General features: G+C 42.3%; 39 protein-coding genes (1 of these 39 only partly in view). 13 read left to right on the top strand and 26 right to left on the bottom strand.

The features are described 5' to 3' along the window. Positions 1–285: 285 nt before the first annotated feature. Together ACK4HU_RS09830 and ACK4HU_RS09825 are read right to left on the bottom strand one after the other, a co-directional pair. The gene (locus ACK4HU_RS09830) at positions 286–465 is read right to left on the bottom strand and encodes a hypothetical protein (protein WP_409806197.1); all 180 of its coding nucleotides are present in this window, start codon (positions 463–465) and stop codon (positions 286–288) included. A 10-nt stretch (positions 466–475) separates the two neighbouring features. Beyond that, positions 476–1,174, bottom strand: a complete 699-nt coding sequence (locus tag ACK4HU_RS09825; protein WP_409806194.1) for an SDR family oxidoreductase — start codon at positions 1,172–1,174, stop codon at positions 476–478. A gap of 149 nt (positions 1,175–1,323) precedes the next feature. Here ACK4HU_RS09825 and ACK4HU_RS09820 point away from each other — a divergent pair, with 149 nt between their 5' ends. Further along, on the top strand, positions 1,324–2,616 hold the full coding sequence (locus ACK4HU_RS09820) for an amidohydrolase (protein ID WP_409806191.1): 1,293 nt from the start codon (positions 1,324–1,326) through the stop codon (positions 2,614–2,616). Positions 2,617–2,736: 120 nt separating this feature from the next. Continuing rightward, on the top strand, positions 2,737–4,029 hold the full coding sequence (locus tag ACK4HU_RS09815) for an amidohydrolase (protein ID WP_409806189.1): 1,293 nt from the start codon (positions 2,737–2,739) through the stop codon (positions 4,027–4,029). A 75-nt stretch (positions 4,030–4,104) separates the two neighbouring features. Here the strand turns inward: ACK4HU_RS09815 and ACK4HU_RS09810 are convergent, their stop codons facing one another. From ACK4HU_RS09810 to ACK4HU_RS09800, 3 genes are all read right to left on the bottom strand, one after another. Next, on the bottom strand, positions 4,105–5,208 hold the full coding sequence (locus ACK4HU_RS09810; protein WP_409806186.1) for a DUF4249 domain-containing protein: 1,104 nt from the start codon (positions 5,206–5,208) through the stop codon (positions 4,105–4,107). Then, the gene (locus tag ACK4HU_RS09805) at positions 5,205–7,613 is read right to left on the bottom strand and encodes a carboxypeptidase-like regulatory domain-containing protein (RefSeq protein ID WP_409806184.1); all 2,409 of its coding nucleotides are present in this window, start codon (positions 7,611–7,613) and stop codon (positions 5,205–5,207) included. The genes ACK4HU_RS09810 and ACK4HU_RS09805 overlap by 4 nt, the downstream gene beginning before the upstream one ends. Before the next feature lie 916 nt (positions 7,614–8,529). Continuing rightward, positions 8,530–9,348: a purine-nucleoside phosphorylase gene (locus ACK4HU_RS09800; protein WP_409806181.1), complete on the bottom strand. Its 819-nt coding sequence runs from the start codon at positions 9,346–9,348 to the stop codon at positions 8,530–8,532. Between the two features lie 94 nt (positions 9,349–9,442). Here ACK4HU_RS09800 and ACK4HU_RS09795 point away from each other — a divergent pair, with 94 nt between their 5' ends. Further along, positions 9,443–9,967, top strand: a complete 525-nt coding sequence (locus ACK4HU_RS09795) for an NADPH-dependent FMN reductase (RefSeq protein ID WP_409806178.1) — start codon at positions 9,443–9,445, stop codon at positions 9,965–9,967. Between the two features lie 3 nt (positions 9,968–9,970). On the opposite strand, the gene ftsZ is transcribed toward ACK4HU_RS09795, so the two are convergent. The 16 genes from ftsZ to ACK4HU_RS09715 all read right to left on the bottom strand — a co-directional run bounded on the left by ftsZ (position 9,971) and on the right by ACK4HU_RS09715 (position 28,981). Beyond that, positions 9,971–11,593 carry a cell division protein FtsZ gene (gene ftsZ / locus ACK4HU_RS09790; protein WP_409806208.1) on the bottom strand — a complete coding sequence of 541 codons (1,623 nt, stop codon included), beginning with the start codon at positions 11,591–11,593 and terminating at the stop codon, positions 9,971–9,973. A 123-nt stretch (positions 11,594–11,716) separates the two neighbouring features. After that, the gene (gene ftsA / locus ACK4HU_RS09785; RefSeq protein WP_409806175.1) at positions 11,717–13,024 is read right to left on the bottom strand and encodes a cell division protein FtsA; all 1,308 of its coding nucleotides are present in this window, start codon (positions 13,022–13,024) and stop codon (positions 11,717–11,719) included. A 9-nt stretch (positions 13,025–13,033) separates the two neighbouring features. Next, positions 13,034–13,789: a cell division protein FtsQ/DivIB gene (locus ACK4HU_RS09780; protein ID WP_409806172.1), complete on the bottom strand. Its 756-nt coding sequence runs from the start codon at positions 13,787–13,789 to the stop codon at positions 13,034–13,036. Beyond that, positions 13,786–15,192, bottom strand: coding sequence for a UDP-N-acetylmuramate--L-alanine ligase (gene murC / locus ACK4HU_RS09775; protein WP_409806170.1), 1,407 nt, complete (start codon positions 15,190–15,192; stop codon positions 13,786–13,788). Before murC ends, ACK4HU_RS09780 begins: the two co-directional genes overlap by 4 nt. Beyond that, on the bottom strand, positions 15,189–16,298 hold the full coding sequence (gene murG / locus ACK4HU_RS09770) for an undecaprenyldiphospho-muramoylpentapeptide beta-N-acetylglucosaminyltransferase (RefSeq protein WP_409806206.1): 1,110 nt from the start codon (positions 16,296–16,298) through the stop codon (positions 15,189–15,191). The genes murC and murG overlap by 4 nt, the downstream gene beginning before the upstream one ends. Positions 16,299–16,309: 11 nt before the next feature. Next, complete coding sequence (locus tag ACK4HU_RS09765; protein WP_409806167.1) at positions 16,310–17,482, bottom strand: FtsW/RodA/SpoVE family cell cycle protein; 1,173 nt, start codon at positions 17,480–17,482, stop codon at positions 16,310–16,312. Further along, a complete protein-coding gene (gene murD / locus ACK4HU_RS09760) occupies positions 17,479–18,834 on the bottom strand; it encodes a UDP-N-acetylmuramoyl-L-alanine--D-glutamate ligase (RefSeq protein WP_409806164.1) in 1,356 nt (451 codons plus the stop codon). Before murD ends, ACK4HU_RS09765 begins: the two co-directional genes overlap by 4 nt. Before the next feature lie 4 nt (positions 18,835–18,838). Beyond that, positions 18,839–20,050, bottom strand: coding sequence for a phospho-N-acetylmuramoyl-pentapeptide-transferase (gene mraY / locus ACK4HU_RS09755; RefSeq protein WP_409806162.1), 1,212 nt, complete (start codon positions 20,048–20,050; stop codon positions 18,839–18,841). Between the two features lies 1 nt (position 20,051). Further along, complete coding sequence (locus ACK4HU_RS09750; protein ID WP_409806160.1) at positions 20,052–21,515, bottom strand: UDP-N-acetylmuramoyl-L-alanyl-D-glutamate--2,6-diaminopimelate ligase; 1,464 nt, start codon at positions 21,513–21,515, stop codon at positions 20,052–20,054. Next, on the bottom strand, positions 21,512–23,620 hold the full coding sequence (locus tag ACK4HU_RS09745; RefSeq protein ID WP_409806157.1) for a penicillin-binding protein: 2,109 nt from the start codon (positions 23,618–23,620) through the stop codon (positions 21,512–21,514). The genes ACK4HU_RS09750 and ACK4HU_RS09745 overlap by 4 nt, the downstream gene beginning before the upstream one ends. Further along, on the bottom strand, positions 23,617–24,000 hold the full coding sequence (locus ACK4HU_RS09740; protein WP_409806154.1) for an FtsL-like putative cell division protein: 384 nt from the start codon (positions 23,998–24,000) through the stop codon (positions 23,617–23,619). Before ACK4HU_RS09740 ends, ACK4HU_RS09745 begins: the two co-directional genes overlap by 4 nt. Next, positions 23,997–24,908: a 16S rRNA (cytosine(1402)-N(4))-methyltransferase RsmH gene (rsmH, locus tag ACK4HU_RS09735; RefSeq protein WP_409806152.1), complete on the bottom strand. Its 912-nt coding sequence runs from the start codon at positions 24,906–24,908 to the stop codon at positions 23,997–23,999. The genes ACK4HU_RS09740 and rsmH overlap by 4 nt, the downstream gene beginning before the upstream one ends. A gap of 4 nt (positions 24,909–24,912) precedes the next feature. Next, on the bottom strand, positions 24,913–25,347 hold the full coding sequence (gene mraZ, locus ACK4HU_RS09730; protein WP_409806150.1) for a division/cell wall cluster transcriptional repressor MraZ: 435 nt from the start codon (positions 25,345–25,347) through the stop codon (positions 24,913–24,915). A gap of 425 nt (positions 25,348–25,772) precedes the next feature. After that, positions 25,773–27,698 (bottom strand): M56 family metallopeptidase, encoded by a 1,926-nt coding sequence (locus ACK4HU_RS09725; RefSeq protein WP_409806146.1) that lies wholly within the window; start codon positions 27,696–27,698, stop codon positions 25,773–25,775. A 2-nt stretch (positions 27,699–27,700) separates the two neighbouring features. Continuing rightward, positions 27,701–28,069 (bottom strand): BlaI/MecI/CopY family transcriptional regulator, encoded by a 369-nt coding sequence (locus ACK4HU_RS09720; RefSeq protein ID WP_409806203.1) that lies wholly within the window; start codon positions 28,067–28,069, stop codon positions 27,701–27,703. Positions 28,070–28,180: 111 nt separating this feature from the next. Beyond that, positions 28,181–28,981, bottom strand: a complete 801-nt coding sequence (locus tag ACK4HU_RS09715; RefSeq protein WP_409806143.1) for an SDR family NAD(P)-dependent oxidoreductase — start codon at positions 28,979–28,981, stop codon at positions 28,181–28,183. A gap of 113 nt (positions 28,982–29,094) precedes the next feature. On the opposite strand from ACK4HU_RS09715, the gene ACK4HU_RS09710 reads away from it, so the two are divergent. From ACK4HU_RS09710 to ACK4HU_RS09690, 5 genes are all read left to right on the top strand, one after another. Further along, on the top strand, positions 29,095–30,204 hold the full coding sequence (locus ACK4HU_RS09710; protein ID WP_409806140.1) for an alkene reductase: 1,110 nt from the start codon (positions 29,095–29,097) through the stop codon (positions 30,202–30,204). A gap of 52 nt (positions 30,205–30,256) precedes the next feature. Then, complete coding sequence (locus ACK4HU_RS09705) at positions 30,257–31,006, top strand: NRDE family protein (RefSeq protein WP_409806137.1); 750 nt, start codon at positions 30,257–30,259, stop codon at positions 31,004–31,006. Between the two features lie 13 nt (positions 31,007–31,019). After that, a complete protein-coding gene (locus ACK4HU_RS09700) occupies positions 31,020–31,991 on the top strand; it encodes a YpdA family putative bacillithiol disulfide reductase (RefSeq protein ID WP_409806134.1) in 972 nt (323 codons plus the stop codon). A gap of 74 nt (positions 31,992–32,065) precedes the next feature. Continuing rightward, positions 32,066–32,533, top strand: coding sequence for an antitoxin Xre/MbcA/ParS toxin-binding domain-containing protein (locus ACK4HU_RS09695; protein WP_409806131.1), 468 nt, complete (start codon positions 32,066–32,068; stop codon positions 32,531–32,533). Positions 32,534–32,552: 19 nt separating this feature from the next. After that, positions 32,553–32,993 (top strand): RES family NAD+ phosphorylase, encoded by a 441-nt coding sequence (locus ACK4HU_RS09690; RefSeq protein ID WP_409806128.1) that lies wholly within the window; start codon positions 32,553–32,555, stop codon positions 32,991–32,993. 187 nt (positions 32,994–33,180) lie between these two features. On the opposite strand, the gene guaB is transcribed toward ACK4HU_RS09690, so the two are convergent. From guaB to ACK4HU_RS09665, 5 genes are all read right to left on the bottom strand, one after another. After that, entirely contained in the window at positions 33,181–34,659 is a 1,479-nt protein-coding gene (gene guaB / locus ACK4HU_RS09685) for an IMP dehydrogenase (RefSeq protein WP_409806125.1), read from the bottom strand. A gap of 143 nt (positions 34,660–34,802) precedes the next feature. Beyond that, entirely contained in the window at positions 34,803–35,570 is a 768-nt protein-coding gene (locus ACK4HU_RS09680; protein ID WP_409806122.1) for a hypothetical protein, read from the bottom strand. After that, a complete protein-coding gene (locus ACK4HU_RS09675) occupies positions 35,548–36,000 on the bottom strand; it encodes an ABA4-like family protein (RefSeq protein WP_409806120.1) in 453 nt (150 codons plus the stop codon). Before ACK4HU_RS09675 ends, ACK4HU_RS09680 begins: the two co-directional genes overlap by 23 nt. Before the next feature lie 63 nt (positions 36,001–36,063). Next, complete coding sequence (locus ACK4HU_RS09670; protein ID WP_409806117.1) at positions 36,064–37,263, bottom strand: RsmB/NOP family class I SAM-dependent RNA methyltransferase; 1,200 nt, start codon at positions 37,261–37,263, stop codon at positions 36,064–36,066. 78 nt (positions 37,264–37,341) lie between these two features. Beyond that, on the bottom strand, positions 37,342–37,638 hold the full coding sequence (locus ACK4HU_RS09665) for a hypothetical protein (protein WP_409806115.1): 297 nt from the start codon (positions 37,636–37,638) through the stop codon (positions 37,342–37,344). An 80-nt stretch (positions 37,639–37,718) separates the two neighbouring features. On the opposite strand from ACK4HU_RS09665, the gene prmC reads away from it, so the two are divergent. The 5 genes from prmC to ACK4HU_RS09640 all read left to right on the top strand — a co-directional run. Next, the gene (gene prmC / locus ACK4HU_RS09660; RefSeq protein WP_409806112.1) at positions 37,719–38,558 is read left to right on the top strand and encodes a peptide chain release factor N(5)-glutamine methyltransferase; all 840 of its coding nucleotides are present in this window, start codon (positions 37,719–37,721) and stop codon (positions 38,556–38,558) included. 330 nt (positions 38,559–38,888) lie between these two features. Then, positions 38,889–39,146: a hypothetical protein gene (locus ACK4HU_RS09655; RefSeq protein ID WP_409806109.1), complete on the top strand. Its 258-nt coding sequence runs from the start codon at positions 38,889–38,891 to the stop codon at positions 39,144–39,146. A 205-nt stretch (positions 39,147–39,351) separates the two neighbouring features. Then, positions 39,352–40,143 (top strand): Fic family protein, encoded by a 792-nt coding sequence (locus ACK4HU_RS09650; protein WP_409806106.1) that lies wholly within the window; start codon positions 39,352–39,354, stop codon positions 40,141–40,143. A gap of 827 nt (positions 40,144–40,970) precedes the next feature. Then, complete coding sequence (locus tag ACK4HU_RS09645; protein ID WP_409806104.1) at positions 40,971–41,639, top strand: DUF6577 family protein; 669 nt, start codon at positions 40,971–40,973, stop codon at positions 41,637–41,639. Positions 41,640–41,643: 4 nt separating this feature from the next. Next, positions 41,644–42,448, top strand: the 5' portion of a protein-coding gene (locus tag ACK4HU_RS09640) for a nucleotidyl transferase AbiEii/AbiGii toxin family protein (protein WP_409806101.1). It continues 305 nt past the right edge of the window; the window shows 805 of its 1,110 coding nt (coding positions 1–805); the start codon lies at positions 41,644–41,646; its stop codon lies off the right edge, out of view.

Raw genomic sequence — 42,448 nt, 5'->3', positions numbered from 1 at the left:
AACTAACGGACACCGAGCGAAGTCGAGGTGAAACTAAATAGAATTTGGCTACTGGCAGAATTGCGTATATCCATATTGAATTAACCCGAGTTTACCGAGTAGCTTAAAAAAGCTTTAGCTTTTTTACTTTGTGCCCTTGAAAGGGATTGATTCGGCCAAGGCCGCTGAAGTTCGGATAAACATTGTTACTGCCTTTTCACTCTTTCTTTGCGCAGCCTTTGCGGTTAAACCCGAAAAATGCATTAGCAATTCTATTGCGGCCCGTAATTGCTTCAAAATCAGTTATTACATTGCTGTTTTCGACTTCACCATCCCGTACGTACGGGATGACTCAGTCTCCAAACAGCCTGATTTTATTGCAATTACAAGCCTCATAACGAAACCTAATGCATAATCCGGGTTAAAAAAAGTCCCAAAAAGTGGGGTGTTATTGGTAGTCAAAGTTCCCAATAACACCTCCTTCATGAATTTGACTTCACTTTTTCCCCTTCGGCCTTAGCGGTCTACATTCCACATCCGCCACAAAATAATTGGGATGCGTCTCCAAGGTCTGCACGATCGTTTGAGCTACATCTTCAGGGCGCATCATATTTTCGTTTGTAGTAGTGCCTTCAATTTTATCGAAAAAGTTGGTTTGGATCGAACCGGGAAAAATGGAGGAAACCTTAATTCCAAAATCCCGCAATTCCATGTACATCGAGTGAGAAATTCCTCTTACCGCATGTTTGGTGCCCACATATCCTGCAAAATTGGCCACTCCATTAAGTCCCGCAATAGAGGAAACATTGATTATATGACCTTCATCGGCGGTTTTCATGGCAGGAACCAATCTCTTACTCACGTAAAAAATCCCATGGACATTGGTGTCAAACATGGATTTCCAGTCTTCTGTGGACATTTCTTCAAACTTACCAGCCACACCAAAACCTGCATTGTTGATCAAAATTCGAATATCGGTTCCCAGCTTTTTCACGGTCGAGGTGTAAGCTTTTTCTACCTCATCCTCCACAGAAACATCACAGGCGAAAAAATGGAAATTGTCATGCTTTAGATCGGGTGCTGTTCTTCCCCAACCTGCCACGACTGTTCCTTTTTCCAATAATTGCTTGACGACTTCAAGTCCAACACCCTTACTCACTCCAGTAACGACAGCGATTTTATTTTTCAGTTCCATAGCTAGTTCTTTGTTAGAATAAAGGATTAATTGAATTAAAAGTTCTCCATCTTATGATTTAATCACGGGTGATAAAGAATTGTAAAACTACTATCCTTATTTTCACTCAGGCAAATCACTGCGAGCTTAACAATCAACCTTATTTTCTTATGCGAAAATTAATTTTACCTCTACTTCTAATCAGCGGAACAGCATTTGGCCAAACCAAACTGCGTCCTGAAATAGATAAAAAAGCGGCTGCCATCGAAACCAAAGTAATCGAGTGGAGGCGCGACATTCACAAAAATCCTGAACTTGGAAATAATGAAGTCCGAACTGCCAAAATGGTGGCGGATCACCTTCGCACTTTGGGTATTGAAGTGCAGGAAGGGGTTGCCGTGACTGGAGTTGTTGGGATTCTAAAAGGCGGTAAACCGGGACCCACTGTTGCCCTCCGTGCTGATATGGATGCTCTTCCTGTGACGGAGCGAGTGGATTTACCTTTCAAATCCACCGTCAAAGCCACTTACAACGGTCAGGAAACCGGCGTGATGCATGCTTGCGGACATGATACACACGTGGCTATTTTGATGGGTGCAGCTGAAGTCTTGGCAGGGATGAAAAACGAACTTCAAGGCACGGTCAAATTCCTCTTCCAACCCGCAGAAGAAGGAATTTATCAGGAAGGCGTGACATCTTGGGGAGCCAAGCAGATGGTGGAAGAAGGGGTGATGAAAGACGTGGATGCGGTTTTTGGGCTACATATCGGTTCCCAGATGGAGGTGGGAAAAGTCGGCTATCGATCGGGTCCAGCCTTAGCGGGAGTAGATAATCTTGAAATCATTGTTCATGGCACTCAGGCCCATGGTGCTTCCCCATGGTCGGGCGTAGATCCTATCGTTACCTCAGCCCAGATCATTAATGGCCTTCAAACCATTATTTCCAGAAATGTAAACATTACCACTGCTCCTGCTATTGTCACTATTGGTGCAATTCATGGTGGGATTCGTCATAATATTATTCCTGAAAAAGTCGAAATGATTGGAACGATTCGGACTTTTGGGGATGAGCAGCAAAATCTAGTACATAAAAGAATTACCGAAATCGCCACCAAAATTGCTGAAAGTGCGGGAGCAAAAGCAGATGTAAACATTACTAAACTTTATCCTTCCACGGTCAATGACCCTGCCCTCACTGCACAAATGGAGTCTACGATTTTAGCAGCAGCAGGAGAAGGTAACGTACTCACCAACCCATTAATCACCGGCGCGGAAGATTTCAGCTTTTTCCAACGTGAGAAGCCGGGATTGTTTATTTCCCTTGGAGGAATGAAAAAAGGCGGTGACCCCACAAAAACTCCCTCTCACCATACTCCTGATTTCTACATCGACGAAGGTGGATTCGTCCTTGGCATGCGTGTCATGAGCTATTTTGTTGTGGATTTTTTGGGGGCAAAAAAGTAAATTGGCACCATCATATATTCCACAAGCACTTCCTTGCTTCCATGTTCTGTCAGAAAGGATTTTAAAGCTTTGCAGAACGAATTTCTAAAAACCATTCAAATCCTTGTTTTCTTTTCTGAAATGAAAAAAATACTCCTTCTCCTGATTTTTCTTCCATTGATATCATTTGGCCAAACCAAATTGCATAGTCAAATTGATCAAAATGCTTCTGCTCTAGAACCTAAAGTAATCGAATGGAGACGGGACTTTCATCAGCATCCTGAATTAGGCAACAAGGAATTCAGGACTGCCAAAATTGTAGCCGATCACCTGCGCTCCTTGGGCATGGAGGTGACTGAAAATGTTGCTGTCACCGGAGTGGTAGGAGTTCTCCGAGGCGGGAAACCTGGTCCGATGGTCGCATTACGTGCGGATATGGATGCCCTTCCTGTGGCCGAGCGGAATGATCTCCCCTTCCGATCCGTCAATACCGGAACGTATAATGGGCAGGAAACGGGGATAATGCATGCTTGTGGGCACGATTCTCACGTGGCCATTTTAATGGGTGTGGCCGAGGTTTTGGCCAGGATGAAAAATCAATTGGAAGGCTCGGTCAAGTTTATCTTCCAGCCTGCTGAAGAAGGCATCTATGAACCGGGGGTGACTACATTCGGTGCAAAGCAAATGGTGGAAGAAGGAGTGATGACCGATGTGGATGCCATCTTTGGATTACACATATGGGCATCTATAGAGGCTGGTAAAATCGGTTATCGCTCCGGGCCTTTCTTGGCGGCAGTGGATAACCTCGAAGTATCCATTACAGGAACTCAGGCTCACGGAGCTTCTCCATGGTCCGGCATCGACCCTATTGTAACCTCCGCTCAAGCTATTCTTGGCCTGCAAACGATTCTCTCAAGGAATGTAAACATTGCTGAAAATCCTGCTGTGGTGACAATTGGAGCAATTCATGGAGGAATCAGACATAACATTATTCCTGAAAAAGTAGAAATGATTGGGACAATTCGAACCTTCGGAGATGAGCAACAAGCACTTGTACACCGTAGGATAAATGAAATCATTACGAACATCGCAGAAAGCGCAGGTGCAAAGGCTGATGTTAAAATCGGTAAGCTTTATCCCTCCACTATAAATCCCCCAGAATTAACAACCAAAATGACTCCCTCCATGGCTGCTGCTGCTGGAGCAAGTAATGTCATTGCGATGGATCCAGTAACTGGAGCAGAAGATTTTAGCTTCTTTCAGAGAGAAAAACCAGGATTCTTTATATTCCTGGGTGGTATGAAAAAGGGTGGCGATCCGCTGACGACACCATCACACCATACTCCGGACTTTGTTATTGATGAAAGTGGCTTCGTCTTGGGCGTTCGGGTGATGAGCTACTTTGTAGTGGATTATATGGGTGAAAAGAAATAGGCATCCTCTTCAATTTAAAAGCTCCCGATTTCTTCTTAAGTCGGGAGCTTTTACTTTTTGCCTTTACTCGTTTTGTTATTCGTCAAACCACCACTCTGGGTATTCCTGCTGACTGTTTGGAAACAAATTACAGCTAAGACAAGTCGGTGGATACTGGTCTCTCCTCCGATTGGGATCATATTCACAGGTCTTTTCCACAAAAAATGGGACATCTGCAAAAGTAGTGTAAATCCGGGAAACTCTAGCTTTGGCTACTTCAAAATACCCCAGCACCACTTCCTCAGAATCATCTACATTGAAAATATTACCGCGAATCTGTGCAGGTGGGGAATCAAACACAGACCCGGTATTATTCACCAATTCTCGTACCCTTCTCCAATATTCAAAGGCATCTTTCGAAATGCTCAATTGCCTGACATTAAAATAATGTCGACTTAAAAAGGATTGATCAACCAATCGCTTTGTTACGATTTGTGTACTTTTTCCACCAGGCCTATTTAAAAGATCTCCATTGATTAAAGGGATTCGCTCAGGATCCGGAAAATCAAATACAATGCAAGGGGGAGGGGGCATGTTAAATGCATTTGGGAAAAAAGTCAGATCCCAGAAATAGGCTTCATCCACAGTCCATCTCAGGTAATAATCACCAATTTGCTCCGGCAAAGTCACTTCTGTTTTGATAATGACCTGTGCAGCATCAGGATTATCTTTCAACCTTGTCCGCTCAAAGGAAAAACTCAGATCATCTGACCCTATTGCTTCTGGAATCCGCTGTGCCTTTGATCGATATACTCTATTTCCCGCAGATATCTGAAGATAAAGATCAGAATTCACTACTCTTCCGTTGAAACCATTCAATTCATACCGCCCCGGTTTTGTTTCTCGATAGAACCAAATCCCGCCTCCCACAGCGACAAGTGTTACCTGAGCACCTGCTAATGGCCTGGGCAAATCATTCAAAGTAAAGATGCGCCTCTCTTCATCAGCAAGCAGCGGCTGTCTAGCTTTTGAGGTTGTTTCTGAGAGAAAAACGACTTGGGTTTCATTCAGATCGGTCAAAGTGCCAGACACGATCAATCGCTCTCTTTCAGCCTTTTCCAACTCAAATTCAATCTGCTCCACACAGGAGTTGAATCCGAAAAAAACAATTAATAAACTAAATACGCTTAACTTTCTCATTGCCCACCCCATTTGATGCTGTACGTAATTGAAGGAAAAATTGAGCCCAAAATCGACAATTGATACGGTCTCAATTGCTGTGAATCCCCATCTTTTTGCCAGAATACCGAATACGCATTCCTTCTTCCAAAAAGATTGTAAATACTAAAATTCAGACTGTCTCCTTTTTTGATAAACACTTTTTCTACCGTGTATGATACATCTACCCTGAAATAATCAGGAATTCGATATTGATTTCTACCCGAATAATCCGGCACCAATAATCCACCATTTAAAATATAAGAGGCACTGACTGCGCTGACTGGTCTACCTGTAGCATAATTTACCGAGAAATTGAAGAGTCCTCTCGGATACATCTTTCTGCTAAGAATAAAATTCACCTCATGTGGTTTATCGTAGTTTGAAGGAAATCGCTTGTTTTGATTGATTTGCTCTTCACTAAATATGCTCTGAGAAGTGAAAAATGACCTTGAATAGGTGTATGCTAGCCAACCCGTCACTACTCCTATATTTTTCTTGATCAAAAATTCAGCACCATAGGCTTCACCTCTTCCGAAAACCAATTCTGTTTCCATGTGAGGATTTAAGAAAATCTGTGCAAAATCACGGTACTCGACCTGATTTACACTAGTTCGGTAAAAGGCATCAATGGAATATTCCCAGCTGTTGTCTTTTTTATTTTTGAAGACGCCAAGCGAGAAATTATCTGATCGCTGAGGGGGAATATAGGTTGTACTTAGCTGCCAAAGATCAATAGGAGTCGGCCCAAATGTATTGGAAACGGACTGGATGTATTGGAAAAGCCTAGCATAACTCAGTTTGATCGAAAGCGTTGGATTAAGATTTTGTCGGAGGGAAAATCTAGGCTCAAATCCAGAATACGATTTGATTTTCCCGGATACTGGATTTTCGCCGATAATTTCACTTCCAGTGATTGGTGAATTAGGATTGTATTGATAGACCGTATCAGGACCAAGCTGAGTGTACCCGGAATATCGTACCCCTCCGACAAATCCTATACTTTCTCCTAACTCATATTCTAGCGAAAGAAATCCCGAGTACTCCAATCCTCGCTCCTTCCCGACTTGCTCCCTTTGAATTGCCGATTCTTCATTGTAAGGTGAGATTCTTTCAGGTTTTCCTTTGTAGTAAATGCCCTCGAAACCACCCGTGAGAGCCAGTTTATCATTTGCCCAAGTCGCCGAGACTTTGCCCTGCTGATAGCGCATCCCATTTTCTACCTTGGCTGCATCGACTCCCTCGGGGTCAAAGAATGCATTATCAAAATTACCGTCAGCGAGTAAACCTGAGATAGATATATTTTCACCCAAAATTCCTTTGTATTTCACCGAACTGATTCGATTGGCCCACTCGTATCCAAACTGATCCGAAAACTGAAAATCATCTCCCGTTACTAAGGTGTTAGCTTCCAGCTGATGCCCCTTGCCAAGATCCCAATTCAAACCTAGGTAGCCGTCATAGAAATTCAATCGACTAGCTTTAATATCCAAATCACGAGCTTGACCGAGTAGCCAATTAACGTTCGAGATTCGACCACCAAAAATCACCGAGACTTTATCTTTCAAGACTGGGCCTTCCAACAGGATTTTACCATTGGATGTCCCAACTCCCAGTGAGCCTTGCCAACTCTCCTTACTTCCGGGCCTCATAAGAATATTCAGTGCAGAACCTGCTCTACCTCCAAAGTTGGCCGGTAAATTTCCTTTATATAATGTGAAATTCTCCGTCACATCGGTATTGAATCCTGACAGAAAGCCCAAGGCGTGGTTGGAACTCAAGACCAAAACTTCATTCATCATCAGGAGATTTTGATCGGCTTTTGCTCCACGTACATTGATCCCTGAGGTCCCTTCCCCTACCGAACTGACGCCTGGCAATAATTGAAGTCCCTTGAAAATATCTGCTTCGCCGAGAAATGCGGGAATAGCTCTTAGTTCAGTAGCGGTCAATTTGGTGACTCCTGTGATTGGATTTCTGACATTTCGATCAGGTTCATCAGAGAGCACTACCACACCTTCAAGTTCAAAATTTTTCTCTACCATTTGAACGCTTACCACTGCGTTTTCATAGAGGGATATGTTGGTGAATATCGGGATATTGGAGATATGTCGAAAGACAACCCTGTGAAATCCTGGAGCTATTGTAAGATAATAAGTACCGAATCGATCAGTGCTTACTCCTGTGAATAAACCGTCTACGTGCACTCCCACTCCTTCGATTGGCTTGCCGCTGTCTTTTGATGTAATTTTTCCTGTTAAAATGTATGGTTTGGGATGTTCACCTCCACTTTTCCCAAAAGAAAAAGTCAAGGAATCAGTTTGCCCGAAAGAAGGAAAGCAGAAAAACAAAAATATCAAAAGTGAACCAACTGCAATTTTCATCATGACTCTATTAAAATCCTTAAATCTAACTCAAAATATAGGGAATTTTGTTTGAAAATGGTCAGAAAAACGAAGTTCTGGCAGATCCAATCCACTTATGGCAGAAAAAGGCAGTCTCATAAATACCAATTCTCACATTGAGTCTTAAATATTTTCCAAAACATACAAAAAGGAAATGATAGGGTTTTGAAATTCAGAAGACGATATAATGCGAATGGAGGTTTGATTTTATTAGGGTAGACAAAGCATTACTCGGAAGGGCGCGGTGGGAGGATTTGCCAGCGAGCCAGCGTTCGGCCTCGTGCGCCTGCCTGCCGGCAGGCAGGGTGGGAGCTTTGGCAAATCTTGACCTTTTGCCTCCCCTACACCTGGCTACTAGCTAAAACAGTCCACTGGACTGTTTTTTTACGCTAGTCCCTAAGTCAAGCCAAAAGAACGAAGAAAAAGAATAGCCTAACTAAATTCAGAACCATAAATAAATGATTAATATGGATATACGCAATTCTGCCAGTAGCCAAATTCTATTTAGTTTCACCTCGACTTCGCTCGGTGTCCGGTAGTTTTTTTTAAAGGGAGGGAAGGAATATGCGGCTGCGCCGCATATTCCTTCCCTCCCCTTAACAACCAGAATCCGGAGGCCGTGCAGCTTGCCCGCCGTGGTGGGAAGTCGAGGCCATTTTGATTTACTGGCAAAGAAGCGGATATACAGAATGATTTATGATTTGAAATCAGAATAAAATTCTATCATTTTATTTTTTTTTGAATTAAAAACAAGCTGCCATTGGTAGCGTAGTAGAAATGTTTCTTTTTTACAAGAAATGGCCTTTGTACTGCCCAACTCTCGTTGGTCAGGTGCTCAGGCTGACACCAATAGGCCTTTTGAGACAACCTCTTCGATTTAAGCTGAAAATCAAATCTCTCAAATCTGAGCCACCAACTCCCGCATGATTAAGCTCATGACCGGTTCAGCTTTTGCCGCTGCTGCAAGAACGTAAGCAATGTCGACTTTGTGAATACGACCTTCCACACCCAAGTCTGTGATGGCAGAGATTCCGAATACTTGCATTCCTGAATGCCGGGCAACCAACACTTCCGGAACCGTACTCATTCCCACCGCATCGCCTCCTATGATCCGGAGATACTTGTATTCAGCGGGGGTTTCAAGATTTGGTCCTTCTACACCTACATACACCCCTTGGTGGAGTTTGATTCCATGCTTGGCACCGATATTCATCGCTTTTTCAATTAAGTCATGAGAATAAGCGTCACTCATATCCGGGAATCTCGGGCCGAGTTCATCGTAATTTTTTCCGCGAAGCGGGTTCTCAGTGAAGAGATTAATATGATCCGTAATGATCATGACATCTCCCACTTCCTGCTCGGGATTAAGACCTCCACAGGCATTGGAAACCAATAATGTGTTGACACCAAGTTTTTTCATTACCCGTACCGGTAAAGTCACTTCTTTCATCGAATACCCTTCGTAGTAGTGAAATCGCCCTTTCATCGCCACGACTTTTTTCCCTGAAAGGGTTCCAAAAATCAATTTTCCAGAATGACTCTCCACTGTGGAAATAGGGAAATGGGGAATGTCTTTGTAATCAATTTCCAGTTCGACTTCAATCTGATTGCCTAAATTCCCCAAGCCTGTACCCAAAATAATTCCGATAGGAACATCTGCAGGATGTAGTTTTTGAATGAATGATACAGCGTCTTGAATTTGATCGAGGTAGTCCATGTATTTGTGAGATTTATGCGCAAATATAGGTTTTTGGTTGAGGCTTAGAACTTTTCACCCTACTTGCTTGTATAGAAAACAGAAAAACACCCTTATGGTTAAAATCATCGTCGGTACCAACCGCAAAAATTCTGTTTCGAAAGTTATCGCGCAGCTATATCAAGCTATCCTAACAGAAAAAGGTACAGATTCAGAAATTTTGGAATTGGAGCATTTGCCTGCGGACTTTATTGCCACAGCGCTTTATGAAAATAATGGTAGAAATGCTGGATACAATGCCTTCCATGACAGGGTAAGGGCAGGGACAAAATTTGTATTTATCGTACCGGAGTATAATGGATCTTTCCCTGGAATACTAAAATCATTCATCGACGGGATGACCTATCCGAATACCTTCCGGAATAAAAAATGTGCTTTGGTGGGAATATCATCAGGAATAGGCGGGGGTGGCATCGCTTTGAGCCACCTCACCGACATCTTCCATTATCTGGGTATGCATGTTCTTGCTCTCAAGCCGAAGCTTGCTAAAATCGAGCAAAATATGTCAGATAACCTGCTCACCAACAGGCTGTATGTAGAACTGCTACAGACCCAGGCAGACATGCTGCTTGAATTTTAGGACTTAGTCCACATTATCATGCAAGAATCTGTTGTTGCCGAGGATTTCATTCTCGTCACTTAGATTGTACTTGCTTGTCTCAGATTCTGAACTGTGCTGCGGTTCATTTAAGACTACATTCTTTCGCTGATAGGCGGGGACATTCATTTTCTCCTTCAATTCCTCAGGACTTGGGTTGAAGGCTCTGTTTCCTTTCAGTTTTTCGAAACGCTCGTGTGCTCTCTGAATTGCTTTTTGCTTCATTTGCTCATAGTAATCATTTGCAAAAAGCTGAGGTACCGGAGCAGATTCCTGAGGCATTACTTCAGATTTCTTCTCAGACTCATCTTCAAGTTTAAATACGATTTTCTCGACTTTTTCAGTTTCCTGAATAGTTTCTGCAACCTCTTCCTGAATGGGATTCACCCTGAAAACAAACTCTTCATGGTCATCTTCTATCGGCTTCATCGGCGCAGCAGCTGGAGCTTTTGGAAGGTTGAATGTAAAAGTAGAACCACCTGAAATCGGCTCCTCTTTCACTTTTTGGCTTTTGCCAGAATCAAGATTGATTACAGTCTTCAGTACCTCTGGATTTGCGACTGGAGTGTTGGCAATTGGATTTGCAAATGCTGAAACAGGAGTGGAAAGTTCTCTATTTCTTGGTTTGTCAGAAAGCTTATCCATTTCAAAACCAGTGGCAATAACTGTCACGCGGATTGCTTTGCCAAGTTCCGGATCGATACCCTGACCAAAAATAACTTCGGCATTATCTCCGGCTTTCTCCTGAATGTATTCCGTGATTTCGCTGAGTTCGTCCATAGATAGCTCTTCGTCTTCTCCAGACATAATGGAAAGGAGAATTTTCTGAGCGCCTTTGATGTCCACATTGTTGAGCAATGGAGAAGAAATCGCAGCACCAGCAGCACGGATAGCACGTCCTTCACCTTCTTCAGTAGAAGATCCCATTACCGCAGCCCCAGCCTCTTTCATTACTGTCTTCACATCTTCAAAATCGACGTTCACATCCTGATGGATAGTGATAATTTCGGCGATAGATTTCGCAGCTGTTGTAAGGATATCATCCGCTTTGCTGAAAGCAGTACGAATCGCAAGATTGCCATAGATCTCTCTTAATTTGTCATTGAGAATGACAAGAACTGTATCACAGTTTTCTCTCAAGGATTCAATCCCGGCTTGTGCTACAGCCATTTTCTTTTTTCCCTCAAACATGAACGGAGCAGTCACTATACCCACAGTCAGGATATTGAGTTCTTTTGCGATTTTAGCTACCACCGGCGCGGCACCTGTACCAGTACCTCCACCCATTCCAGCTGTAATAAATACCATCTTGGTATTATCGGCCAAAAGCTCACGAATTTCCTCCTGAGACTCAAGGGCCGCATTTCTTCCTTGTTCAGGATTAGCGCCGGCACCTAGACCTTCGGTTAGGTTTGCTCCAAGCTGAAGTCTCAGTGGAACTGGAGATGATTTTAAAGCTTGCGCGTCGGTATTGACCACGACAAACTCCACGTCCTTGATCCCTTGGGCGTACATGTGGTTTACGGCGTTGCTACCGCCACCTCCTACACCAATGACCTTGATGATCGATTTTTGGTTTCTTGGGAGGTCAAATCTGTAATCTTTCATGTTATCTGACATATTTAATTATTTGGTGAATAGTTTCGGATGTTGTGATTTTTCATTTCAAAAAGGGATAAAGAAGGAAGCAATCTGCAAGGCGGATTACCTCCCCAATCATAAGCCCTAGTTTTAATATTCTTCTCCGATATCATCGGAGATTAAAGTTTTTAAGCGATCTGTTATTCCTTTGAAGAAATTGTTGGCAATGGCTTCTCTTTTCACAGCTAGAATTGGCTTCACACCTGTATTAGCTTTTCTTTTCAAATAGCCCTCTTCACGATTATCAAGTGCTTTGAATCCTGCCAAAACCAATCCTACGGAAGTGGCATACATCGGACTTTTCACCTCTTCGATCACTGACTTTCCCAGGTGTTCATTAGGGAAACCAATTCTGGAATCCAGTCCTGTCATGTATTCGAAAAGCTGTGAAATGCACTGCAACTGAGAGCCGCCTCCTGTGATGACGATCCCGCCGGCCAACTTTTTGTAGTAGCCACTTTGCATGATTTCATTCTGAACGATTTCGATGATTTCTTCCATCCTTGCCTGAATAATCGAAGCCAGATTTCGGATGGAAATTTCTTTCGGAGGCCTATTTCTCAAGCCCGGAATCGACACGATTTCATTGGGATTCGCTTCCTCGGCAATAGCCTTTCCAAATCGGGTTTTTAACAATTCTGCCTGATTCTGCATCAGCATGCATCCCTCTTTGATATCCGAGGTAATGATATTCCCTCCAAGGGGGATTACAGCAGTATGTCGAATTATATTTTCGTAGAAAATTGCAATATCTGTAGTTCCACCTCCGATATCCACCAAGCAAACGCCGGCTTCTTTTTCATCGTCACTCAGGACCGAAAGTGAACTTGCCAAAGGCTCCAAGATCAACTGCTTGGATTCAAGAGAAGCCTTCTTCACGCATTTGTTGATGTTGTGAATAGCTGTAGTCTGAGCAGTGATGATATGGAAATCTGCCTCCAAACGTGTACCTGCCATTCCCACAGGATCTTTGATTCCACCTTCGTAATCGACGGTGTAGTCCTGAGGCATGACGTGAATGATACTGTTACCAGGAGGCACAACGATGTTGTGCATATCTGCTGAAAGGCGCTGCACATCCTCCACCGTGATCTCATCCTCAGTAGGCTGTCGCATGATGCTGCCATGCATGATTTTGCTTTGGATATGTTGTCCGGCGATCCCAACGATGACCTCAGCGATATTCACATCAGCCATATTGGAGCAATCCTCCACAGCTTTCTGAATAGCGTGGACAGTCTTCTCGATGTTGGTCACGATACCGCGATCCACACCGTCAGACACTGCCTTCCCCATGCCGAGAACCTCGAGTTTTCCAAACTCATTTTTGCGTCCGATGATCGCACAGATTTTGGTTGTCCCAATATCCAGACCTACGATTAATTTGTCGTTTTCCATATCCAAGCTTTATTCACAAACAATTTGATTCTTAAACTTCACGCTGATATGCTCATAAGCATTCCAGCCTTTCCTTGGTAAAATCTCTTTATACAGCACTTCAATCCTTCTGAATTTGCTCTCAAAATCAAGCGCATCTCCAAACTCGATTACCTGCTTACCAACCTGCTGATGTAGACGGATGTCGTCCTTTTTATTAATCTCGAGCTCACTTACCTGCGCGCTCCAAAACTCGTTTTTAGTTACAAATTCAATCAAGGGCATCAACTCAGGCATTGCATCCACACTCCCTTGATCCATAAGCTGCTCTGCATAGGCACCTTCCAAGATCAAAACTCGACTGGTATAGCTAGGAGAGGTAGGGATGATCAATCCATCAGTAGTGATGTATCCATCTGCTGCCATCGGTCGGGCAATTCGGGCGATTGGCTCGTGCTGATTGATGGTTACCTTGAGGATGCCTTTTTGCCCGATTGATGATTGCACCGATTTGATAAATGGATGACCTGCTAGCCTGGACTCAATGGATCCCAGAGGTACTTCCGAAACAGAAAGTCCGGCCTTGAGCTCTGGAAAAGCCGAGGTAATGATTTCTCCGACTTCTTTATCTTCTACAAAATATACCCCACTGACGGCCTTAAGATCAATTTCAAATCCTTGGTAGGTTTTGAGTTGAGACTGCTTTTCAACAAAGCCAATAAACCCAACCAAAACGAGGCATAGCGTCACTAATCCAAGTGCTTTTTTCAGGTTTGCCTTATTCATGCTTCAGAAAGTTTAGCTCGTGAATCTGTCCAATTGGCGATAACCGGTACCAGCCGGTCAATATCTCCCGCACCCATCGTCACAAGGACTTCCGGCTGGGATTCCTTCAGGTAATCCAATACCTGATCTTTACTGATTAATGTTTTCTTACCTGTATTAATCCCGTTTAAAAGCATAGCAGAAGTAACGCCTTCAATAGGAAGTTCTCTTGCAGGATAAATATCCAAAAGCACCACCTCGTCAGCGAGGGAGAGACTTTCAGAAAATCCCTGAGCAAAATCTCTGGTTCGGGTAAACAAATGCGGCTGAAAAACAACCGTCAGTCGCTGTGTTGGATACATCGCACGTACTGAGCTAAGGCATGCCTTTATCTCCTCCGGATGATGCGCGTAGTCATCGATGTAGATATAACCTGACACATTGGAATGGATCTCAAATCTTCGCTTCACCCCTTTGAATGACTTAATTCCATTGCGAATTTGATCTTCGGTCACACCATGATCTATTGCTATTGCAATGGCTACAAGGGCATTTTCCACATTATGGAAACCTGGAATATGGAGTTCCAAACCTTTGATTTGGGCTTTGGTTCCTACATAGTCGAACAAGAAAATTCCTGGTTTGGCGATGATATTTTCGGCATGAATTCCATTGGATCTCAAGCCGTATTCTCTGATTCCGGCACTAATACCGAGATTTTCACCCAAGCGATACCAAGCATGAGTTTGGATGTAGAGTTTCCCTTTTTTATCCAAAAGCTTGATGAAATCCCGGAATCCATTCAAAATTGTAGCCTCATCTCCATAGATATCCAAGTGATCAGGGTCCGAACTGGTGACCACTGCTTCATTTGGATGTAGTCGGAGAAATGAGCGATCAAATTCATCTGCCTCCACCACGACAATCGTGGCTTCCTTAGACTTGCCAGGCAAAATCAGGTTACTGTTGTAGTTCTGAGTGATTCCTCCCAAGAAAGCCGCAACAGGTTTTCCGGCTGATTTCAGCAAATGTGCGATGAGCGAAGAAGTGCTTGTCTTACCATGAGTGCCTGCAACAGCGATGGAATAGAAATCCTTGGTGATCATACCAAGCACCTCAGAGCGTTTTTTCAGATTATAATGCGCCTGAAAGAAATTCAGAAGAACGCTATCCTTGGGAATCGCAGGAGTCCAAACCACCAATACTTCGGCAGGATTAGTGGTAAATTCCAAAGGAATTGAAGCAGCCGAATCTTCGAAACTGATCTGCATTCCTTCCTTTTCCAATTCTTTTGTCAAAGGCGACGGGGTCTTGTCGTATCCCGCTACAGGATAGCCTTCATGACGGAACCATCGCGCCAAGGCACTCATGCCAATGCCGCCGATTCCGAGGAAGTAGACCTTATTTATACCTTTGAATGTCATTGAATTAGTTTTTCCAGTTCGTTCACAATGGCATCGGCCGCATCCGGCTTAGCCAATTCTTTCATGTTTTTCCCCAATGCATCCACCAATTCGGGATTTTGCATCAGCTCTTCTATTTTATTTTTTAATTGCCCGACGGCATCCGAATCCTTTAGTAGCAACGCCGCTTGGTGACTCACAAATGCCATCGCATTTTTAGTCTGATGATCTTCTGCCACATTAGGGGAGGGAATGAAAATCACCGGCTTGCCAACCAAGCTGAGTTCAGAAACAGAAAGCGCCCCTGCTCGGGAAACGATCACATCAGCTGCTGCATAAGCAAAATCCATGTCTCGGATGAACTCTCTCAAGTGGATATGCTGCAGATTGGATTCCTCCATTTTGGCCGTCATGTCCTTGAAATAGAACTTTCCGCATTGCCAAAGAACCTGATAGCCTGCTTTCTCGAGTTCCGCCATGTCTTTGAGCACCGCCTGATTGAGGGTTCTTGCCCCCAAAGAGCCGCCCAAAATCAAAATCGTTTTTTTACCCTTTATTAATCCAAAGTGCTCTTGAGCTAATGCTCGCTTTCCGGACAAGTCGAGAATATCTTTTCTGACAGGATTTCCTGTAACTCTGATTTTCTCCACAGGAAAGAATCTCTCCATCGCAGGATATGCGACGCAGATGGTTCTGGCCTTTTTGGACAAAAGTTTATTTGTCAGCCCTGCATAGGAGTTTTGCTCCTGAATGAGGGTTGGGATTTTTTTATTTTGCGCAGCATAAAGAACCGGTCCGCTTGCATATCCACCTACTCCCACTACTGCATGAGGACGGAAGTCTTTGACGATGCCGGAAGCGATTCTTAGGCTTTTCAATAGCTTAATCGGAAAGCTTAGATTGTCCACTGTCAAACTGCGCTGAAGTCCTGCCACCGGCAAACCTTTGATCTCATAGCCAGCTTCAGGTACTTTTTGCATTTCCATTTTCCCCAAAGCACCTACAAACAGAATCTCACTGGAGGGATGTTTTTCCTTCCATGCATTAGCAATGGCAATAGCCGGATAGATGTGTCCGCCTGTGCCGCCGCCGCTGATAAGAATTCGATATGTTGTCTGTGCGTTAATGGTTTTTGGGTTTATGCTGTTCTTAATCTATTTCTTACTTCAGGTGCGGGTGCCACTTCATCTGAGTGATCTCCACGACTTACACTCAGAATAATTCCCAAGGCTGTTCCGGTGAAAACCAACGAGGTCCCTCCCATACTTAGGAGTGGAAGTGGCAAACCTGTAATCGGGCCCAAGCCAACCGCCACGGCCATATTGACCAAAGCTTGAATGACGAGCGCAAAGCTTAATCCTGCGGAAAGCAAGCCTCCGAAGGCCTTATTGGAATTGGCTACGATTCGCATACCTCGATAGAGCAGGGCGAGATAGAGGAAAAGGACTGTAGCTCCACCCACCATGCCATATTCTTCAATGATGATCGCATAGATAAAATCGGAGTAAGGGTGCGGAAGAGAATTTCGCTGCTCGCTATTTCCTGGCCCTTTTCCCGTGACTCCACCGGTTGCGATGGCGATATAAGACTGCTCGGCTTGGAAAGGAATTTTGCTTTCGTCTCCTTTTGATTCCCAAAATGCTTCGATTCTGGAATAAAAAGTATCCCCCCTTTGTCCCGTAAATACGGCAACCGTTAAGCCCATGATTCCGACCATGATCACCAAAAGCAGATATTTTAAAGGAACCCTACCAATGAACATGATCAATAAGCAAGTCATTAAAAGCAAAATCGCTGTGGACATATTGGCCATCCCGATCAATGCACAGATGATTCCGATCGACAAAATGATCGGAAGAAAAGTGCCTGTAAAGTCTTTAATACTATTTTGGCGTTTGGCAAGCATAGCTGCCAATGCAGCAATCAGTGAAAGCTTCGCCAAATCCGATGGCTGGAATGCCTGATTGATTACAGGAATCGTTATCCATCGATTTGCATCGTTGATATTTGAGCCAAATAGGTAGGTAAATGCCAAAAGAGGTATCGACAAATACATGAAGAGTCGGGCATAAAGCGCATACTTTTTATAAGGCATCTTGTGCGCAAGCCACATCACAAATAGCGATGCAAAAACCAAAAAGGAATGCCTAAGCAGGTATAGTTCGGTGTTACCTCCTGCCGTCTTATAGGCCAAAGTACCTGTAGCAGAATACACTACCAGAATGCTGAACAAAGACAGCAAAATCACGATGGCCCAAATGATGGGATCGCCCTTAAACTGCTCGTCTATCCATGCCTTCAGTTGAATCATGCTTTCTGTTTTTCTTTTAATTCCAAAACCGCATTGCGAAATTGTGCTCCGCGGTCCTCATAATTTTTGAATAAATCGAAGCTGGCACATGCCGGTGAAAGCAATACCACTTCTCCCAAATCCGCTAACTCTTGTCCCCAAGCCACTGCTTGGCGGATATCCTGTGTTTCCCTGATTTCTGAGATAATTCCTGAGAAAGCGGTTTTTAGCTTTTCGTTATCTGTACTAAGGCAGATCAGAACTTTGACTTTACCCATATCTACCAGATCGTTCAGCACTGAATAATCATTGCCTTTGTCCACACCACCAGCTATCCAGATCATTGGCTCTGTGAAACTTCCCAAAGCGTAATAAGTGGCTTCGACATTGGTTCCTTTGCTGTCATTGATAAAGCGTACTCCATCAACCTCCCGAATCAGCTCCATCCGATGGGGGGCATTTTTGAAGGTGGAATAGCCCTGAATCAGTTGTTCTTCATCCAATCCGACAATCATCGCCGCTGAACCTGCGAAGAGAGCGTTCAAAACATTGTGCTTTCCACTGAGCGGAAGTGTAGAAGCTGGAATCTTCACTGATATTCCATTCGCAGAAATTTCCAGCGTTTCCAAATCGCTGTATCCGCCTTTTTCCTGCTTTTTTGAAAGAGAAATCAAATGCAGATCTGCTTTAAGTTTTTTCATTTCTAAGCCCTTTTGAGTCAAAGGATCCTCAGAAAACACAATTCCTTTTTCCCGGGAAGTCATATTCTTGAATAGACTCATTTTAGAAAGGATGTAGTTTTCAATCTTGTATTCATAGCGATCCAGATGATCTGGTGTGATATTAGTGAGTATCCCAATAGTTGGCTTGAAGGTCTGAAAACCATCAATCTGGAAGCTCGACACCTCAATCACCCACCAGTCGTGGTCTTTATCCACTAATTGACAAGCCCAACTTTGGCCTACATTTCCTGCCAAGCCGACATCATAGCCTGCTTCTTTAAGCAAGTGATATGTCAAAAGTGTAGTGGTCGTTTTACCGTTGGTTCCTGTTATTCCGATCACTTTACCCGCGCTGAATCTGTATGCAAATTCCAGTTCGTCAACTACCGGAATTCCTTCTTCCATTGCTCTTTTTACCAAGGGAGCTTTGGTCGGAATTCCCGGACTCTTAATAATCAGATCAGAGGAAAGAACCTTTGACTCATTATGTCCACCTTCTTCAAAGCCGATTCCGGCATCTTGAAGCGCATTTTTTCGATCGGGAGAAATCATCCCTGAATCAGATACCCAAACCCCATAGCCTTCCCGCTTGGCGAGCAATGCTGCTCCCAATCCACTTTCTCCGGCTCCGAGGATGGCTATTTGTTTCATAATTTCAACGCAATTTCAATGTGGCCAATGATATCACCGCCAGCAAAATGCCGACTATCCAGAAGCGGGTCACAATCTTCGCTTCGGGTATTCCTTTCTTTTGGTAATGATGATGAAGAGGTGACATCAAGAAAATCCTGCGTCCTTCCCCGTATTTTTTTCTACTGTATTTGAAATAGCCTACTTGGAGCATGACACTCACACTTTCGATCAAAAAGATCCCGCAAATGATAGGAATCAAGAGCTCTTTGCGAAGCGTCAAAGCCAAAACCGCAATCACTCCCCCGAGCATCAATGAGCCCGTATCTCCCATAAAAACTTGAGCTGGATAGGCATTGTACCAAAGGAAACCGATGCATGCACCGATGAATGCGGAAGCAAAAATCACGAGCTCCCCGGAGTTGGGGATATACATGATGTTGAGGTATTGGGAGAAGATGACGTTACCGCTCAGATAAGCGAAAATCGCAATCGCCAGACCGATGATTGCAGAGGTTCCAGCTGCCAGACCGTCAATTCCGTCGGTGATATTCGCCCCATTGGAAACGGCTGTAATGATGAAAATCGCAACCAGAATGTATAGAACCGGAACCATCGATTCTCCAAGGAATCCAAGCATTACCTCATAATCCAATTCGTTGTTTTTGAAGAAAGGAATGGTGGTCCTGAGTGCTTTTACATCTTGAAATGACGGAGTCTCAACAATGCCCTCCTCGATAGAAACCGGAGTCGAAAACTTACGAATTACTACATCATCATTATAATAAAGAGTCGCTCCGACGATAATTCCAATTCCGATCTGACCGACGATTTTGAATCGACCTTTGAGTCCGTCTTTGTTTTTGCGGAAGACTTTAATGTAATCATCCAGGAAGCCGATCAATCCCAACCAAACCGTGGAAATCAGCAAAAGGATGATGTACACATTGTTCAGATTAGCGAATAGAAGCGTCGGGATCAAGATCGCCGCAATCATCATCAAACCACCCATAGTAGGTGTTCCTTTTTTCTGCGCCTGACCTTCCAAACCTAAATCACGGACGGTCTCTCCGATTTGCTTTCTTCGGATCCAGTTGATGATGGCTTCTCCAAAAGTGATCGTGATAATTAATGAAAAAACGGCAGCCATTCCCGCACGGAACGAGATATAGCGAAACACACCCGTTCCCGGGATGTCCAATACTCGATCTAAGTAGTCAAAAATGGGGTAAAGCATATTAGTTTTTTGTCAGTTGTTCTAAGATTTCTGTTACTACTTCCGCGTCATCGAAGTGATGTTTTACGCCTTTGATTTCTTGGTAATCTTCATGACCTTTTCCTGCAATCAGGATGATATCACCTTTTTGGGAAAGCATCACAGCCGTTTTGATTGCCTCTCTGCGATCTTCTATGGTTAAGGTTTTCCTCACTTCAGATGGACCTACACCTGCTTGCATTTCCCGAAGGATTTCCATTGGGTCTTCAAATCGGGGATTGTCCGAGGTGAAAATGGCCTTGTTACTTTCGCTCACTGCCAACTTCGCCATGATGGGGCGTTTGGTTTTGTCTCGATTGCCTCCACAACCGACTACAGTGATCAGTTGCTCAATGCCTGTTCGAACTCCATTTATTGTTTTCAAAACATTGTCCAAAGCATCGGGCGTGTGCGCGTAATCCACGATAGCGATGATTCCGCCGATGGAAATGCGATCGAATCTACCTTTAGCTCCTCTTATGGCAGATAATGTCCGAAGCACCTCATCTTCGTCTTCTCCAAGAAGCACAGCTACACCAAGCGCTCCTAGCAAATTGTAAGCATTGAATGCACCAATCATTCGGAACCATATCAGCTTATTGTTGATATCCAATTCCAGACCTTCGAGGGTGTTGGAAATGATTTTAGCTTTGAAATCAGCTGAAGACTTGAGCGCAAAAGTGTGGTGCGTCGCCTTGCTATTTTGAATCATCACAGACCCACGTCTGTCATCTCCATTTACAAGTGCAAAAGCATCTTTTGGTAATTCGTCAAACAGCTTCTTTTTAGCTTTGATGTACTCATCAAATGTCCCATGATAGTCCAGATGATCGTGTGTGATATTGGTAAAGACAGCCCCGGCAAGCTTCAATCCTGCAATTCGCTCCTGAACGATCGCATGAGAGCTTACCTCCATGAAGCAATGGGTGCAGCCTTCATCCACCATTTTGCGAAGCAAAACTTGTACACTCACCGCATCCGGAGTAGTGTGGGTAGCTGGAATTACCTGCTCATTAATTTTATTTTCTACTGTAGAAAGCAATCCGGTACTGTAACCCATCGCTACAAAAAGTTGATGCAAAAGGGTCACCGTTGTTGTCTTACCATTGGTGCCCGTCACGCCGACTACTTTGATCTTTTCCGAAGGATTATCAAAGAAATTGGAAGCGATGATCCCCAATGCTTTGGCTGAACTGACCACCTGAACATAGGTGATGCCTTCGATGATGACTTCAGGAAGTTTTTCGCAGACAATCACTGTTGCTCCTTTGTCAAGTGCAGTAGCAATGAATTCATGCCCGTCTACTTGTGTACCTGCCATAGCGACAAATACACTAGCCTCCTCCACTTTCCTGCTATCAAAGACAACACCGCTCACCCCTCTATCCATGTCTCCGATGGTCGAGGTTAGCGATACCTTATATAATATGTCTTTGAGTATTTTCATCCTAAGACTAGATTAATTGTTGCATTTGGGGCAAGTTGAGTTCCTGGAGAGATAGATTGCTCGATCACTCGACCTTTGCCTTTGTAGTTAACTTTAAGGCCTTTGTTTTCAAGGACAAAAAGCGCATCGCGAAGTGGCATGCCTGAGACATCAGGTACCACCGGTTTTTCGGTATCATTTATTTGTAATTGAACTTGCTCAGCTACCAATGAAGATTTGACCCAATCTTCAACCGATGGGCTTTTTGCGGCCACTCCCAACACATTCAAAATCCCCTGTAGCTCCTCACCTTTCCCTGAAGAGATGAAAGGCATTTTGCCGGTTTGATTCGCTGCCAAGAAAATTTTGGATTGATCCACTGGATTCAATTCCATGTCCAGCGCGTAAATCCGATCAGCTATTTCTTTGAAAACAGGGGCAGATACATCCCCCCCATAAGCTGCAATGCCACTCGGACTATCGATCACCACAATCATGCTGTACTTTGGACGATCTGCCGGAAAATATCCCGCAAAGCTGGTATAGTAAGTTTCGGTGTATCGACCGTTGACAATTTTCTGAGCTGTTCCGGTTTTGCCCGCTATCCGATAGTTTTCATTCTTGATATTTCTGGCAGTCCCTCTCGTGACAACGCCTTCCAAAAGCTCCTGAAGTTGTTTCACGGTTTTTTCTGAGGCGATTTGCTTGCGCAAAACCTGCGGTTCAAAGGTCTCTATCAAGGTATTTCCTCTTCCTACCGCCTTCACAAAAAGCGGCTTCATCATCACGCCATTGTTTGCTACAGCATTGTAAAGTGCAAGGGTATGAATTGGATTGAGTTTGGATTCGTACCCGATGGATATCCAAGGGAGCGATGTTCCATACCAAGTTTTTGTCCCAGGTTTTTTGAAAAACGGCTTGCCTTCACCAGAAAGCTGAAGGTCTAGGGGCTGGGCAATTCCGGCCTTTTCCATATAAGCCATAAACTTGGACGGACTGGAACCGAAGTGCATGTCCACCAATTTGGAAATGGCGACGTTTGATGATTTTTCGAATGCTTCCCGAATCGTAATTGTACCGTAGCCACCGTTTTTGGCATCGTACATCGTCTGATTGTAGAATCTATGGGCACCGTTTCCGGTTTCGATTTTTTCGTTGAGGCTGACTTTGTTTTCTTCCAAAAGCGCAAGCATTGAGATCAATTTGAAAGTTGATCCGGGCTCCGTATTGCCGATATCTCCTACCGCATAGTTGTAACTTTCCGAGTAGCCAACCCCATTTTTATTTCGCTGCAGATTAGACATCGCTTTGACGTGTCCAGTCTTTACTTCCATGACGACCACAGAACCAAAAGCGGCATTTCGATCAGTCAATTGTCTTCGCAGAGCGGTCTCCGCAACATCTTGAATGTTCACATCCAAGGTGGTGAAGACATCAAGGCCATTGTCTGGCTTAATATCTTCCGCATCAAAAACAGGTTTCCAAATACCTCCAGCGAGACGCTGAAAAAGTGCCTTGCCGTCTTTTCCTTTTAGGTAGTTATTAAAGCTGTATTCGATTCCTGCGCCATAGTCATCTTCATTCAAAAAGCCAACAGTTCTGCTGGCAAGGGAATTAAACGGTCGGTATCGCTTTTCTACTTTTTCGAAAATTACTCCTCCACCTAAGCGACCATCTCTGAAAATCGGCCATTCGGTCATTTTTTGCATGTCCTGATACCCGATCTGTTGGCGATTAAGAATGAGGAAACGCTTCTTGTCTCCTCGGGCATCCTGAATCATCCGCTTATATGCGGTGGCAGACTTATCTTTATAGAAAATAGAAAGGTTTCTGGCCAATGAATCGATTCCGGATTTGAATCTGGAGTCTTTTGCCATTGTAGGATCTATCGCTACTCTATAGAAAGGTAAACTCGTAGCCAAAAGGCTTCCGTCGGTGGCATAGATATTTCCTCGGGTAGCCGGAACTTCTCGATACTGAAAGTTGACTTGCTCAGCTTTTGCTCTCCACTTCTCTCCCTCCTTCACTTGCACTACGGCGATCTTGTATGGGATCGCGCAGGCAACCAAAGCAACCAGGATGAAGACCACCCTTACTCGGAGCACTATGGAGCGTTTTATATTCACTTTTCTACCACTATTTTGATTGGCGGTTGATTCAATTCATAGATATCAAGCTTGGCAACCCGCTTGGCCACTTCTGACTGCATGCTGCTTTGCATATATTCGGCTTCGAGCGTGGTGACATCGGCACGGAGGTCTTCCACTTCTTGCTGAGCTTTTTCGATTTTTCGGACCATACTCTCAGCTCTGTGATTGCTGAAGATGTAGATCAGTGCCAGCAAAACCAGAAAGCCAACTGGGGGCACTAATTGTACAGGCACACCTTCACCCAGAATTCCTTTGACGTCGAACTTTTCTTCCATCCAAGTAAAAAGGGTCTTCCGAGGACCTCCTTTCGGAGCGTTCCCGACCTTCAGCTTTTTCTTAAATGTGTTCTGACTCATTTTTCTGTCTTTTTCGCTATTCTCAATTTTGCACTACGAGCCCTTGGATTGGCAGCTACTTCCACTTCATCTGCAACCACTGATCCTCTGCTTATCGGTTCCAAGGGTCTGATCAGGTTTCCGTAGAAGTCCTTTTCTACTTCTCCCTGAAATTTTCCTTTTGCAATCAGATTCTTCACCAAGCGATCTTCCAAGCTGTGGTAGCTCATCACTACCAGCCTTCCTTCAGGCTTGAGAAGTTCAATCGCACTAAGAAGAAATTCTTCTAAGGCACCAATCTCATCGTTGACTTCGATTCTCAGCGCCTGAAAAACCTGCGCATAATATTTAAAGTCCTTACCTCTCGGTGCAAATCGTTTCAGAAATGCGGTAAATCCCTCCGTCGTTTCGAAAGGAGTCTGAGCTCGTTCGGAGACAATGGCTTGAGCCAAAGTCTTTGCATTTTTCACTTCACCGTAGATTCCAAGAATCTTGTGAAGACTTCCTTCATCGTATGTATTCAGGACCTCTTTGGCGCTTAGGTCAGCGGATTGATTCATTCGCATGTCCAATTCACCACTGAATCTTGTCGAAAACCCCCGTCCTGGCACATCGATCTGATGAGAGGAAATACCCAAATCAGCTAAAATCCCATCTACCTGTTTCACTCCGTACAATCTGAGATATCGCTTGATATCTCTGAAATTGGCCTGTACAAATGTGAATCGCTCGTCCTGAGGCGCATTTGCCAAAGCGTCTTCATCCTGATCAAACCCGTAGAGATGCCCTTTATCCAACTGCTTCAAGATTTCTCTCGAATGCCCGCCTCCACCAAAAGTGACATCGACATAAGTTCCATTGGGATCTATAGCCAAGCCTTCAATGCATTGGGTGAGCATCACTGGGATATGGTAAGCTGATGTTGTCATGGCGTCAGGAGAGATGTTTTTCCATCTGTTGTGACATTTCCGCATCGTCATCGATGAGGTTACCCTTGATTCGGTCAGCACTCCACAGTTCTATTTTGCTTCCCAATCCGATTAGAATCACGTCTTTGTCCAGCCCGGCATACTCTTGGAAAGTTTTTGGTATCAAAAAACGCCCTGCACTGTCCAATTCAACTTCTGTGATTCGGGTGAAAAAGGATCGCTTTAATCGACGAGTCTCCTCGTTGTGATCCGAAAGTGCATTCACTTGACTTTCCAATTTGCGAAACTCAACTAGTGGATAGAGCTTCAGACATTTGTCCGCAGCCATCTGAAGCATAAGCGCAGTGCCATTGGACTCAGGTATTGCTCCCTTTATTTTGGAAGGCAACACCAGACGCCCTTTGGGATCCAGCTTACAATCATATTGACCATTGAACATTGCTTGACTCTTTATTTTATTGAGTTCGTAGTAAAAACAAAAGTAGTAAAATGATATTCACTTTCTCCCACTTTCTCCCACTTTTTACCACTTTGAATTAAAAGTAGCCAAAAGTTTCATCCAAGCCAATATTTTTAATAAAAAATCAAAGAAATTTTTATTGATACTCAAGGCGTTAAGGCCTTCCCCATTGTGTATATAAATTCCCCATTTCGGGCTTAAAACAGTGATTTTTGCATTAGATGGCCATCCGGGAAAGCAGGCGAATCAAGGATTGGTAAAAAAGTGGGGGAAAATCCCATAAATTTCTCTTTCGAGAAGAAAAGCGGGAGATTTTCATAAAACAAACTTCCTTAAAATAAAAAAAGACCTGCCCATTGGGCAAGTCTTTTTGAAAAGCATTAACACACAATTATATTAACGGATTAATTATTATCCCCTTTTTTAAGTTCGCTTTGAATAAGTTTTTGGAATTCCTGGAGCTTGGCTTCGTGTTCTTTTTGCCAGATTTCCATCTTTTTCTGGAACTCCTCCATTTTGGGTTTTTGGGTCGCTTCCCATTCTTTCATCTTTTGCTCAAACTCTTTCATTTTAGGTTCTTGAGCCGATTGCCATTCTTTCATTTTCTGTTCGAACTCTTTCATTTTAGGTTCAAATTCTTTTTTCCAAGCTTCAATTTTCGCAGAACGTTCAGCTTCTCCTGCTTTCCATTTTGCGGCCCATTCTTCAGAACGTTTAGACCATTCCTCAGCTTTTACTTCGGCTAATTTTGCCCACTCTTTGGACTTCTCAGCCAAATCTTTAGACCATTTTAATTGGTCTTCTTTGGCCATTTTAGAAGTATCCGAAGAAAACATCATTGGTGGCATAGGAGGCATCATGGCAAGATCAAAGGGTACCATAGGAATCATTGGCTCCATCGCAAAAATTTCAGCGTCGAATGGAATCATCTCATCAAAATCCGGAAGTGGTGCCATTTCAAATTCCATTGGGACCATTGGCGCAATCGGGATGTCAAATTTCGGCATTGAAGCACTGTTAAACTCTCGGAGTTTTTCAAAAGCAACTTTTGTTTTTCCTGAAATGATTATGGTATCCTTGTCTGAAATTAACGTGTCTCCAGAAATTCTGTAGGAATACCCTTCACCAGAGAAAACCATTACGTTTTTCCCAAAATGGTAAGAATTTGGACTTTCTGGAATTGCAGATTTTTTAATGATCGTAGTATCTCCGGCAATTGAAACAATAGCATCCATAGCGTCAGCTGTTGCTTCTATAGAAATGGGAGCTACCGGAACCATTGGCTTAGGCGTATCTTGTTTTGCACTGGCTATCAAGCCTGCACTTAGGAGAAGTGTAAGTAACATAGGGATAGAAATAATAGGGTTTTGAGGATAGTTTTGGGCGGGGTAACCAAGCATTCGCTTGATTCTTTGTAGAGTTGGATTTCGTTTTTTCCCAGCTGCTAAGGCTAGTTCCGGAGGATTTTGCTTCGCAAAATTGAGTACCTCTGCTAAGCTAGTAGCCAGATTTTTGGGTTCGATTCCAGCTTTCATGACTAGGTCATCTGCAGCATTCTCACGCAATTCTTTCAAGGTACTATTCATCCACCAATAACATGGATGGAAGAAGAATATCACTTCTAAACTTGAAAGCATAAGATTGACCAGATAGTCGTTTCGCTTCACATGAGCGAGTTCGTGAGCGATAATTGCCTCAAGTTGAGCTGGAGAAAGGTGAAGAAGTAAGCCTGCGGGAAGGAGAATAATAGGTTTGAAAGTATCGAATGTCAAAGGCGAAATTCCTGAATCAGTTGTTCTCAGCTGAACATTGGGTCTAATCCCCATTTTTCCGGCCAATCGATGGAGGATTTTTTCGAGTTGGAAATCTGTGACTAGACTGGATGATTTTCGAAGACTGCGAATTTCCGAAAGGCTGTTTACAAGCCGAAACAAGAAAAGGAGTACCCCGAGAAACCAGAAGTTGACCAAAAGGGACAAATTTTGATCAATCCAGAGTGTGGCTTTCTGAATACTAAACTCAAGTTCTGCATCGGCATGGATAGCTGGCTGATTTTGAAGAAAAGCTTCATGATCGCCGGCCTGAAAAATATTCACCGCGGCTCTTTCATAATCTATTTCATAGAGAAAAGTACTCAAACCTGCTACAAAAGATATAACCAAAGCACCAGCTGTCAATCCATATTTGAGTGAAGGTGCGGCTCGATGTGCTAGCTTCAAAACAATCCAAAGTACCGCTGCAATTAAAATAAGTTGCCAAATAGAATGAACCAAAGTCCATCCCAGTGCTTTTAACAGACTTTCGGATATCCAGTTATTCAAGAATTCCATAGCTATTTGTTTTCAAGTTGGTCAAGAAATGCCCGAATTTCATCGATTTCATCCTTTGAAGGGTTGTCCTGTCCCAAAGCTTGCATGACCAATTTTTTGGAGGATCCGCCGAAGGCCGTGCTCATCAGGTTTTTTAACAATGACTTTTGCGTCTCTTGCTGATTAGTCGTTGGCCGATAAATATGTGATCGGTTTTCCTCGTCTCGAGTGACCATCCCTTTGGCATGCATGATTTGCATAGTCTTTAGTGTGGTGGTATATCCGGTGTCTTTGGTCTCAGCCAATCGCTCATGGATCTGCCGAACACTGGATTCCTTAAGCTCCCAAAGCAGGGATAAAATTTCTAATTCCGATTCAGTTGGTTTGCTCATGGCTATATCTACGATTACTTTCGTACCAAAGATATACGAAGGAAATCGTAATTTCAAAAAAAGTACGATTTTTATCGTATTAAAAAATGTTAAGCCCTGATTTTCTGTCGACTACTTTAATTTCTGAATGGCTTTTCGGCCTTTTGACTCCAGTGATTTACGGAAAAGCTCTCCTATCTTTGGCCAAGCACCGGCGATTTTAGCAAGAAATCCTCTAGACTCGGGAATACAGACCATAGGCTTGGGCTTTTCCATCAATTCTAGAATCACTTTTGTGATGTCCTCAGGTTGAAGAATTTTCTTTGGTCCACTAAAAGAAAGTTTTGACTCTTCGGGAAATTCCAATTGGGCACTCAGCATGGGAGTATTGACCAAATCCGGACAAACAACTGAAATTTCAACGCCATACTCACGAAACTCAGCCGACGCTGCCAATGAAAATCCTCGCACAGCAAATTTGGATGCTGTGTACAAGCTTAAGCCTGAGACAGGCGCAATTCCTGCGAGTGATGCAATATTTATAATGTGGCCAAACTCTTGAAGCTTCATCTCTTTTCCGATGATTGTAGTTCCTAGAATTGTTCCTTTGGTGTTTACATCCAAATGAAAATCGATGTCACTTAACTCATATTCAGCAACAAATCCAGGTCGAATTACTCCCGCGCAATTGATCAAGTGGGAAATAGGAGATCCTAAGCTTTTTGCAATTTCAATTGCCTGAAACCAGGTTTCTGATTTTGAGGTATCTCCTGTTAAAATTTGAACTGAGGATATACTCTCAAATTTTTCATGAAGCCCCGATGTTTCCAAGTCTATAAGAAGCAAAGAAATGTCTTTTTGGTAAAGTGCATTTGCCAAATTCAACCCAATGCCGCTATCAGCACCGGTAATCAAAATCAGGGTTGGGTTCATTGTTTTTAAACTAAAATCAATTCAAAATACATAATCTTTTTTTATTCTGAACTATCATTAAACTGAGTTAGTTGTATATACACGCATTAGAAAATTTAAAACCAACATTATTTATGAAAATCAAACAGGCACTTTTAAAGTCTCTTGAAGTAGGCGATTTGACATTGAAAAACCGGGTATGGATGGCGCCTATGACTAGAAGCCGAGCTGCCAATTCAGAGAACAAAGTTTTTGAACTACACGAGGAATACTACAGACAGAGGGCTTCTGCCGGACTAATTATCACAGAAGGGTCGCAGGTTTCGCCGCAGGCAGTTGGGTACATCAATACTCCCGGGATCTATTCTAAGGCACAAACTGAAGCTTGGAAAGGTGTCACTAAAGCCGTCCATGAAGAAGGAGGACACATTTTTATCCAACTTTGGCATGTGGGTCGAATGTCGCATCCGGATTTTCATAATGGCGAATTACCTCTTTCGGCTTCTGCTACCAATCCAAATTCAAAATCTTACACGCCCGAGGGTTTCAAAGAAACTGTTGACGCCAAAGAGATGACTTTGGAAGAAATCAAAGCAACTATCCAAGACTTCAAAAACGCAGCAAAAAACGCGATGGAAGCTGGGCTTGACGGAGTGGAAATTCACTCATCCAATGGCTATTTGTTTCACCAGTTTTTCAATGGAACTTCTAATTTCAGAACTGACGAATATGGTGGAAGCATTGAAAACAAATCCAGAATCTTGTTTGATGTAATCGATGCGATCAAGGAAGTGATGCCCGAAAACAGAATCGGTTTACGACTTAATCCCTCATTAAACGGTGTTTTTGGAATGACCATGGACGAGGATACCATCCCGACTTTTGACTATATCATCAATAAATTGAATGATTATGATCTTGCTTACCTTCATCTCTCTGAGCCATTTACAGATGTGAGCGAAATACCATTTGCGGAGCAACATATTGCAAAAAGATACAGACCGATCTTCAAAGGCACTTTGGTAATTAACAGTGAATTTGATCAGGAAAAAGGAAATAAGGTCATCGAGGAAGGATTTGCTGATGCAGTTGCGTTTGGGAAACCGTTCATTTCCAATCCTGATTTACCGGAAAGATTTGCCCAGAATGCACCATTGGCGGATTGGGATAAGGACACCTTTTATACCCCGGGGGAAAAAGGTTATACAGATTACCCGAGTCTCAAAGAGGCGGAAGTTAGTTAATTCACTCAAAGGGGCTGTCCAAAAAACAGCCCCTTTTTTATACCTTTAAAAAATGTGTTTAGTCGCTTTTTCTTGGAAGAATCATTCCGAATATCCACTCATCATCAGTGCCAATCGGGATGAGTTTTTTGACCGCCCAACGCAGTCTCTGCATCAATGGGATTCCGGCATAATAGCTGGCAAAGATCTCCGAGGTGGGGGCACTTGGATGGGCTTTCACCCCGATGGAAAATGGGCCTTACTGACAAATTACAGGGATTTCAACAGACCCCAGCGAGGAGAAATCAGTCGAGGAAAATTGGTTCAAAATTTTCTGGAGGGCGAAGAAGGTCCAAAACAGTATTTGGAAGGTATATTCAAAAATAAGAATCTTTATGAAGGCTTCAATTTATTGGTTTCTGATGGTGAAAGACTCTTCTACCTAAGCAACTACAAGGATGAAATTGATGAAATCCAACCGGGAATTTACGGCTTAAGCAATGGATTGATCAATGAACCTTGGCCGAAAGTAGAATTGGCAAAAGCACAGTTATCTAAAGTGATTTCTGAGAAAATATCAGAAGAAAAGCTATTGAATATTCTGAAGTCAACAGAAACTCACTCGATTGAAAACTTACCGAAAACAGGAGCTTCTGAGGAAATGGAAATTGGTCTCTCAGCACAATTGATCCGACTACCGCCAAATTATGGTACAGTTTCGGCATCAGGTGTAATCGTAAACCGCCAAGGAAAAACAACAATCACAGAACGGACTTTTAATTGGGATCCAACTTCATTTTCGGATCAGCAAATAAGTATTTAAACTAAGACTACAAATGGAAAAGTTACATGACCTGATCATCATTGGAGGGGGACCAATTGGACTCGCCTGCGGAATCGAGGCGCAGAAAGCAAGGTTGGATTATTTGATTTTGGAAAAAGGAGCTTTGACCAACTCGATTTTTAATTATCCCATTAATATGACATTTTTTTCCACCTCTGATCGACTGGAAATGGCAAACATTCCATTCATGTCTGTAGCCGCAAAACCCACTCGGACAGAGGCTTTGGAATATTATCGAAGGGTTTTTTTCCACTACAAGTTGAAGGTGAATCTCTATGAGAGTGTCCAGACTTTGACTAAAAATGAAGATTCATTTTCAATAAAAACGTCCAAAGGGAGTTACGAAACGAAGAAAATTGTCCTTGCGACAGGTTTTTATGATTTGCCCAACTTAATGAATGTCCCGGGAGAAAATCTCCAAAAAGTGCTCCATTACTACAAGGAACCCTGGCCGTTTATCAATCAAAAAGTTCTTGTGGTGGGTGGTGCAAACTCGGCTGTGGATGCTGCTTTGGAAACTTGGAGAAAAGGAGCGGAAGTCAGTATGGTTTTGCTCCGAGATGAGGTTGATGAAAATGTTAAATACTGGGTTAGACCTGATATCATGAATCGAATTAAAGAAGGTTCTATCACTGCATACACCCAATCCAAAGTAAAAGAAATCCTAGAACATGAGGTGGTCATTGCTACACCAAGTGGGGATGTGACCATTGCAAATGATTGGGTTTTGGCAATGACAGGATACAAACCCAATTTTTCACTTTTGGATCAGCTGGGAGTAGAGATGAGTTTGGACGAAAAGCGCCAACCTTGCTATGATCAAACCAATCAGGAATCAAACGTGCCGGGGGTCTATTTGGCAGGTGTCGTGTGCGGAGGATTAAATACCAGAGAGTTTTTTATCGAAAACAGTATCAGCCATGCCGCTGCAATAGTGGATGACATCACAAGGAAAATGAAGTAAATTATTGCAAAAAGGATAAAGCAAACTTGCAAATAAGAATTTTATTTGTAAATTGGTGATAAATAGATGGAACTATGAGCCAGACATGGAAAATTCGCTTTTCAGACCAAAATCCTGAAGTAATTGAGACAGGGGTTCGTCCCTATCATTTCTTCAAAAATTCCTTATCTGTAGTCAATGAGCCGAGAGAGCCCTATGGAGCAGTTTTGGACTTTCATGAGACTAGTCCATTTTTTGACTATTTGGATTTCACCACACATGACATTGCTGAAGTGATGGAAGTAGATCCGAGTACACTTTTTCGTTGGAAAAAGGAAGATAGAAAGCTAAGTAAGTCCCTCACTAAAAATCTTTTAGAAATGGATCAGATCATTGCAAAGGGTGTCCGTATTTTCGGCTCCGAGGAGCTTCTTTCTCAGTGGCTTCATACTCCCAATACTGCTCTTGGAGATCAGAAGCCTGCGACCCTACTCAAGAATCCATATCAGATCACCTTGGTCGATCAGGCTTTGGAAGCGATATCTTGGGGCAATATCCTTTAAGATGAGGTATTTCCGGCTTATGGAAAATTTGCCCGGAAGGGAAAGCTTAGGCTATGGATTAGGTCCTGGAAGATGGAATCAATTCGGCACACCAATGATCTATTCCTGCGCCATGAGCTCCCTCAATTTTCTGGAACTACTAAGTATAAAAGGACCGGTAGTAACTCAGAGTAAATGGAAGTTGGCTGTGATAGAAGTGACGGGCGTAATCCCCGAATTGGACGCTGACTTTCTGCCTCCTGACTGGAAAAACAGGCCCTATCCCCGATCCACTCAGGAGTTTGGAACCGCTTGGGCGAAAGGGATGATTTCGCCGACATTAAAAATCCCATCAGTTAGAATTCCTCTTAACAGTTATCCACTAGAGCACAACTTGCTAATCAATCCATTACATAAAGAATTTTCCAAAACTGTCAAACTCATAGAAGAATGGAATGTGACTTTTGAGGTGAATGGCTAGAATATCAAATTTCATTTTATCCCCTCAACATCACAAAACTCAATCTTTCAAAATAAAAAAGGGGCTGTCTCATTAATACCAAATTCACATTGAGGGAAGTCGAAATGTCGTTTTATTCACAACAAATAGCCTTCGACTCCGCTCAGGCTGACATCGAAAAGACTTTTAAGACAGCCACTTTATGAGTTTATGATTTCAAGCTATAATTTGGTGCTTCTCGAGTCACACTCACATCGTGCGGGTGAGATTCTTTCACTCCGGCAGTTGTTATTTTTACGAACTTACCGTCTTTCTGAAGGTCTGTGATTGTTTTGGTTCCACAATAACCCATTCCGGCTTGAAGCCCTCCTACTAATTGATACAACACTTCAGAAACGAGTCCTTTGTAAGGAACGCGACCAACAATGCCTTCTGGAACTAATTTTTTGATATTATCTTCCGCATCTTGGAAATAGCGGTCTTTTGAACCAGACTCCATCGCTTCCAAAGATCCCATTCCGCGGTAAGACTTGAATTTTCTTCCTTCGAAAATAATCATTTCACCTGGTGCTTCTTCAGTTCCTGCTAAGAGAGATCCAATCATAATCGAACTTCCTCCTGCTGCTATAGCTTTGACCAAGTCACCAGAATACCGAATCCCTCCATCAGCTATCACAGGAACGCCTCGATCCTTCAAGGCCTCTGCGCACTCAAAGACTGCTGACAACTGTGGAACACCCACCCCTGCGATCACTCGAGTCGTACAAATCGAACCTGGGCCAACACCTACTTTGACCGCATCTGCACCTGCGTCTGCTAAAGCGATTGCCGCCTCAGGTGTTGCAATATTTCCAACAATCACTTCCAAATCCGGGAATGCAGCCTTTATTCTTTTGCAAGTCTCGATTACGCCTTTGGAATGTCCATGAGCTGTATCAATAGAAACGACATCGACTCCGGCATTTCTTAAGGCCTCGACTCGATCTACAATATCCGCAGTCACGCCAACTGCTGCACCCACACGAAGACGGCCGTATTCATCCTTACATGCATATGGTTTATCTCTCCTTTTAAGAATATCCTTATAAGTAATCAAGCCAGAAAGCTTGTATTCATCATCAACGATCGGAAGCTTCTCAATTTTGTATTCCTGAAGAATCTCCTCTGCTTGCTCCAAAGAGATTCCGGATTTAGCTGTGATCAGATTTTCTTTGGTCATGATATCTCGGATCAATCGATTTTGATCTTTGATAAACCTTAGATCCCGGTTGGTGATGATGCCTTTTAATATTTTGTCTCCATCTACTACAGGAATACCCCCAATATGATATTCACGCATGATGGTTTCGGCATCACGAACCCTTGAATCAATATGAAGCGTAATGGGATCGAGAATCATTCCGGCCTGAGAACGCTTGACCTTGCGAACTTGCGCGGCTTGCTTTTCGATGGACATGTTTTTATGAATAAACCCCAATCCACCTTCAAGCGCAATGGCAATAGCCAATTCTGCCTCTGTGACGGTATCCATCGCTGCGGAAACCAGCGGAATATTCAGCCTAATTTTTTTTGTGAGTTGGGTAGAAGTATTGGTCTCGCGAGGGAGAACTTCGGAATAACCCGGTACTAAGAGCACATCATCGTAGGTGAGTGCTTCGTAAAGGAACTTCGAGGAGTTTCGATTCATAGCAAATATTGGTTGTAGGTAACCCTATTTGCCCGTCAAAGTTAAACACAAAACCCAATGTCATCCCATCCAAAAGCAAAATAAATATGGAAATACTAACTTAAAGTTGCGCTTTTTGGAAGAAGCTTTGGAATATCCTTGAATTAAAATGGCCAAATTCCTTTTCCCTGAAAAGCAATCCATAGAGTTGCTGAGCTAAAGACAAAATATATTAGACCCACTATTCCCGAAATTTTGGAGTTATCCTTCCAAAAAAACCAAGCCAAAAGTGGCAAAATCTGAAGCGCATGAAGGCCTACAAAATGAAAAACCCGAAGGTCCCCATAGGCTTTTGCCCAACCTAGAAGAAAAATTCCCTCTTGCCCGTCAGGGGCTCCAATTGTATGACCCAACCTACTTGCCATAACAAACCCTTCGAAACCTGCAATTAGAAAAATGATTAATCCAGCTCGTATTGCGAGTGCATAACCAGATGGTAAACTTTTTACTTTTCGGAAGAGAAAAAGAAACCAAAGTACCACAAAGGAATTAATTGAGATCACGATCCCCATTGTTTGAAAAATTATACCGTCAAGGATGGAGCTAATGTTGAAATGAGATAATTTCCCCTGTGCTGCTTGATACGTGATTAAGATTAGCTCAATAGCCATCAAAATAAAAATCCAAAGGCTAATCTTTTTCACTTTTTGGGGCTCGTTCAAATAATCCATAAGCCAACCCATGGTCCAGAAAAAGATGCCTACTGAGACAAAAAATTTTAAAGGCTTTAGCCAGACATTAACTCCTTGCAATTCTCTGGAATCAATCAAAGGAAAGAAAACTAACAGAGTCGCCATCAAAAAGCAAAATGCTCCTGACTTGGCTAAAAAGTGATTTCTTCGATCTAATTCAGTGTAGAAGGTTTTCAGCATAGGGATCTTGCGGAAATTTTTTCAAATAAATTAATCTGACCATGAAATAAAGAAGAAGTCCTGTAGGACCAAGCATAAATGTCAACAATAGACAAGGCAACAAAATCCATCTGTTTATCCCTCGCTTGTCCGCATCATGGCAAATCCACATACCTACAAACAGGTCAAAAACCAAGTAATGAATCCATCCTGCAAGAACAGCCTCATCGTTTGAAAAGAGCATTTTGACATTAGCCAATGTATCAAACCCACCTCTACTGTCGCCTGACATACCCTTTAGGATAAAAAAAAGATAAATTAGGGCCATGCCTGTAAATACAAAAGAAAAAAGTGCTCGGTAGACCCAGCGCTTTTGGTACACACTAAATAATATTATCCAGCAGACCAATGCTGTCGTATTAACAATAGAAAAAATCAGCTCTAGATTCATTTCAGTTTTTTTTCTGAAATTAAAAATAGAAAGCTGATTTTTAAATGATTGCGAAAATAATCTTTAAGCAGTTGCCGCTTTTTTCAATAATCGGGCGATATAAAACCCATCAAAGCCACTTTCTTGTGCAAGCACTTTTTTGTCTTCAATCAGCTCGAAATCTTTTCCTGCCTCACTTTCCAGGAATTTTTTCACCTGAAGCTCATTTTCAGAAGGTAAAATACTACAAGTAGCATAGACCATCTGTCCACCTGGCTTGAGCATTGAAGGATAGCTTTGAAGAATTTCTTGTTGAGTTTCCTGTACTTTTTGAATGGATTCCAGACTCAGTTTCCATTTAGTATCCGGATTTCTTCTCAACACGCCAAGCCCGGAACATGGAACATCAAGCAGCAAGCGATCAGCGGATTCCTTTAAACGTTTAATGGTTTTAGTACCTTCGATAGGTTTGGGCTCGATGATGGACACTCCATCTCTTCGAGCTCTTAACTTAGTCTGTTGAAGTTTCCAATCCTCCACATCCATTGCCAGGATTTTGCCTTTGTTTTCCATCAAAGCTGCCAAGTGAAGTGCTTTCCCGCCAGCCCCAGCACATGCATCAATCACGCGCATGCCTGGTTCTACTGCCAAAGCCGCAGCTACTAATTGAGAACTGGCGTCTTGAACTTCAAATAGTCCTGCTTTGAAAGCCGCGTGACGAAAAACGTTTTCTCTTTCTTCCAAAACCAAAGCGTCGGGATAGCCTTTGACGATATAAGTATTGATCCCGTCGGCTGCTAGTTGATTTTTCAATTGCTCACGGGTGATTTTCAACGTATTTACACGCAAAACCACTTCAGCTTCCTCATTCAGGGAATGAATTTCTGATTCCCATAAATCACCTAGCTCACTTTTACCGAGCTTATGAAGCCATTCAGGTATGGATTCCAGCATGGCGGGATCTACGATTGACTCATATTTCCCTTTCAGTTTGTCAGGGTTGATTCTGGCAAACTCTTCCCATTCCGGAAGCTGATTCCCCTGCATCAACCAATAAGTCCCGAAGAGGTCCCAATAATCCTTGGATGGGCTCAAATGACCGATGAGTCTCCACCAACGCACCATTTCATAGGTAGTTTCGGCGATAAAGGATCTATCTCGAGCTCCCCATTTAGGGTTTGACTTTAGGGTACGCTCGATGACTTTGTCGGCATATTGGCCTTCTTCGAAAATGGCTTGAAGTGCGGTATGAACTCCGCGGATTGTGTTATTATGTAGCTTCATGGATAGAAATTCTCGCTACAAAGGTAAGGGGAATTACTGAGCTTCGCTTTTTCCTTGAGAAAACGGTCTCAAATTGACTTAAACACGAATTCCCTCTCGAGCAACTGCAGATCCGAAATCATATCTATTTCCATAATTCATTGAAAAATTGCTAAACCACTTTTCAGGAATTGGATAACTACTGAGGATTTGTTTTCTAAACTCTAAGAAATTAGACTTTACACCAATGCCTACAAACGGTCTCAAACTTCCATTTCGGATAATATTTTCCACTCCATATGCTTTTAAACCTTGATATTTTTGCCAATAAACACCATCAAATTCGGCCCAGAAATCTATTTGGATTAGCCCGATTAGAGGAAATGTGAAAAACACAGTAAGGGCAAGTGGTAGTTTTTTAATATGATTATCCTTTAGTTTTTACCTTTACGCGCCATCTTACTAATTCGCCACACATGAGCACATTTTTGGAACTTGTAAATCGCTGGAGTTCTCAGCTGAATCTCTATCCAAAGCCAGAAGCTGACACACTCATTAGTTGGCTTTTGGAACATCACTTAGGAATGAGACGAGTGGACATGATGCACTTTTTGGAGGAAAAGGACCTGCCCGATGCACTTAAGCAAGACTTTGAACGACTGAAAACCGGAGAACCTATTCAATATATTTTGGGACACGGGCCTTTTTACGGACGAGAATTCATAGTAACTCCAGCTACTCTCATCCCTAGAAATGAAACTGAGGAGCTCGTCCATCTTATAATCAAGGAAAACCAAACTTCAGGCCTTCGAATCCTGGATATCGGCACGGGCACAGGGTGTATTCCGATCACCTTGGCTTTGGAAATGAAAGGAACGGATGTATTTGGAGTAGATATTTCTGTGGAAGCTTTAGAAATTGCTTCTTTAAATGCCAAAAAGCTTAAAGCAATCGTTTCATTTTCTACATGTGACATTTTAATTGACTTACCTCAAATTCAGGGGTTGGATATTTTGGTAAGCAATCCTCCTTATATACCATTGCATGAAAAAAATAATATGCATAAAAATGTGTTGGATTTTGAACCACACTTGGCCCTTTTTGTAGGGGATGAGGACCCTTTAATTTTTTATAAAGTAATTGCAGAGAAGGGTAAGAGATTGCTGAAAAAATCAGGAAAAATTTATTTTGAAATCAATGAGCGCCTAGGAGGAGAAGTTTCTAAAATCCTCTTTGCTCTTGATTATAAAAATGTAAGAATCATTCAAGATTTAAATGGAAAAGACAGAATCGTTACTGGTAAGCTGTCCAATTAAAATTCATTTTTGAAGCTTCCCCTATTATATATGTGTCTTTTTGGAGGTTTTGGCTTTTGAGGCAGGAAAGTGTGCTTTGGACGATTTTTTGAAGAATAAGAAATTATTCTAAATCTTAAATCATAACAGGTTCGTAGATTCTTTTTAGTTAGGCGATAAAATTTAAAAAATACCCAGTACTGGGTATTTTTAGGAATTTTTTGATGACTACCTTAGACTCATCAAAATTTTGATCCTCAATAAATTGAAGGATAAATAAGAAAAAAAGTTAAAAACCCCTTTAAATGCAATTTTAAAGCGTTTAACTAAAAATTAGATATTGTTAAAAATTTGAATCAAGAATACCTAAAAATTGAAGGAATGAATTTGCTATCACTATTTTTTAAAAGACAAAAAACAAGGTTAAACGCCAAAATTAAAGTTGCTTTAGCGAATCGCAACCAACAAAAGGCCAATCTCAAGAGGGAAGAAATATTAAAAATTCGTCAAGAAAAGCTTAAAAAATTTAGAATAAACTATATCCCTCTATGTTCAGATGAAGACTGGGAAGCGATGTCTGAATTTTATTCAAAAAATTCCAAAAAATAACTTTAAGTGATTTTTTCCTCTTTGCAATGAATGGGGAAATACTAGGAATGGAGAACAGCCAGCTGGGACCTATGCCAGAGAAATATTAAATCGCCTTTTGATCGACCTGTCTTGGAATTCAAGCAGACTGGAAGGCAACACCTATTCCTTGTTGGATACAGAGCTGTTAATCCATAACGGAAAAACCCCCTCGAACAAATCCCCCATGGAAACCCAGATGATTCTCAACCACAAGGAGGCTATCGAGTTTTTGGTAGAATCGTCTGATGAGGTGGGCTTCAATCGCTATACTTTTCTCAATCTCCATGCTCTGCTTTCAAACAACCTGTTGCCAAACCCGGCTGCATCCGGCAGGCTTAGAACATTTGGTGTGGGAATCTCCAATTCCGTATTTACTCCGTTGGGAATTCCGCAACTCATCGAAGAATCCTTTGACCTAATCCTGGAAAAGGCAAGCCAAATCGAAAATCCATTTGAGCAGGCTTTTTTTGTATTGGTTCAGCTTCCCTATCTCCAACCATTCGATGACGTTAATAAGCGAGTATCCAGATTGGCTGCCAATATTCCTTTGAACCGACACAACCTTGCTCCTCTTTCATTTATAGATGTACCGGAAGAAAGTTATATCAAGGGGATGCTAGGCATTTATGAATTAAACCGCATCGAATTATTCAAGGATGTTTTTTTGTGGGCCTATGAGCGGTCAGCCCTAAGGTATGCAGCCATTCGCCAATCCCTTGGCGAGCCGGATCCTTTCCGAATGAAATACCGAGAAGAAATACGTGGGATCGTCAGCCTAATCGTTAGAAATGCAATGGAAAAAGAAGCAGCATCCCAAGCAATAAAATCTGAAGTCAAAAAATTACCAGAACCAGACCAATCCAAGTTCGCTGAAGTAGTAGAAACCGAACTCCTTGGACTTCATGAAGGAAATTTTGTCCGCTATCGAATAAGACCTTCTGAATTTTCTGCTTGGAAAAAGAAATGGGATTCTTAGAAAAATGCGATCAATTAGAAACCGCAACCATTTAAATCCTCATCCCAACCTGCTTAATTCTTGATCTCATAATTCTTAAAAATCAAAAGGGGGCAAATAGGGGGAAACATTTGAATCAAATGGAATTGATTTGCATTGACAAGCCGCTCATGAAAGGGTATAAAACACAAAAAGTTGACCTTAAAAAAGTCAACTGATTGTATAGTAGCGGGAACAGGGCTATTTTAAAATACTGTTTTTTAGCGATTTACATCACATGAGGGACAAATTTGGGGACAGGTTCATTTTGTATCAAAAATTTTAAATTTATTTGAATTGATTTTAATTCAGTCTCGGATTTCTGCGCAAATTATAGTTTATGAGATGTATATGAGGTTTGGTTTTTGAATGATATTTTTTTCTTTTTGCTGTTTTGGACCACAAATCTCTAGAATTTCAGCTCCGAAATTCAGAACTCGAACCATTATTTTTCCTCAAATTCTCCCGAGTTGTAGGCAATTCTCAGATTTGGAAATTTAAATTAATTTGAATCCTTTCGAATTTCAACCCTCGAACAATTCGTACAGTGCGAGGTATACGAGGCGTACGAACTGTACGATTTAAAGTTCCTTCTTTCCTTCCTTAGAAGTTTCTCTGCTAAATTCCTTTGAAAGGAATCCAACTTGAAAGTTTCATCTAACTTCTTTTCGGCAGCATTTTAAATTTGTTGCCAAAATATAGTTCTTTACATTTGTACCAAACTCTACGATATCTCAAAGGAAACGCTACATATTGAAGACTTAAGGAATCATTTCCAAAATCAACCAAAATTCTCCAAGTCAGAATTAATGGAATTTTATAGCTCAAAAGACCAGGAAGTCAAAACTACAACGGTGAATTGGAGAATTTATAAACTTGTTCAAGAAGGCATTATAACCAGAGTTTCGCGAGGCGAATTCAAGCTTGGCTTTGGGAAAAGCTATTTTCCTGGGCTATCAAACAAACAAATTTCCCTTTATCGAAAATTGAAAACTGAATTTCCGTTTCTTTCGATCTGCATCTGGAATACCTCAGTGATTAATGAATTCATGCTACATCAACCTGGGAGATTTTACAACTTGGTAGAAGTTGAAAAAGAAGGAATGGAAAGTTTATTCTACTTTCTAAAGGACAAAAACATGCCAGTATATTTGGATCCATCTCCAGAACTGATCAGAAGATATGTTACCGACGAGAAGAATCCCTGGATTGTTAAGCTCCTGGTCTCCGAGTCACCGACTCAGGAAATCAATGGAATAACAACAGTAACACTGGAGAAAATTTTGGTTGACATTTTTTGTGACCCACTCCTATTTGATGCGCAACAAGGATCAGAAATGAACCAGATTTTTAAAGAATCCTTTGAAAAGTATGCAATCAGTGAAAGTAAAATGCTCAGATATGCCAGTAGAAGGAGAAAAAAACAAGAATTGGAAATCTATTTAAACGAAATTTCAATATATCGGCAGCAATACTAACTTATTGCCAATAAATAGTATAATGATAAGTAAAGATTCATTACATATTGACTGGATAACTAAAGTGTCTACAGCAAATAGAAAGGCTGATAAGATATTGGTTGAGAAAGTTATCCGAGCGCTACTTCTACTTGAGGGACTGGCAAAACAAAATTTAGATTTTGTCTTTAAAGGCGGGACTGCTTTGATGTTGATTCTGGAATCATCCAAACGGCTTTCCATTGATATCGATATTATCGTAGAAAAAGAACCCCAAGATTTAGAAAGACTTTTTGAAAATTTAATTGAAGATCAAGGATTTACAAAACTTGAACTTCAGGAAAGAAAAGCTGGAACTAACATCCAAAAAGCTCATTACAAATTTTTTTACAAGCCTAGTCACCAAACACTGGCAGAAGAAGAAAGTATCCTACTTGATATCCTTTTTGAAAAAGTAGGGTATCAAAAAATTGAAGAAATCCCAATTGATTCAAAATTCATACTCTCTCAGGGAGATCCAATCATCGTACGAGTACCATCAAAAGAGGATATACTCGGAGACAAACTGACCGCTTTTGCCCCTAATACCACAGGTATCCCTTACTTCAAAGGAAAAACGAGCATGAGTATGGAAATACTAAAGCAGCTCTATGATGTGGGAAATCTAATCGATGTTGCAGTAGACTGTGGGTTGGTGAAAACCACCTTCGAGCTATTTGCAGCTGTTGAACTTAAGTACCGAGAATGCGAGGACAATATCAATGGGGTTCTTGAAGATATTTACCAAACCGCGTTGTGCATAGTAAGTAGAGGAATTGTAGGAAAAGGTG

This window comes from Algoriphagus sp. (assembly GCF_046296635.1).
Lineage (GTDB): Bacteria > Bacteroidota > Bacteroidia > Cytophagales > Cyclobacteriaceae > Algoriphagus.
This window is presented reverse-complemented; position numbering and strand designations above follow the sequence as displayed.

Coding starts and splice junctions, on each gene's coding strand:
- ACK4HU_RS09750 (WP_409806160.1), bottom strand. CDS start 21,515: ATGAAAATACTCAAAGACATATTATATAAGGTATCGCTAACCTCGACC.
- ACK4HU_RS09645 (WP_409806104.1), top strand. CDS start 40,971: ATGGAATTTTATAGCTCAAAAGACCAGGAAGTCAAAACTACAACGGTG.
- ACK4HU_RS09670 (WP_409806117.1), bottom strand. CDS start 37,263: ATGAAGCTACATAATAACACAATCCGCGGAGTTCATACCGCACTTCAA.
- guaB (WP_409806125.1), bottom strand. CDS start 34,659: ATGAATCGAAACTCCTCGAAGTTCCTTTACGAAGCACTCACCTACGAT.
- ACK4HU_RS09705 (WP_409806137.1), top strand. CDS start 30,257: ATGTGTTTAGTCGCTTTTTCTTGGAAGAATCATTCCGAATATCCACTC.
- murD (WP_409806164.1), bottom strand. CDS start 18,834: ATGAAACAAATAGCCATCCTCGGAGCCGGAGAAAGTGGATTGGGAGCA.
- ACK4HU_RS09720 (WP_409806203.1), bottom strand. CDS start 28,069: ATGAGCAAACCAACTGAATCGGAATTAGAAATTTTATCCCTGCTTTGG.
- mraZ (WP_409806150.1), bottom strand. CDS start 25,347: ATGTTCAATGGTCAATATGATTGTAAGCTGGATCCCAAAGGGCGTCTG.
- ACK4HU_RS09695 (WP_409806131.1), top strand. CDS start 32,066: ATGAGCCAGACATGGAAAATTCGCTTTTCAGACCAAAATCCTGAAGTA.
- ftsA (WP_409806175.1), bottom strand. CDS start 13,024: ATGGAAAACGACAAATTAATCGTAGGTCTGGATATTGGGACAACCAAA.
- ACK4HU_RS09765 (WP_409806167.1), bottom strand. CDS start 17,482: ATGATTCAACTGAAGGCATGGATAGACGAGCAGTTTAAGGGCGATCCC.
- ACK4HU_RS09825 (WP_409806194.1), bottom strand. CDS start 1,174: ATGGAACTGAAAAATAAAATCGCTGTCGTTACTGGAGTGAGTAAGGGT.
- ACK4HU_RS09710 (WP_409806140.1), top strand. CDS start 29,095: ATGAAAATCAAACAGGCACTTTTAAAGTCTCTTGAAGTAGGCGATTTG.
- ACK4HU_RS09815 (WP_409806189.1), top strand. CDS start 2,737: ATGAAAAAAATACTCCTTCTCCTGATTTTTCTTCCATTGATATCATTT.
- ACK4HU_RS09680 (WP_409806122.1), bottom strand. CDS start 35,570: ATGCTGAAAACCTTCTACACTGAATTAGATCGAAGAAATCACTTTTTA.
- ACK4HU_RS09800 (WP_409806181.1), bottom strand. CDS start 9,348: ATGGACTACCTCGATCAAATTCAAGACGCTGTATCATTCATTCAAAAA.
- prmC (WP_409806112.1), top strand. CDS start 37,719: ATGAGCACATTTTTGGAACTTGTAAATCGCTGGAGTTCTCAGCTGAAT.
- ACK4HU_RS09795 (WP_409806178.1), top strand. CDS start 9,443: ATGGTTAAAATCATCGTCGGTACCAACCGCAAAAATTCTGTTTCGAAA.
- ACK4HU_RS09715 (WP_409806143.1), bottom strand. CDS start 28,981: ATGAACCCAACCCTGATTTTGATTACCGGTGCTGATAGCGGCATTGGG.
- ACK4HU_RS09740 (WP_409806154.1), bottom strand. CDS start 24,000: ATGAGTCAGAACACATTTAAGAAAAAGCTGAAGGTCGGGAACGCTCCG.
- ACK4HU_RS09700 (WP_409806134.1), top strand. CDS start 31,020: ATGGAAAAGTTACATGACCTGATCATCATTGGAGGGGGACCAATTGGA.
- murC (WP_409806170.1), bottom strand. CDS start 15,192: ATGACATTCAAAGGTATAAATAAGGTCTACTTCCTCGGAATCGGCGGC.
- ACK4HU_RS09830 (WP_409806197.1), bottom strand. CDS start 465: ATGAAGGAGGTGTTATTGGGAACTTTGACTACCAATAACACCCCACTT.
- rsmH (WP_409806152.1), bottom strand. CDS start 24,908: ATGACAACATCAGCTTACCATATCCCAGTGATGCTCACCCAATGCATT.
- mraY (WP_409806162.1), bottom strand. CDS start 20,050: ATGCTTTACCCCATTTTTGACTACTTAGATCGAGTATTGGACATCCCG.
- ftsZ (WP_409806208.1), bottom strand. CDS start 11,593: ATGAAAGATTACAGATTTGACCTCCCAAGAAACCAAAAATCGATCATC.
- ACK4HU_RS09725 (WP_409806146.1), bottom strand. CDS start 27,698: ATGGAATTCTTGAATAACTGGATATCCGAAAGTCTGTTAAAAGCACTG.
- ACK4HU_RS09650 (WP_409806106.1), top strand. CDS start 39,352: ATGGAAACCCAGATGATTCTCAACCACAAGGAGGCTATCGAGTTTTTG.
- ACK4HU_RS09810 (WP_409806186.1), bottom strand. CDS start 5,208: ATGAGAAAGTTAAGCGTATTTAGTTTATTAATTGTTTTTTTCGGATTC.
- ACK4HU_RS09690 (WP_409806128.1), top strand. CDS start 32,553: ATGGAAAATTTGCCCGGAAGGGAAAGCTTAGGCTATGGATTAGGTCCT.
- ACK4HU_RS09780 (WP_409806172.1), bottom strand. CDS start 13,789: ATGAATAAGGCAAACCTGAAAAAAGCACTTGGATTAGTGACGCTATGC.
- ACK4HU_RS09805 (WP_409806184.1), bottom strand. CDS start 7,613: ATGATGAAAATTGCAGTTGGTTCACTTTTGATATTTTTGTTTTTCTGC.
- ACK4HU_RS09675 (WP_409806120.1), bottom strand. CDS start 36,000: ATGAATCTAGAGCTGATTTTTTCTATTGTTAATACGACAGCATTGGTC.
- ACK4HU_RS09820 (WP_409806191.1), top strand. CDS start 1,324: ATGCGAAAATTAATTTTACCTCTACTTCTAATCAGCGGAACAGCATTT.